Source organism: Pseudomonas baetica (assembly GCF_002813455.1).
Classification (GTDB): Bacteria; Pseudomonadota; Gammaproteobacteria; order Pseudomonadales; family Pseudomonadaceae; genus Aquipseudomonas; species Aquipseudomonas baetica.
The window spans coordinates 4,946,471-5,002,384 of the sequence record NZ_PHHE01000001.1; the positions used below are offsets into that span (position 1 = coordinate 4,946,471).

The 55,914-nt window shown below is 59.8% G+C and carries 55 protein-coding genes (1 of these 55 running past the window's edge); 32 read left to right on the top strand and 23 right to left on the bottom strand.

Going from position 1 to position 55,914, the window contains the following annotated elements:
- Positions 1-242: 242 nt before the first annotated feature.
- The 3 genes from ATI02_RS23005 to ATI02_RS23015 form a co-directional block, all read right to left on the bottom strand.
- Positions 243-1,331 carry a hypothetical protein gene (locus ATI02_RS23005; protein WP_208637873.1) on the bottom strand — a complete coding sequence of 363 codons (1,089 nt, stop codon included), beginning with the start codon at positions 1,329-1,331 and terminating at the stop codon, positions 243-245.
- A gap of 444 nt (positions 1,332-1,775) precedes the next feature.
- Positions 1,776-3,251 (bottom strand): inorganic phosphate transporter, encoded by a 1,476-nt coding sequence (locus ATI02_RS23010; RefSeq protein WP_095191484.1) that lies wholly within the window; start codon positions 3,249-3,251, stop codon positions 1,776-1,778.
- 374 nt (positions 3,252-3,625) lie between these two features.
- A complete protein-coding gene (locus tag ATI02_RS23015; RefSeq protein WP_008080067.1) occupies positions 3,626-3,826 on the bottom strand; it encodes a hypothetical protein in 201 nt (66 codons plus the stop codon).
- 641 nt (positions 3,827-4,467) lie between these two features.
- On the opposite strand from ATI02_RS23015, the gene pcaR reads away from it, so the two are divergent.
- The 9 genes from pcaR (at position 4,468) to pcaC (ending at position 13,811) form a co-directional block, all read left to right on the top strand.
- Complete coding sequence (gene pcaR, locus ATI02_RS23020; RefSeq protein WP_095191485.1) at positions 4,468-5,310, top strand: pca regulon transcriptional regulator PcaR; 843 nt, start codon at positions 4,468-4,470, stop codon at positions 5,308-5,310.
- A 293-nt stretch (positions 5,311-5,603) separates the two neighbouring features.
- Positions 5,604-6,950, top strand: a complete 1,347-nt coding sequence (gene pcaK / locus ATI02_RS23025) for a 4-hydroxybenzoate transporter PcaK (protein WP_095191486.1) — start codon at positions 5,604-5,606, stop codon at positions 6,948-6,950.
- A 238-nt stretch (positions 6,951-7,188) separates the two neighbouring features.
- Positions 7,189-8,394: a 3-oxoadipyl-CoA thiolase gene (pcaF, locus tag ATI02_RS23030; RefSeq protein ID WP_170947329.1), complete on the top strand. Its 1,206-nt coding sequence runs from the start codon at positions 7,189-7,191 to the stop codon at positions 8,392-8,394.
- 35 nt (positions 8,395-8,429) lie between these two features.
- Positions 8,430-9,134: a protocatechuate 3,4-dioxygenase subunit beta gene (pcaH, locus tag ATI02_RS23035; protein ID WP_100847465.1), complete on the top strand. Its 705-nt coding sequence runs from the start codon at positions 8,430-8,432 to the stop codon at positions 9,132-9,134.
- Between the two features lies 1 nt (position 9,135).
- Positions 9,136-9,702 carry a protocatechuate 3,4-dioxygenase subunit alpha gene (gene pcaG / locus ATI02_RS23040; protein ID WP_095191489.1) on the top strand — a complete coding sequence of 189 codons (567 nt, stop codon included), beginning with the start codon at positions 9,136-9,138 and terminating at the stop codon, positions 9,700-9,702.
- Between the two features lie 196 nt (positions 9,703-9,898).
- Complete coding sequence (locus tag ATI02_RS23050) at positions 9,899-11,194, top strand: MFS family transporter (protein WP_100847466.1); 1,296 nt, start codon at positions 9,899-9,901, stop codon at positions 11,192-11,194.
- Between the two features lie 46 nt (positions 11,195-11,240).
- Positions 11,241-12,605, top strand: a complete 1,365-nt coding sequence (locus ATI02_RS23055) for a 3-carboxy-cis,cis-muconate cycloisomerase (RefSeq protein WP_100847467.1) — start codon at positions 11,241-11,243, stop codon at positions 12,603-12,605.
- Between the two features lie 11 nt (positions 12,606-12,616).
- The gene (gene pcaD, locus ATI02_RS23060; protein WP_100847468.1) at positions 12,617-13,408 is read left to right on the top strand and encodes a 3-oxoadipate enol-lactonase; all 792 of its coding nucleotides are present in this window, start codon (positions 12,617-12,619) and stop codon (positions 13,406-13,408) included.
- Positions 13,409-13,418: 10 nt separating this feature from the next.
- Complete coding sequence (gene pcaC / locus ATI02_RS23065) at positions 13,419-13,811, top strand: 4-carboxymuconolactone decarboxylase (protein ID WP_007917093.1); 393 nt, start codon at positions 13,419-13,421, stop codon at positions 13,809-13,811.
- Positions 13,812-13,918: 107 nt separating this feature from the next.
- On the opposite strand, the gene ATI02_RS23070 is transcribed toward pcaC, so the two are convergent.
- From ATI02_RS23070 to emhA, 5 genes are all read right to left on the bottom strand, one after another.
- Complete coding sequence (locus tag ATI02_RS23070) at positions 13,919-14,722, bottom strand: methyltransferase domain-containing protein (RefSeq protein WP_100847469.1); 804 nt, start codon at positions 14,720-14,722, stop codon at positions 13,919-13,921.
- Between the two features lie 294 nt (positions 14,723-15,016).
- Positions 15,017-16,276, bottom strand: a complete 1,260-nt coding sequence (locus tag ATI02_RS23075; protein WP_100847470.1) for an OprD family porin — start codon at positions 16,274-16,276, stop codon at positions 15,017-15,019.
- A 415-nt stretch (positions 16,277-16,691) separates the two neighbouring features.
- Positions 16,692-18,152, bottom strand: a complete 1,461-nt coding sequence (emhC, locus tag ATI02_RS23080) for an efflux RND transporter outer membrane subunit EmhC (RefSeq protein WP_095191495.1) — start codon at positions 18,150-18,152, stop codon at positions 16,692-16,694.
- Complete coding sequence (locus ATI02_RS23085; protein ID WP_100847471.1) at positions 18,149-21,313, bottom strand: efflux RND transporter permease subunit; 3,165 nt, start codon at positions 21,311-21,313, stop codon at positions 18,149-18,151. Before ATI02_RS23085 ends, emhC begins: the two co-directional genes overlap by 4 nt.
- A 3-nt stretch (positions 21,314-21,316) precedes the next feature.
- Positions 21,317-22,474, bottom strand: coding sequence for an efflux RND transporter periplasmic adaptor subunit EmhA (gene emhA, locus ATI02_RS23090; protein WP_100847472.1), 1,158 nt, complete (start codon positions 22,472-22,474; stop codon positions 21,317-21,319).
- Between the two features lie 266 nt (positions 22,475-22,740).
- On the opposite strand from emhA, the gene emhR reads away from it, so the two are divergent.
- Entirely contained in the window at positions 22,741-23,373 is a 633-nt protein-coding gene (emhR, locus tag ATI02_RS23095; protein ID WP_100847473.1) for an efflux system transcriptional repressor EmhR, read from the top strand.
- 216 nt (positions 23,374-23,589) lie between these two features.
- On the opposite strand, the gene ATI02_RS23100 is transcribed toward emhR, so the two are convergent.
- The 3 genes from ATI02_RS23100 to ATI02_RS23110 are packed head-to-tail and all read right to left on the bottom strand — an operon-like array spanning position 23,590 to position 26,173.
- Positions 23,590-24,639, bottom strand: coding sequence for an alkene reductase (locus ATI02_RS23100; protein WP_100847474.1), 1,050 nt, complete (start codon positions 24,637-24,639; stop codon positions 23,590-23,592).
- Positions 24,640-24,670: 31 nt separating this feature from the next.
- Positions 24,671-25,837: an MFS transporter gene (locus ATI02_RS23105; protein ID WP_095191500.1), complete on the bottom strand. Its 1,167-nt coding sequence runs from the start codon at positions 25,835-25,837 to the stop codon at positions 24,671-24,673.
- Between the two features lie 33 nt (positions 25,838-25,870).
- A complete protein-coding gene (locus tag ATI02_RS23110; protein WP_095191501.1) occupies positions 25,871-26,173 on the bottom strand; it encodes an ArsR/SmtB family transcription factor in 303 nt (100 codons plus the stop codon).
- Positions 26,174-26,343: 170 nt separating this feature from the next.
- Between ATI02_RS23110 and ATI02_RS23115 the strand changes: the two genes are divergently transcribed.
- Positions 26,344-26,928 carry an acyl carrier protein phosphodiesterase gene (locus ATI02_RS23115; protein WP_100847475.1) on the top strand — a complete coding sequence of 195 codons (585 nt, stop codon included), beginning with the start codon at positions 26,344-26,346 and terminating at the stop codon, positions 26,926-26,928.
- A gap of 102 nt (positions 26,929-27,030) precedes the next feature.
- On the opposite strand, the gene ATI02_RS23125 is transcribed toward ATI02_RS23115, so the two are convergent.
- Both ATI02_RS23125 and olsB read right to left on the bottom strand, forming a co-directional pair.
- Complete coding sequence (locus ATI02_RS23125) at positions 27,031-27,825, bottom strand: lysophospholipid acyltransferase family protein (protein WP_095191503.1); 795 nt, start codon at positions 27,823-27,825, stop codon at positions 27,031-27,033.
- Positions 27,825-28,580, bottom strand: a complete 756-nt coding sequence (olsB, locus tag ATI02_RS23130; RefSeq protein WP_100847476.1) for an L-ornithine N(alpha)-acyltransferase — start codon at positions 28,578-28,580, stop codon at positions 27,825-27,827. The genes ATI02_RS23125 and olsB overlap by 1 nt, the downstream gene beginning before the upstream one ends.
- A gap of 153 nt (positions 28,581-28,733) precedes the next feature.
- Here olsB and ATI02_RS23135 point away from each other — a divergent pair, with 153 nt between their 5' ends.
- The 5 genes from ATI02_RS23135 (at position 28,734) to ATI02_RS23155 (ending at position 33,086) form a co-directional block, all read left to right on the top strand.
- Positions 28,734-29,612 (top strand): acyl-CoA dehydrogenase middle domain-containing protein, encoded by an 879-nt coding sequence (locus tag ATI02_RS23135; RefSeq protein WP_100847477.1) that lies wholly within the window; start codon positions 28,734-28,736, stop codon positions 29,610-29,612.
- A gap of 167 nt (positions 29,613-29,779) precedes the next feature.
- Positions 29,780-30,859 carry a serine hydrolase domain-containing protein gene (locus ATI02_RS23140; RefSeq protein WP_100847478.1) on the top strand — a complete coding sequence of 360 codons (1,080 nt, stop codon included), beginning with the start codon at positions 29,780-29,782 and terminating at the stop codon, positions 30,857-30,859.
- Positions 30,856-31,152 (top strand): amidase, encoded by a 297-nt coding sequence (locus ATI02_RS23145; protein WP_100847479.1) that lies wholly within the window; start codon positions 30,856-30,858, stop codon positions 31,150-31,152. Before ATI02_RS23140 ends, ATI02_RS23145 begins: the two co-directional genes overlap by 4 nt.
- 184 nt (positions 31,153-31,336) lie before the next feature.
- Complete coding sequence (locus tag ATI02_RS23150) at positions 31,337-31,927, top strand: YceI family protein (RefSeq protein ID WP_100847480.1); 591 nt, start codon at positions 31,337-31,339, stop codon at positions 31,925-31,927.
- A 1-nt stretch (position 31,928) separates the two neighbouring features.
- Positions 31,929-33,086 carry a phospholipase D-like domain-containing protein gene (locus tag ATI02_RS23155; RefSeq protein ID WP_100847481.1) on the top strand — a complete coding sequence of 386 codons (1,158 nt, stop codon included), beginning with the start codon at positions 31,929-31,931 and terminating at the stop codon, positions 33,084-33,086.
- Between the two features lie 153 nt (positions 33,087-33,239).
- Here the strand turns inward: ATI02_RS23155 and bglX are convergent, their stop codons facing one another.
- Entirely contained in the window at positions 33,240-35,531 is a 2,292-nt protein-coding gene (gene bglX / locus ATI02_RS23160) for a beta-glucosidase BglX (protein WP_100847482.1), read from the bottom strand.
- A 262-nt stretch (positions 35,532-35,793) separates the two neighbouring features.
- Here bglX and ATI02_RS23165 point away from each other — a divergent pair, with 262 nt between their 5' ends.
- The 4 genes from ATI02_RS23165 (at position 35,794) to ATI02_RS23180 (ending at position 39,266) form a co-directional block, all read left to right on the top strand.
- A complete protein-coding gene (locus ATI02_RS23165) occupies positions 35,794-36,402 on the top strand; it encodes a LemA family protein (protein ID WP_095191578.1) in 609 nt (202 codons plus the stop codon).
- Between the two features lie 106 nt (positions 36,403-36,508).
- Positions 36,509-37,267: a TPM domain-containing protein gene (locus tag ATI02_RS23170; protein WP_095191577.1), complete on the top strand. Its 759-nt coding sequence runs from the start codon at positions 36,509-36,511 to the stop codon at positions 37,265-37,267.
- 33 nt (positions 37,268-37,300) lie between these two features.
- Positions 37,301-37,918: a TPM domain-containing protein gene (locus ATI02_RS23175; RefSeq protein WP_095191576.1), complete on the top strand. Its 618-nt coding sequence runs from the start codon at positions 37,301-37,303 to the stop codon at positions 37,916-37,918.
- 133 nt (positions 37,919-38,051) lie between these two features.
- Complete coding sequence (locus ATI02_RS23180; RefSeq protein ID WP_095191575.1) at positions 38,052-39,266, top strand: class I SAM-dependent methyltransferase; 1,215 nt, start codon at positions 38,052-38,054, stop codon at positions 39,264-39,266.
- Here the strand turns inward: ATI02_RS23180 and ATI02_RS23185 are convergent.
- The gene (locus ATI02_RS23185) at positions 39,257-40,231 is read right to left on the bottom strand and encodes a DMT family transporter (RefSeq protein WP_095191574.1); all 975 of its coding nucleotides are present in this window, start codon (positions 40,229-40,231) and stop codon (positions 39,257-39,259) included. The genes ATI02_RS23180 and ATI02_RS23185 overlap by 10 nt on opposite strands.
- A 281-nt stretch (positions 40,232-40,512) precedes the next feature.
- On the opposite strand from ATI02_RS23185, the gene ATI02_RS23190 reads away from it, so the two are divergent.
- Positions 40,513-40,857 (top strand): YegP family protein, encoded by a 345-nt coding sequence (locus tag ATI02_RS23190; protein WP_095191573.1) that lies wholly within the window; start codon positions 40,513-40,515, stop codon positions 40,855-40,857.
- 144 nt (positions 40,858-41,001) lie between these two features.
- Here the strand turns inward: ATI02_RS23190 and ATI02_RS23200 are convergent, their stop codons facing one another.
- Complete coding sequence (locus ATI02_RS23200) at positions 41,002-41,883, bottom strand: dihydrodipicolinate synthase family protein (RefSeq protein ID WP_100847484.1); 882 nt, start codon at positions 41,881-41,883, stop codon at positions 41,002-41,004.
- Positions 41,884-41,906: 23 nt separating this feature from the next.
- Positions 41,907-42,689 carry an aldolase gene (locus tag ATI02_RS23205; RefSeq protein ID WP_095191571.1) on the bottom strand — a complete coding sequence of 261 codons (783 nt, stop codon included), beginning with the start codon at positions 42,687-42,689 and terminating at the stop codon, positions 41,907-41,909.
- Positions 42,690-42,795: 106 nt separating this feature from the next.
- Between ATI02_RS23205 and ATI02_RS23210 the strand changes: the two genes are divergently transcribed.
- On the top strand, positions 42,796-43,338 hold the full coding sequence (locus tag ATI02_RS23210; RefSeq protein ID WP_095191570.1) for a helix-turn-helix domain-containing protein: 543 nt from the start codon (positions 42,796-42,798) through the stop codon (positions 43,336-43,338).
- Between the two features lie 99 nt (positions 43,339-43,437).
- Here the strand turns inward: ATI02_RS23210 and ATI02_RS23215 are convergent, their stop codons facing one another.
- A complete protein-coding gene (locus ATI02_RS23215; RefSeq protein WP_100847485.1) occupies positions 43,438-44,457 on the bottom strand; it encodes a DUF4917 family protein in 1,020 nt (339 codons plus the stop codon).
- A gap of 155 nt (positions 44,458-44,612) precedes the next feature.
- Here ATI02_RS23215 and yiaY point away from each other — a divergent pair, with 155 nt between their 5' ends.
- The gene (gene yiaY / locus ATI02_RS23220; RefSeq protein ID WP_095191568.1) at positions 44,613-45,761 is read left to right on the top strand and encodes an L-threonine dehydrogenase; all 1,149 of its coding nucleotides are present in this window, start codon (positions 44,613-44,615) and stop codon (positions 45,759-45,761) included.
- A 304-nt stretch (positions 45,762-46,065) separates the two neighbouring features.
- On the opposite strand, the gene ATI02_RS23225 is transcribed toward yiaY, so the two are convergent.
- On the bottom strand, positions 46,066-46,350 hold the full coding sequence (locus ATI02_RS23225; protein ID WP_095191567.1) for a type II toxin-antitoxin system RelE/ParE family toxin: 285 nt from the start codon (positions 46,348-46,350) through the stop codon (positions 46,066-46,068).
- The gene (gene relB, locus ATI02_RS23230) at positions 46,340-46,579 is read right to left on the bottom strand and encodes a type II toxin-antitoxin system RelB family antitoxin (RefSeq protein WP_095191584.1); all 240 of its coding nucleotides are present in this window, start codon (positions 46,577-46,579) and stop codon (positions 46,340-46,342) included. Before relB ends, ATI02_RS23225 begins: the two co-directional genes overlap by 11 nt.
- 177 nt (positions 46,580-46,756) lie before the next feature.
- Between relB and ATI02_RS23235 the strand changes: the two genes are divergently transcribed.
- From ATI02_RS23235 to ATI02_RS23260, 6 genes are all read left to right on the top strand, one after another.
- On the top strand, positions 46,757-47,479 hold the full coding sequence (locus ATI02_RS23235; protein ID WP_100847486.1) for a PA3715 family protein: 723 nt from the start codon (positions 46,757-46,759) through the stop codon (positions 47,477-47,479).
- 37 nt (positions 47,480-47,516) lie between these two features.
- Positions 47,517-48,233 carry a PA3715 family protein gene (locus ATI02_RS23240; protein ID WP_095191565.1) on the top strand — a complete coding sequence of 239 codons (717 nt, stop codon included), beginning with the start codon at positions 47,517-47,519 and terminating at the stop codon, positions 48,231-48,233.
- Between the two features lie 4 nt (positions 48,234-48,237).
- A complete protein-coding gene (fos, locus tag ATI02_RS23245) occupies positions 48,238-48,654 on the top strand; it encodes a fosfomycin resistance glutathione transferase (protein ID WP_100847487.1) in 417 nt (138 codons plus the stop codon).
- Between the two features lie 60 nt (positions 48,655-48,714).
- The gene (locus tag ATI02_RS23250) at positions 48,715-49,353 is read left to right on the top strand and encodes a LysE family translocator (protein ID WP_095191563.1); all 639 of its coding nucleotides are present in this window, start codon (positions 48,715-48,717) and stop codon (positions 49,351-49,353) included.
- 125 nt (positions 49,354-49,478) lie between these two features.
- Positions 49,479-49,637, top strand: a complete 159-nt coding sequence (locus ATI02_RS23255) for a KGG domain-containing protein (protein WP_080762009.1) — start codon at positions 49,479-49,481, stop codon at positions 49,635-49,637.
- A 75-nt stretch (positions 49,638-49,712) separates the two neighbouring features.
- The gene (locus ATI02_RS23260; RefSeq protein WP_100847488.1) at positions 49,713-50,216 is read left to right on the top strand and encodes a DUF4142 domain-containing protein; all 504 of its coding nucleotides are present in this window, start codon (positions 49,713-49,715) and stop codon (positions 50,214-50,216) included.
- Between the two features lie 305 nt (positions 50,217-50,521).
- On the opposite strand, the gene ATI02_RS23265 is transcribed toward ATI02_RS23260, so the two are convergent.
- Both ATI02_RS23265 and ATI02_RS23270 read right to left on the bottom strand, forming a co-directional pair.
- Complete coding sequence (locus ATI02_RS23265) at positions 50,522-51,562, bottom strand: IS110 family RNA-guided transposase (protein ID WP_100848419.1); 1,041 nt, start codon at positions 51,560-51,562, stop codon at positions 50,522-50,524.
- A gap of 176 nt (positions 51,563-51,738) precedes the next feature.
- On the bottom strand, positions 51,739-52,149 hold the full coding sequence (locus ATI02_RS23270; RefSeq protein ID WP_095191561.1) for a low affinity iron permease family protein: 411 nt from the start codon (positions 52,147-52,149) through the stop codon (positions 51,739-51,741).
- Between the two features lie 219 nt (positions 52,150-52,368).
- Here ATI02_RS23270 and ATI02_RS23275 point away from each other — a divergent pair, with 219 nt between their 5' ends.
- Both ATI02_RS23275 and tam read left to right on the top strand, forming a co-directional pair.
- Positions 52,369-53,454: a type I restriction endonuclease gene (locus tag ATI02_RS23275; RefSeq protein WP_100847489.1), complete on the top strand. Its 1,086-nt coding sequence runs from the start codon at positions 52,369-52,371 to the stop codon at positions 53,452-53,454.
- Between the two features lie 131 nt (positions 53,455-53,585).
- Complete coding sequence (gene tam, locus ATI02_RS23280) at positions 53,586-54,356, top strand: trans-aconitate 2-methyltransferase (RefSeq protein WP_100847490.1); 771 nt, start codon at positions 53,586-53,588, stop codon at positions 54,354-54,356.
- Between the two features lie 38 nt (positions 54,357-54,394).
- Here the strand turns inward: tam and ATI02_RS23285 are convergent, their stop codons facing one another.
- Entirely contained in the window at positions 54,395-55,123 is a 729-nt protein-coding gene (locus ATI02_RS23285; RefSeq protein WP_095191559.1) for a class I SAM-dependent methyltransferase, read from the bottom strand.
- Between the two features lie 570 nt (positions 55,124-55,693).
- On the opposite strand from ATI02_RS23285, the gene ATI02_RS23290 reads away from it, so the two are divergent.
- Positions 55,694-55,914, top strand: partial view of a DUF6124 family protein gene (locus tag ATI02_RS23290; protein ID WP_095191558.1) — the 5' portion only. 142 nt of this gene lie beyond the right edge of the window; only the first 221 of its 363 coding nucleotides appear in the window; its start codon is at positions 55,694-55,696; its stop codon lies off the right edge, out of view.

The window sequence follows — 55,914 nt, forward strand, 5'->3', positions numbered from 1 at the left end:
CGGCCCTCGCTTAGGCTCGGGTTCCTTCGCTGCGGGATTGATCCGGGCGCATCGCCTCCGGTTTGCTTCGCTGCACCTCCTCTCGATGTGTTTGGCTTCGCCAAACGGTCGCTGCGCTCCCACCCCCGGATCAACCCCTCCACTCAGCCTGCCGACGGGCTCCGAGATCAAGATCAAGAGCGGTACTCGAGCTTGCGCTCATTGTGTTGAGTGGGGCGGCATGCGCCGCGTACGGGGTGTACTCATTTTCTTGTGGGAGCTGGCTTGCCAGCGATGGCGGCCTGACAGCCGACCAAGCTCTGGCGGGTGTACTCGATCCCTGTGGGAGCGGGCTTGCTCGCGAAGGCGGCCTGACAGCCAACCAGTTTCTGGCGGGTGTACTCAATCCCTGTGGGAGCTGGCTTGCCAGCGATGGCGGCCTGACAGCCGACCAAGCTCTGGCGGGTGAACTCGATCCCTGTGGGAGCTGGCTTGCCAGCGATGGCGGCCTGACAGCCGACCAAGCTCTGGCGGGTGTACTCAATCCCTGTGGGAGCTGGCTTGCCAGCGATGACGGCCTGACAGCCGACCAGTTTCTGGCGGGTGTACTCAATCCCTGTGGGAGCTGGCTTGCCAGCGATGACGGCCTGACAGCCGACCAGTTTCTGGCGGGTGTACTCAATCCCTGTGGGAGCGGGCTTGCTCGCGATGACGGCCTGACAGCCAACCAGTTTCTGGCGGGTGTACTCAATCCCTGTGGGAGCGGGCTTGCTCGCGATGACGGCCTGACAGCCGACCAGTTTCTGGCGGGTGTACTCAATCCCTGTGGGAGCGGGCTTGCTCGCGAAGGCGGCCTGACAGCCGACCAGTTTCTGGCGGGTGTACTCAATCCCTGTGGGAGCGGGCTTGCTCGCGAAGGCGGCCTGACAGCCAACCAGTTTCTGGCGGGTGTACTCAATCCCTGTGGGAGCTGGCTTGCCAGCGATGACGGCCTGACAGCCGACCAGTTTCTGGCGAGTGTATTCAATCCCTGTGGGAGCTGGCTTGCCAGCGATGACGGCCTGACAGCCGACCAGTTTCTGGCGGGTGTACTCAATCCCTGTGGGAGCTGGCTTGCCAGCGATGACGGCCTGACAGCCGACCAGTTTCTGGCGGGTGTACTCAATCCCTGTGGGAGCGGGCTTGCTCGCGATGACGGCCTGACAGCCAACCAGTTTCTGGCGGGTGTACTCAATCCCTGTGGGAGCGGGCTTGCTCGCGATGACGGCCTGACAGCCGACCAGTTTCTGGCGGGTGTACTCAATCCCTGTGGGAGCGGGCTTGCTCGCGAAGGCGGCCTGACAGCCAACCAAGCTCTGACAGATGTAATCAATCCACCGGAGCTGCCGGAGGCTGCGATCCTTTGATCTGCTCTGGCTCTGGCTCTGGCTCTGGTTTTTGACGTTGCTTTTGATCTCCAGCCCCATTGGCAGGCCGAGCGGAGGTGTTCATCAGGGGGTAGGCGCGCAGCGCCGTGCGGCGCAGCCGCATTCATCGAGAGGAGGTGCAGCGAAGCAAACCGTAGGCGATGCCCCCGGATGGACACCGTAGCGAGGGAACACTGAGCCTCAGCGAAGTGCCGTACGCCGGGGCAAAGCCTTTTGGGTTACCTTTTCGGCGTTTGGAAAAGGTGACCCGCCGTCAGGGCGGAACCCTAAGCAGCCGTTACCGCAGAAACGGATATGCCCCCAACCCCAACCCCAAACAAAAAAGGCGCGATCCTCACGAATCACGCCTTTTTCATTTCCAGCTATCTATCAACTACCCAGCGCCTTGGACGCCAGCCAGAACAACCCGGCCGACAGCGCAACAGTCGCCGGCAGGGTCAACACCCAGGCCAACAGAATGGTGCGAACCGTGCCACCCTGCAGGCCGCTTTTGTTGGCGACCATGGTGCCCGCCACGCCCGAAGACAGAACGTGCGTAGTCGACACCGGCAGACTGAAGATGTTGGCCAGACCAATCAAACTGGCCGTCGTGATCTGCGCCGACATCCCCTGAGAATAGGTCATGCCCTGCTTGCCGATCTTCTCGCCAATGGTCAGCACCACGCGTTTCCAGCCGACCATGGTGCCCAGACCCAAGGCCAGCGCGACCGCCAGAATCACCCAGAACGGGGCGTATTCGGTGGTGGTGGTCAGGTCTTTGCGCAGTTTGTCCAGGTCAGCCTTTTCACGGGCTTCGAGGCCAGGCAATTTGCCGACTTTCTTCGCGGTATCGTCCAGGCACAGCAGGTAGCGACGAACTTCTACGCGGCTTTCCGACGACAGCGAATGGTAGTCCGCAACACCTTTAAGGGTGTGGAGCAGGGCGGAGATGGTCGGTTCGGTCTGCTGCGGGTTGCAGCGGAATTTCTCCGGCAGGTCGCCTTCTACGCTCTTGCCCAGGGCGAGGAACTCGCCGAGGGAGTCGGCGTTGCGCTGGTAGAACTGGCTCAGGTGCAGCGTCGCGTCGCGGGTGCGTTCGATCTGGTAGGTCGTGCTGTTCAGGTCGAGTACGAACTGCGCAGGCACGATACCGATCAGCACCAGCATGATCAGGCCGATGCCTTTCTGACCATCGTTGGAGCCGTGCACGAAGCTGACGGCCATGGCCGAAATCACCAGGACCAGGCGATTCCAGAACGGCGGGTGCTTCTTGTCGTCGATCTTGCGGCGCTGTTCCGGTGTCTTGTGCATCTTTGACAGCGGGCGCCACCATTTCAGGCCGATCAGCACCAGTGCGGCGATGAGGAAGCCAGCCATCGGCGAGAACACCAGCGAGGCGCCGATATCGATCGCTTTCTGCCAGTTCACACCGTCGGCCAACGGAATATCGTTGATCAGGGCGTTAGCCAGGCCTACACCGAGGATCGAACCGATCAAGGTGTGGGAGCTGGACGCCGGGATGCCGAAGTACCAGGTGCCAAGATTCCAGGTGATTGCCGCGGCGAGCAATGAGAACACCATCGCCAGGCCATGGCCGGTGTTCACATTGATCAGCAGCTCAACCGGCAGCAAATGGACAATGGCATATGCCACGCCAACGCCACCCAGCAGCACGCCGAGGAAATTGAACACACCGGAAAAGAACACCGCCAGGTGAGGCGGCATGGCTTTGGTGTAGATAACAGTGGCTACCGCGTTAGCGGTGTCATGAAATCCATTGATGAACTCGAAGGCGAGGACAAACGTCAGGGCGAGCAAGAGGCTCACAAGCACCCAAGCATCCAGTCCGCTGAATAAATCGATCATGAAGGTTTTCTGACCCGGTCGTAAGGGGGCGCGATTATGCCAGAAAAGACTGGAAATCGATGCCCTCCCTGCTCATCAGTAACACTCTTATTCGATTTAATTTGTTGCAGTGCGTTAAAACCAAGGGGGGGGCAGGGTTTTTCAAGTAATTGATTTTGATATAAAAATTGTATTTCGAGCGGTCATTTTGTTGTCGCCTCACGGGCTCAAACGCTTGTCTGAAATATCTGTGAAACCTGTAGCGAGCTCCTTTTCGGCCGCAAAGCCGGGGAGATAGCTGCTGCCCGCGGGTAGCGGGCGCGCAAGGCATCGTTGATACACCGCGCTCGTAACCGGTGCGCACGCTGACCTTCGAAATAATCAAAACCCGTGGCTCATGGCTCTTCGGCTTTGAGTTCCTTTTCGATCTTTTCAATTTCTTGTTTGAAGACCTGATCCTGAACGGTTGGGCGTTTGCGCCACGCCTTGCGTTCCGGTTCGGGTTGAGCGGCGTAGGTGGTGACTTCCCCGCCGTAAACTTCCTTGTAACGTTGTTCCTGGCGCTCAAGTTCTGCGCGCAGTTCGTCTTTCGTCACAGTGCTACCTGTTTGAGTTGAGATAAATGTCTGGTGAAACGCACGGCAACGGATCGATTGATCGAGTCCACCGAGCGCCAACACCTGAACAGGCGTTGATGTAATCGGCAGGGCGATCAAGACTTCCATGTTGCAGGCGGCTACGGCACCAGATTAAAACTGACGTAGCATCAGTTTCCTGTTTTTCAGCGAGCGCTGGCGTTGCAAGAGTCATTCGTCAGGCGCTGGCCTGGGCTGTCGGCGATGGACATCGCGTCAGTCGGTGGTATCACGGTGATTGAAAAACCGGGTGCCACTGAGGTGCATTATAGCGGTCGATTCAGGAATGACTATCTTTGCCAAGTTAAAAACGGTTCTGGATGTGTGATCGTTTTGTTACTGACAACTTTTATCGGTAGTTGAATGTGCGGGTGCAGATTTATTTGCCAGGCGTTCTGTTTTTGGCGTCATTTAGTCGAACAACTAAGGCGCGGATTGCGAAGTACGGCAAACCGTTCAAGCCGTTGCCTGGGTGATGCAGGGTCGATTGCGATTATCGGCCGATGGTTCGATAATCGCCCCATCATGCGGCCTCGGCTTTGATGCATCTTCACGCGAGCCGTTCGAGTCGCCACCGATCCGTGCCGGATAAAGGACCTGAAATGAACGATCAAATGCGCAACTCTTTCACCTCCGTCGCGCCGCCGATTGTTGCCTCGCCGGCCAAGCGGATTCAGGCGCTGACTGGCGATCCGGACTTCATGACGTCGCTGGCCCGTGGTCTGGCGGTGGTGCAAGCTTTTCAGGAGCGCAAACGGCACCTCACCATCGCCCAGATCAGCCACCGCACGGAAATCCCTCGCGCTGCCGTGCGCCGTTGCCTGCACACCTTGATCAAACTCGGCTACGCCACTACGGATGGCCGCACCTATTCGCTGCTACCGAAAGTGCTGACCCTGGGCCATGCCTATCTGTCGTCGACGCCGTTGGCGGTTTCCGCCCAGCCCTACCTCGACCGCATGAGCGAGCAACTGCATGAGGCCTGCAACATGGCCACGCTTGAAGGCGACGATATACTCTACATCGCCCGTTCGGCGACGACGCAACGCCTGATTTCGGTGGATCTGTCGGTGGGCGGGCGCCTGCCGGCCTATTGCACGTCGATGGGCCGCATTCTGCTGGCCGCGCTGGACGACACGACGCTGGGTGAATACCTCGACCACGCCGACCTGGTCGCCAAGACCAGCCGCACCCTTCACACCCCCGACGCGTTGCTCGAATGCTTGCAAGAAGTACGGCAGCAGGGCTGGTGCATCGTCGATCAGGAACTGGAACAAGGCCTGCGCTCGATTGCTGTGCCAGTCTACGACGCCTCGGGGCAAGTGGTGGCGGCGCTCAACGTGAGCACCCACGCCGGCCGCGTCAGTCGCACTGAGCTTGAGCAACGTTTTCTGCCAGGCCTGCTTAACGCCAGTCGCGACCTCAGCGCGCAGTTGTTTGCCTGATGAAGCTGTTCGATAAACGCACAGTGTTGCGTTTATCGAATTGACGCTAAAACCCTCGAATCATTAATGTCGCGGCAGCGTCATACGGTGCTGACCGACGCGTCAGCCCGGACTGCCGACTCCGATAATAATGACAAGAGGCAACTCCCCATGCGCCCGTTCCCCGAGTGTCGCCGCTTCCGCCCGTGTTGCCGGGTTAACTGCAGCATCTGATTGCAACCTTCTATTCTTGTGCCCGTGCCGCTCTTTGGCCGGCCGCCGTTCGACTGCGTTTTTTGCGTGGAATAAAAATAATGAACCAGCCTCAGTCTGCTGTAGGTCACTGCCTCGACGTGCAGTCCTTCATCAATGCCCAACCGATCTCGCGCTATCAGTGGCGGGTGGTGATCCTGTGTTTTCTGATTGTGTTCCTCGATGGCCTCGACACGGCGGCCATGGGGTTCATTGCCCCGGCATTGTCACAAGACTGGGGCATCGACCGCGCCAGTCTCGGCCCGGTGATGAGTGCCGCGCTGATCGGTATGGTCTTCGGCGCACTCGGTTCCGGGCCTTTGGCTGACCGCTTCGGGCGCAAAGTCGTGTTGGTGGGCGCGGTGTTGCTGTTCGGAGCTTTCAGTCTGGCCTCGGCATACAGCACCAATGTCGAACAACTGCTGGTGCTGCGTTTCCTGACGGGGCTGGGTCTGGGCGCGGGCATGCCGAACGCAACCACGCTGCTCTCGGAATACACCCCGGAGCGCAAGAAGTCGCTGCTGGTGACCAGCATGTTCTGCGGCTTCAACCTGGGCATGGCCGGTGGCGGGTTCATTTCCGCCAAGCTGATTCCGGCGTTCGGCTGGCACAGCCTGTTGCTGATCGGCGGGATTCTGCCGTTGATCCTCGCCGTGGTGCTGCTGTTCTGGCTGCCGGAATCGGCGCGTTACCTGGTCGTGCGTAACCGCGGCACCGACAAGATTCGCAAGACGCTGGCGCCGATCGATCCGGCCGTCATCGCCCAGGCTGCGAGTTTCAGCGTGCCGGAACAGAAAACCGTCAAGGCACGCAACGTGTTCGCGGTGATTTTCTCCGGTACTTACAGCACCGGCACGTTGCTGCTGTGGCTGACCTACTTCATGGGCCTGGTGATCGTGTACCTGCTGACCAGTTGGTTGCCGACGCTCATGCGTGACAGCGGTGCGAGCATGGAGCAGTCGGCTTTCATTGGCGCGCTGTTTCAGTTTGGCGGCGTGTTGAGTGCGGTCGGTGTGGGATGGGCGATGGATCGCTTCAATCCGCACAAGGTCATCGGCATTTTCTACCTGCTGGCCGGGGTGTTTGCCTACGCGGTGGGCCAGAGCCTGGGCAACATCACATTGCTGGCGACCTTGGTGCTGGTGGCGGGGATGTGCGTGAACGGTGCGCAATCGGCGATGCCGTCCTTGGCGGCGCGGTTTTATCCGACGCAGGGCCGGGCGACCGGTGTGTCCTGGATGCTGGGGATTGGCCGCTTCGGCGCGATTCTCGGCGCGTGGATGGGCGCGACGCTGTTGGGGCTGGGCTGGAATTTCGAGCAGGTACTGACGGCATTGGTGATTCCTGCGGCATTGGCGACCACGGCGGTGTTGATCAAGGGCATGGTCAGCCATGCGGATGCGACGTGACGCATTCTTGATTGTTTGTCGAGTTTGCGGGCCTCTTCGCGAGCAGGCTCGCTCCCACAAGTGCGACGTGACTTCTGTGGGAGCGAGCCTGCTCGCGAAGCTTTTGCCGTTGATTGTCAGGCTGATAACAATGCGTTCGATAAACGAACGCTCAGTCGATTATCGGATTGTCTGGCAAATTTCAGCGGCTTAACCTGCAGTGAACCGCCGCGGCCCACGGCCAGGCACCTGGAGAAGCATGATGCGTGAAGTTTTTATCTGTGACGCGATTCGTACCCCTATCGGCCGTTTCGGTGGTGGTTTGTCTACCGTTCGCGCCGATGATCTGGCCGCCGTGCCGATCAAGGCACTGATGGAGCGCAACCCGTCGGTGGACTGGAGTGCCATCGACGAGGTGTTCCTCGGCTGCGCCAACCAGGCCGGCGAAGATAACCGCAACGTTGCGCGCATGGCGCTGCTGCTGGCCGGCCTGCCGGAAACCGTACCCGGCGTGACCCTCAATCGCCTCTGCGCTTCGGGGATGGATGCGATCGGCACAGCGTTTCGCGCCATCGCCAGCGGCGAGATGGAGCTGGCGATTGCCGGCGGCGTCGAGTCGATGTCCCGCGCACCGTTCGTGATGGGCAAGGCCGATGCGGCGTTCTCGCGCAACATGAAACTGGAAGACACCACCATTGGCTGGCGTTTCATCAATCCGTTGATGAAGGCGCAGTACGGCGTCGATGCGATGCCGCAGACCGCCGACAACGTCGCTGACGATTACGAAATTTCCCGCGAGGATCAGGACGCTTTCGCACTGCGCAGTCAGCAACGCACTGCCGCCGCGCAAGCCGCCGGCTACTTCGCTGAAGAAATCGTCGAAGTACGGATCGCCCACAAAAAGGGCGAAACCGTGGTCAGCCAGGATGAACACCCGCGCGCCGACACCACAATCGAAGCCCTGAGCAAACTGAAACCGGTCAACGGCGCGGACAAAACCGTCACTGCTGGCAACGCCTCGGGTGTTAACGACGGCGCCGCTGCGTTGATTCTGGCCTGCGCCGAAGCGGTGAAGAAACACGGCCTGACTGCCCGCGCCAAAGTGCTGGGCATGGCCAGTGCCGGCGTCGCACCACGAGTGATGGGCATCGGCCCGGTGCCAGCGGTGCGCAAACTCACCGAACGCCTCGGTGTCGCGGTCAGCGATTTCGACGTGATCGAACTCAACGAAGCGTTCGCCAGCCAAGGCCTGGCAGTGCTGCGCGAACTGGGACTGGCGGATGACGCCGCTCAGGTCAACCCGAACGGCGGCGCGATTGCCTTGGGCCATCCGTTGGGCATGAGCGGTGCGCGCCTGGTGCTGACCGCGCTGCATCATTTGGAAAAGACCGGCGGCAAGACAGGTCTTGCGACCATGTGCGTCGGTGTCGGCCAGGGTCTGGCCCTGGCCATCGAACGCGTCTGACGACAGCTGCACGAATAAGAACTGAGGAAAGCGAAATGACTGACAAGCCTGGTTACCGTCGTCCGCAGGAAGGCACCCAGCCTGAGTACCTGCACCCGACGTATCAATCGACCAATTTGCGCTCACCATCCAAGCCTTTGGTGTTTCTGCCCCACTCGCTGTCGGAAATCACCGGGCCGACCATCGGCGCCGAGCGAGTGGACGACAAGGACAACGACCTGACCGCCCAGCATGACGGCGAACCACAGGGCGAGCGGATCATCATCCACGGCCGTGTGCTCGACGAAAACGGCTTGCCGGTGCCGGGGATTCTTGTAGAAATCTGGCAGGCCAACGCCGCCGGCCGCTACAACCACCCGCGCGACCTGCATGACGCGCCGCTGGACCCGAACTTCACCGGTACTGGCCGCACCGTGACCGACGCCGACGGCTGGTATCAGTTCCAGACCATCAAGCCCGGCGCCTATCCGTGGGGCAACCACCACAATGCGTGGCGCCCGGCGCACATCCATTTCTCGCTGTTCGGGCCGAGCATCCTCACCCGCTTGGTGACGCAGATGTATTTCCCCGGCGACCCGTTGCTGGCCTACGACCCGATCTACAACTGCGTGCCGGACACGTCGGCCAAGGAACGCCTGATCGCCCGTTTCGATCTGGAAAAAACCATTCCGTCCTACGCCCTCGGATACCGCTGGGACATCGTGCTGCGCGGCCGTGATGCCACGCCGATGGAGAAATAAGATGACCCTGAATGCGACCACATCCCACACCGTCGGGCCGTATTACCACATCGGCCTGACCTGGCTGAACCGCGAGAACCTCGCCACTGAGTTGACTTTGGGCGAGCGCGTGGCGATCACCGGGCAAGTGGTGGATGGCAATGGCGATGTCGTCAACGACGCCATGCTGGAAGTCTGGCAAGCCAACGCGGCGGGCAAGTACGACCATCCGGAAGACGAACAGGACAAACCGCTGGACCCGCATTTCGAAGGTTTCGGCCGAGTACCGGTGGATGCCGAAGGGCGTTTCCGTTTCACCACGATCAAACCGGGCACGGTCGAGGGTTTGAAGGGCTCGACCCAGGCACCGCATCTGGTGGTGCTGGTGTTTGCGCGCGGGTTGGTGAAGCACTTGCTGACGCGGATTTACTTTGAAGGTGATCCGGCGAACGTGAGTGATCCGCTGCTGGAATGTGTACCGGCCGAGCGCCGCGCGACGTTGCTGGCCAAGCCGGATGCGTCGGGGGGGTACCAGTGGAATGTGATTTTGCAGGGCACTGACGCCGAGACCGTGTTCTTCGATTACTGAGGAACACCACCAATCACCTGTGGGAGCGGGCTTGCTCGCGAAAGCGGAGGGTCAGCCAACATAAATGTCGTCTGACACTCCCTCTTCGCGAGCAGGCTCGCTCCCACAGGTGAGAACTCTGTTGCAGATGGAACTGTGGAACGGGACTGTTGCAAAGTGTGTCTAGACTCTCACAGTCCCTATTGAGTGAAAAACAATGACAACCACCACATCCCATTACACCGGTGAGGAGCGCAGCAAGCGTATCTTTGCCATTGTCGGCGCCTCGTCCGGCAACCTGGTCGAATGGTTCGACTTCTACGTCTACGCCTTTTGCGCGATCTATTTTGCCCCGGCGTTTTTCCCCTCCGATAACCCCACGGTGCAACTGGTCAACACGGCGGGCGTGTTCGCCGCCGGTTTCCTGATGCGTCCTATCGGCGGTTGGATCTTCGGGCGTCTGGCGGACAAGAAGGGCCGCAAGGCCTCGATGCTGATCTCGATTCTGATGATGTGCTTTGGCTCATTGCTCATCGCCTGTCTGCCGACCTACAAGGACATCGGCGTCTGGGCGCCAGTCTTGTTGTTGTTCGCGCGCCTGTTGCAAGGTCTGTCGGTGGGTGGCGAGTACGGCACCACCGCGACCTACATGAGCGAAGTCGCGCTCAAGGGCCAGCGCGGTTTCTTCGCCTCGTTCCAGTACGTGACGTTGATTGGCGGGCAATTGCTGGCGGTGTCCCTGGTGGTGGTGCTTCAGCAGTTCCTTACCGAAGACGATCTGCGTGCCTACGGCTGGCGGATTCCGTTTGTGGTGGGGGCAGTGGCGGCGTTGATTTCGCTGTTCCTGCGTCGTTCGCTGAAAGAAACCACCAGCAAGGAGATGCGCGAGAACAAGGACGCCGGCAGCATCCGTGCGCTGTTTCGCGATCACAAAGCCGCGTTTATCACCGTGCTGGGTTATACCGCCGGTGGCTCGCTGATTTTCTACACCTTCACCACGTACATGCAGAAGTACCTGGTGAACACCGCCGGCATGCACGCCAAGACCGCCAGTTACATCATGACCGGCGCGCTGTTCTTATATATGTGCATGCAACCGCTGTTCGGCATGCTCGCCGACAAGATTGGCCGACGTAACTCGATGCTCTGGTTCGGCGGGCTCGGTACGCTGTTCACCGTGCCGATCCTGCTCAGCCTCAAAGGCGTCAGCAGTCCGCTCCTGGCTTTTGTGCTGATCACCGTGGCGCTGGCGATTGTCAGTTTCTACACCTCGATCAGCGGCCTGGTGAAAGCCGAAATGTTCCCGCCGGAAGTCCGCGCCCTTGGCGTGGGCCTGGCTTATGCGGTGGCCAACGCGATCTTCGGTGGCTCGGCGGAATTCGTTGCCCTGAGTCTGAAGGCTGGCGGCATGGAAAACGCTTTCTACTGGTACGTCACGGCGATGATGGCGGTGGCCTTCCTGTTCAGTCTGCGTCTGCCCAAGCAGGCGAAGTATTTGCACCACGATCTGTAAACCAATGTGCGCGGGCCGCCATGGCCCGCGCCGGCAAGGACTGTTTATGACTCAGCGACCGGGCAATCAATTGTTCGATGCCTATTTCACGGCCCGTGATATGCGCGAAGTGTTCTGCGATCAGGGCCGCGTGCAGGCGATGCTCGACTTCGAAGCAGCGCTGGCCCGGGCCGAGGCGCGGGTCGGACTGATTCCGGCGTCCGCCGTTGCCCCGATCGTCAGCGCGTGCAGCGCTGATCTGTACGATTTCGCGGCGCTGGGCGAGGCGATTGCCACGGCCGGCAATTCGGCGATTCCGCTGGTCAAGGCGTTGGGCAAGCAGATTGCCGCAACCGATGCCGAGGCCGAACGTTATGTGCATCTGGGCGCGACCAGTCAGGACGTGATGGATTGCGGGCTGGTGCTGCAATTGCGTCAGGCGCTGGACTTGATCGAAGAGGAATTGGCGCTACTCGCCGCTTCGCTCGCCACTCAGGCACAACGTCATGCCGCTACACCGCTGGCCGGGCGCACCTGGTTGCAACACGCGACACCGGTGACCCTCGGCATGAAAATCGCCGGTTGGCTGGGAGCCGTGACTCGCAGCCGTCAGCGTCTGCGCGAACTCAAGCCGCGTCTGCTGGTGCTGCAATTCGGCGGCGCGTCGGGCACCCTCGCGGCGCTGGGCGAGCAGGCATTGCCGATCGCTGAGGCCTTGGCTGAGGAACTGCAACTGACCCTGCCGGAACAGCCATGGCACACCCAGCGTGATCGCATCGTCGAGTTTGGCGCGGCACTCGGCTTGATTGCCGGCAGCCTCGGCAAGCTCGGGCGCGACGTCAGTTTGTTGATGCAGACCGAAGCGGCCGAAGTGTTCGAACCCGCGGCGCCGGGCAAGGGCGGCTCCTCGACCATGCCGCACAAACGCAATCCGGTCGGCGCGGCAGTGCTGATCGGCGCCGCGACGCGGGTACCGGGGCTGGTGTCGACATTGTTCAGTGCGATGCCCCAGGAACACGAGCGCAGCCTCGGCCTGTGGCATGCCGAATGGGAAACCCTGCCGGACATCTGCTGCCTCGTTTCCGGATCGTTGCAACAGGCGCGGTTGCTCGCTGATGGCCTCGAAGTCGACGCCGAGCGCATGGGCCGCAACCTCGAACTGACCCAAGGGCTGGTGCTGGCCGAAGCGGTGAGCATCGTCCTCGCGCAACGGGTCGGGCGCGACAGCGCGCATCACTTGCTCCAACAATGCTGTAAACGTGCGGTGGCCGAGCAGCGTCACTTGCGTGCCGTACTCGGTGACGAGCCGCAAGTGACCGCCGAACTGAGCGCCGCTGAACTGGACCATCTTTTGAATCCCGCCCATTACCTCGGTCAGGCACAAGTCTGGGTCGAGCGTGCGGTGGCCGAACACAACGCTTTGACTGTCTGAAGGAGAGGGCTGTGGCTTTCGTTCAACTCGCCGATGGCGAACTGCACTACACCATTCAAGGCCCGGTCGATGCGCCGGTGCTGGTGCTGTCCAACTCACTGGGCACCGACCTGCACATGTGGGACGCGCAAATGCCGGCGTTCACCGAGCATTTTCGCGTGCTGCGGTTCGACACCCGTGGCCACGGCCAATCGCTGGTGACGCCGGGGCCCTATAGCATCGAGCAACTGGGCCGCGACGTGCTGGCGCTGCTGGATGCGCTGCACATCGAGCGCGCGCATTTCTGCGGTCTGTCGATGGGCGGCTTGATCGGCCAGTGGCTGGGGATCAATGCCGGCCAGCGTTTGCACAAGCTGATCGTGTGCAACACCGCTGCGAAAATCGGCGATCCATCGGTGTGGAACCCGCGCATCGAAACCGTCCTGCGCGACGGCCCGGCGGCGATGGTTGCCCTACGCGATGCGTCGATTGCCCGCTGGTTTACCCCGGACTTTTCGGCGGCGCATCCGGCTGCGGCCAAGCAGATTACCGACATGCTCGCGGCCACCAACCCTCAAGGCTATGCCGCCAATTGCGCGGCGGTACGTGATGCCGATTTTCGTGATCAATTGGCCTCGATCAACGTGCCGCTGCTGGTCATTGCCGGTACCGAAGACGCGGTGACACCGCCGTCCGGCGGGCATTTCATTCAGGAACACGTGCGTGGTGCCGAGTACGCCGAGTTCTATGCGGCGCATCTTTCCAACGTGCAGGCCGGCGCTGATTTCAGCGAGCGTGTATTGGCGTTTTTGCAGGCGAAGTGAGGAAGTTTTTGTGGACGAGAAACAACGTTACGACGAAGGCATGCAAGTTCGCCGCGCGGTGTTGGGCGATGCTCATGTCGATCGCAGCCTGACCACGCTGACCGAGTTCAACTCGGAGTTTCAGGAGATGATCACTCGTCATGCCTGGGGCGATATCTGGACTCGCCCGGGTTTGCCTCGGCATACCCGCAGCCTGATCACCATCGCCATGCTGATCGGCATGAACCGCGAGGGCGAGCTGAAACTGCATCTGCGTGCCGCAGCCAATAACGGCGTCAGCCGGGGCGAGATCAAGGAAGTGATCATGCAGAGCGCGATCTATTGCGGGATTCCGGCGGCGAATGCCACTTTTCACCTGGCGGAATCGGTGTGGGATGAGCTTGGGGTTGAATCCCGGGAATAAGTGTTGCCCGGTCTGACGCTTTCGCGAGCAAGCCCGCTCCCACATTTGGAATGCATTTCAACTGTGGGAGCGGGCTTGCTCGCGAAAGCGGTAGCGGCCGTAACGAATCAAACCGTGGCGACAATAAATATCCGCTTGAACGCAAACAACGTATGCCCATCCGCCTCCTGCGGATACTGCGCGTGCACCCGCATCAGATAGTGATAAATAAACCGCGCCTGCTCCGCTGAATCCAGCGCCTGCATCACCGGCCGCAGCGCCGACACTTTCACCCAGTCATACACCGGCGATTTGCCGTCGACCACCTGCAACTGCTCGGTCTCCCAGATATCCAGCGACGTGGTCAACGGCGCCAGCAAACGGTAGTAATCCTCCAGCGCCAACAACGGCCGCGCCGCCATGCGCTGGCGCAGTTGCGGTGTGCCTAATGGCGTGCCGCCGGGGCCGCCATCTTCGAGGGTATCGAGCATCAGCCGATACCACAGCGCATCGCGCCAGTCGGGCATGTGCGCCGCCAGACAACCGCCGGGATTGAGATAACCGAGCAGGTGCGGCAGCAGCGTTTCATGGCCCCCGATAAAGTGCAGTACGGCGGCAGCGAGCAGCAGATCCGCCGGCTGCTCCGGCCGCCATTCGAGCAGATCGCAACACTTCCACTGCGCCCGGATCGGCAGACAGCGCGCTTCATCGAGCATCTGCGTGGAGCTGTCGACGCCCTGCAACTGCGCGCGCGGCCAGCGTTTGGCCAGCAACTGCGTGGCAATGCCGGTGCCGCAGCCGAGGTCGTAAATGCGTTGAGGGTTTTGCAAGTCGACACGGTCGAGCAATTCATTGACCGGGCGTTGCCTGAGACGGAAAAACTGCTGGTACGCCTTGGCGTCCCAGTCGGGGGTTGCGAGACGAGAGATCATTGAGGTGGTCCTCCGGTGATCGTTGGTGTCTTCCGATGACAACCTGGCTCCCAGCTTGAGGACCGACTACGACGACGGAAGCGGAAAGGGTGAAGCACCTGAGTCCTTCAGGTTTTGTCACTTTACCCGCCGGCCGGCAAAGTGCCACTTCTCCTGACCAATGGCGATATCTGCCTGTAGGAGATCAAATGTGGGAGCGAGCCTGCTCGCGAAGGCGCCGTGTCAGTCGGCATATGCTTATCTGACACACCGCTTTCGCGAGCAGGCTCGCTCCCACAGGGGAATATCAGTGTTTTACAACAGGCTGATCGGGTAGCTGACGATGAGGCGGTTCTCATCGAATTCGTTATTGCTGAAGTCCCGGCGCATGGTCGAGTTGCGCCATCTGACGTTGAGATCCTTCAGCGTGCCGCTCTGCACGGTGTAGCCCAGTTCCGATTCGCGCCCCCATTCCTTGCCATCGGTGATGGTGCCGGTGTGTACGTTGTCGCCGCTGATATAGCGGTTCATCAGGGTCAGGCCGGGGACGCCGAGGGCGGCGAAATTGTAGTCGTGGCGCACCTGCCAGGAACGCTCCTGAGCGTTGTCGTAACTGGCGTTGTAACTGTCGTTGGCCAGCGTGCCGCCGCTGGTGCCGTTAACCCGCATCCACGCGCTGTCGCCGGTGAGTTTTTGCATACCGACGTAAAAGGTGTTGCCGCCGTATCGGGCCGAGAACATCCCCGACCAGGTCTTGTTGTCGAGATCGCCGGCGCGGGCGCTGCCGTCGTCCTTGCCGTAGAAGAAACCAAGGTTGGCGCCCAGCGTCCAGTCACCGAGTGGCTGGCTATGGATCAGGTTGACGTACTGCTGGCTGTAGATGTCCTTGAGTTCGGCGTTCCACAGGCCGATCTGCGTGCGTTTTTCGTTGAAAACGTATTCGCCGCCCTGAAAATTGAAGCGATCGGAGGTGAACGCGGCTTTGCCGGTCATCGACATGTCGCTCATGCTGCTGTCGTCGCGCGGGCTGTTGGCGCGGAACTGGCCACCGTACAGGGTCAGGCCGTTGATTTCCTTCGAGGTGATCTGCCCGCCGCGGAAGGTTTGCGGCAGCGAGCGACCGTCGTCCGAACGCAGGATCGGCAGCACTGGCATCCATTCGCCGACCTTCACTTCGGTCTGCGACAGCTTGGCCTTGAACGCGACGTTGGTGCGGCCGAAGTTGTCCGCCGGGCGGCCGTCATGATCAAGCGGCAGCAACTGCGTACCGCCAGTGCCTTTGCCACCGTCAAGTTTCACCGAATACAAGCCGAGCACGTCCATGCCGAAACCGACGGTGCCTTGGGTGAAGCCGGATTTGGCGTCGAGAATGAAGCTCTGCGTCCACTCTTCAGCCTTGCCCTGAGCCTTGGTCGGGTTGGTGAAATTACGGTTGATGTAGAAGTTGCGTAGGTTGAGGTTGACCTTCGCCCCTTCGATGAAGCCGGCTTCTTCGGCCGCAGCGGGCAAAGCAGCCCCGGCCAGAGCGAGGGCGATCAGGCCGGGTAATGCGTACGGCGCAGTGGGATGTGTCATCGCAGAGTCTCTTGTTGTTTTTTTTGAGTCGAACGGAGCCGTTGCCGCCGCTTTCGGGGGCAAACATGAAGTTGCACATTCGGGGATGAAGCGGCGGCGATCAGCCGGACAGGGTAGGGCGCGGGGGCATGGTGTCGAACCTGTTGTTATTGGTTTTGTGAAGCGAATGGTGCGGGGCGCAGAGGCGGGGTTTCAATCGGGGAAAGAGGGTTTTGGGCGATTATCGAACGCAAGATTGAGCCGGTTTTTTGTGTGTCTGGGCTGACGTCTTCGCGAGCAAGCCCGCTCCCACAGGGGAACGCATTCCAAATGTGGGAGCGGGCTTGCTCGCGAAGGGGCCAGTCCAGACAACACAACGTTCTGCTAGACAACAAAAAGCCCACCAAAAGGTGGGCTTGATGTGTTCACCAAATGATCAGAACAACTTCATCTTCGGTGCTTCTTCTTTCAGCGGTTCGTTCTGCGCGGTCTGCGCATTCCAGCCACCACCCAGAGCCTTGTACAGGTTGACCGCACTGGTCAGCTGCGCGAGGCGGTCGGTGATCAGCGCTTGTTGCGCGCTGAACAACTGACGCTGGGCATCGAGGAAGGTCAGGTTGCTGTCGACACCGATGCGGTAACGACGCTCGGCCAGGCGGTAGTAATCCTGGTTGGCCTGCACGAAGTCACGCTGCGCCTGCAGCTGTTCGGTATAGGTCTGGCGTGCGGCCAGGCCGTCGGCGACTTCCTGGAAGCCGGTTTGAATCGCTTTCTCGTAGTTCGCCACGCCAATGTCCTTCTGGATCTTGGCGTAGTCGAGGCTGGCGCGCAGGCTGCCGGCGTTGAAGATCGGCAGGTTGATCTGCGGCTGGAACAGCCACGTCCCCGAACCCCCCTTGAACAGACCGGACAGATCCGGGCTCAGGCTGCCCGCGTTGGCGGTCAGGCTGATGCTCGGGAAGAACGCGGCACGGGCCGCGCCGATGTTGGCGTTGGCCGCTTTCAGGTTGTACTCGGCTTGCAGGATGTCCGGACGACGTTGCAGCAGATCCGATGGCAGACCGGGCGGCACGTCGCTGAGCAGGTCATCGGCCAACGGTTTGGCCGTTTGCAGGTTGGCCGGGATACCGGTGCCGAGCAGCAGGGTCAGGCTGTTTTCATCCTGCGCGACCTGACGGGTGTAGCGCGCCAGTTGGGCACGAGCGTTTTCCACCGAGGTGCGCGACTGCGCCAGATCCAGTGCCGAGGCGACACCGACTTCGTTGCTGCGACTGGTCAACTTGTAGCTTTCTTCGAAGGCACCGAGGGTGTCTTGCGTCAGCTTGAGCAGTTCCTTGTCGGCCTGCCAGGTCAGGTAGGCGTTGGCGACGCTGGCGACCAGGCTGATCTGGGTGCTGCGGCGCGCTTCTTCAGTGGCGAAGTATTGTTGCAGCGCTTGTTCGCTCAGGCTGCGAACCCGACCGAACAGGTCGAGTTCGTAGGCACTGACGCCGACCGTGGCGGAGTAGGAGCTGGTGATGCTCGACTCGCCGGTCTGTGACGCACGCGCCGGAACCCGCTGGCGGCTGCCGCTGCCATTGGCCGAAACCGCCGGGAACAGGTCGGCGCGCTGGATGCGGTACTGGGCCGCATAAGCGTCGATGTTCAGTGCGGCAACACGCAGGTCGCGGTTGTTTTCCAGCGAGACCTGGATCAGCTGTTGCAGGGCCGGGTCATGGAAAAACTGCTTCCAGCCCTGTTCGGCAGCAGCTTGCGCCGGTGCCTGGGCCGGCGAATACGCCGGGCCCTGTGGGTACTGGCCTGCGACCGGAGCCTCAGGCTGCTGATAATCAGGTATCAGCGAGCAACCGCTCAGCACGAAGGCGGCGACTGCGAGGGAGAGTAGCGACTTGCTCATTGGCCAGCCTCTTTAGGAGTTTCTTTAGTTTCATCCTGGTCGGCGTTTTTACGCTGGCCCATGGACGAAACCGTGACGAAGAACAGTGGGACCCAGAAGATCGCCAGGATCGTGGCGGTGATCATACCGCCGATTACCACCGTACCGATGGCGTGTTGGCTACCTGAGCCCGCGCCGGTGGAAATTGCCAGCGGTACCACGCCGAGGATAAACGCCAGCGAGGTCATGATGATCGGACGCAGACGCATGCGGCAAGCCTCGATGGCTGCGTCGCGCAGACTGGCGCCCTGTTCGTGCAGCTCCTTGGCGAACTCGACGATCAGAATGGCGTTTTTCGCCGCCAGACCGATGGTCGTCAACAGGCCCACCAGGAAGTACACGTCGTTGGACAGGCCGCGCAGACTGGTCGCGAGCAGAGCACCAATGATCCCCAACGGCACCACGAGCACGACTGCGATCGGAATCGACCAGCTCTCGTAGGGTGCCGCCAGACACAGGAACACCATCAACAGCGACAACGCGAACAGTGCTGGAGCTTGCGAGCCTGCCAGACGCTCTTCATAGGACAGACCGGTCCAGGAGATGCCCACGCCTTTCGGCAGTTTCGCGGCGATGGCCTCGACTTCAGCCATGGCTTCACCTGTGGAGTAACCCGGAGCCGGGGCACCAAGGATTTCCACCGCTTCCACGCCGTTATAGCGCGAGAGCTTCGGCGAGCCGTAGATCCACTCGCCCTTGGCGAATGCCGAGAACGGAACCATGGTGCCGCTGGCGTTGCGTACGTACCACTTCTTCAAGTCTTCCGGGTTCATGCGCGAATCCGGCTGGCCTTGCACGTACACCTTTTTTACCCGACCGCGGTCGATGAAGTCGTTGACGTAGCTACTGCCCAAGGCAATCGACAAGGTGTTGTTGATGTCGCTGATGGTAATGCCCAGGGCACTGGCCTTCTCGTCGTCGATTTCCAGCTGGAACTGTGGCTCGTCATTCAGACCGTTCGGACGCACTTGCGAGAGCACCTTGCTCTGCGCCGCCATGCCGAGGAACTGGTTGCGTGCCTCCATCAGTTTTTCATGACCGATACCGGCGCGGTCCTGCAGGAACACGTCGAAACCGGTGGCGTTACCCAATTCCAGTACCGCCGGCGGGGCGAAGGCGAACACCATCGCGTCACGGAAGGTAAAGAAGTGCTGCTGAGCGCGAGCGGCCAGTTTGAACACGCTGTTGTCGGCGTCACGTTCATCCCATGGCTTGAGCATGATGAACGCCATCCCCGAGCTCTGACCACGGCCGGCGAAGTTGAAGCCGGTCACGGTGAACACCGAGGCAACCGTGTCACCTTCACCGCCATCCTTGGTCGGACGCAGCAGGTACTCACGCATTTCATCCACGACCACCTGAGTGCGCTGGGCACTGGAGCCGGCCGGGGTTTGCACTTGAGCGAACAGTACGCCCTGGTCTTCTTCCGGCAGGAAGGAGGAAGGAATACGCATGAACAGCCAGATCATGCCGATCAGAATCAGCGCATAGGCCAGCAGGTACGGCACCTTCTGGCGCAGGATATTACCAACGCCGCGCTCGTAGCTTTTGACGCTGCGGTCGAAGTTGCGGTTGAACCAGCCGAAGAAGCCTTTTTTCGGCGTGCCATGCTCACCATGAGGAATCGGTTTGAGCATGGTCGCGCAGAGCGCCGGGGTAAAGATCAAAGCCACCAGCACCGACAGGCCCATGGCCGAGACGATGGTGATCGAGAACTGCTTGTAGATGACCCCGGTCGAACCACCGAAGAATGCCATCGGCAGCAATACCGCCGACAGTACCAGCGCGATACCGACCAGTGCGCCCTGGATCTGGCCCATGGACTTTTTGGTCGCTTCCTTGGGTGACAGGCCTTCTTCCGCCATCACCCGCTCGACGTTTTCCACCACGACGATGGCGTCGTCCACCAGCAAGCCGATGGCCAGCACCATCCCGAACATCGTCAGGGTGTTGATGCTGAAACCGGCGGCGGCGAGGATGCCGAACGTACCGAGCAATACCACCGGCACCGTCATGGTCGTGATGACCGTGGCGCGGAAGTTCTGCAGGAACAGGAACATCACCAGGAACACCAGCACCACGGCTTCGACCAGCGTGTGAACCACGCCTTTGATCGATTCAGTCACCACCGGGGTAGTGTCGTACGGGAATACCACTTCCATGCCTGGCGGGAAGAACGGCTTGAGGCCGTCGATGGTAGTGCGCAGGGCTTTGGCCGTGTCCAGGGCGTTGGCGCCGTTGGCCAGTTTCACTGCCAGACCGGAAGCCGGGCTGCCATTGAACTGGGCGCTGATCGCGTAGTTTTCACCACCGAGACCGACGTCGGCGACGTCTTTCAGGCGAACCTGAGAGCCGTCCTTGTTGACCTTGAGCAGGATTTCCTTGAACTGCTCGGCGGTTTGCAGACGGGTCTTGCCGATGATCGTCGCGTTGAGTTGCTGACCTTGCACGGCCGGCAAGCCGCCGAGCTGACCGGACGAGACCTGGACGTTCTGCGCCGCAATGGCGGTTTTCACGTCGACCGGGGTCAGGTTGAAGTTGTTCAACTTGGCCGGGTCGAGCCAGATACGCATCGCATATTGGGCACCGAAGACCTGGAAGTCACCGACACCGGCGGTGCGCGAGACCGGGTCCTGCATGTTCGACACGATGTAGTTGGACAGGTCGTCCTTGGACATGCTGCCGTCACGCGACACGACGCCGATCACCAGCAGGAAGTTTTTCACTGCCTTGGTTACACGGATACCTTGCTGCTGCACTTCCTGCGGCAGCAGCGGGGTGGCCAGGTTCAGCTTGTTCTGAACCTGCACCTGCGCGGTGTCGGAGTTGGTGCCTTGCTCGAAGGTCGCGGTGATGGTCATGCTGCCGTCGGAGTTACTTTCCGAGGACACATAACGCAGATTGTCGATACCGTTGAGCTGTTGCTCGATCACCTGGACCACGGTGTCCTGCACGGTTTGCGCCGAAGCGCCCGGGTAGGTCACGGAGATCGCAATGGCCGGTGGCGCAATGCTCGGGTACTGGTTGATCGGCAACTTGAGGATCGATAGTGCCCCGACCAGCATGATCACCAGGGCAATTACCCAAGCGAAAATCGGACGGTCGATGAAGAATTTTGACATGGGTTACTCCCCTTTGCCGCCGGCGGCTTTGTCAGCTGCCTGTGCGGGGGCCGGGTTCTTTGCACCGACGTTGGTCGCTTCACTGGCTTTTACTTCGACACCAGGTTTGACGTATTGCAGTCCTTCGGTGATCAGACGATCGCCAGCCTTCAGGCCGTCTTCGATCAGCCACTGACTGCCGACGGTGCGGCTGGCCTTGAGCTGACGCAGTTCAACCTTGTTGTCCGGGCCGACGACCAGCGCGGTCGGCGTGCCTTTGAGGTCGCGGGTCACACCTTGCTGCGGGGCGAGGATCGCGGCGCTGTTCACACCCGCCTGCAACTGGGCGTGGACGAACATGCCAGGCAGCAAGGTGTGATCCGGGTTCGGGAACACGGCGCGCAGGGTCACGGAACCGGTGGTCTGATCGACCGACACTTCAGAAAATTCCAGCTTACCGTCGAGCTTGTACTGGCTGCCGTCTTCCAGAGTCAGTTTGACCGCAGCGGCGTTGTCGCCGGCTTTTTGCAGGCGACCGCTTTCCAGCTCACGGCGCAGTTCAAGCAGTTCAACCGACGACTGCGTAACGTCGACGTAGATCGGATCCAGCTGCTGGATCACGGCCATGGCGTCGGTCTGGCCATTGCTGACCAGTGCACCTTCAGTCACCGAAGAACGGCCGATACGCCCGGAGATCGGCGCGTAGACCTTGGTGTAACGCACGTTGATCTGCGCGCTCTGCAACGAAGCTTCCGATTGCAGGCGGTTGGCCAGGGCGGTGTCGTATTCCTGACGGCTGACAGCCTGCTCATCGACCAGTTGCTTGTAGCGGTCGGAGATCGACTTGGTCGAACGCAGGTTGGCTTCGGCGCTTTTCAGGGTCGCTTCATAGACCGACGGATCGATCTGATACAGCTGCTGGCCGGCTTTGACATCGCCGCCTTCCTTGAACAGACGCTTGAGAATGATGCCGTTGACCTGTGGTCGCACTTCAGCGATGCGGAACGCACTGGTGCGGCCCGGCAGTTCGGAAGTGAGGGTAAAGGCTTGTGGTTGCAGGGTGACGACGCCGACCTGAGGAGGCGGAGCGGCCGGGGCCGCTTCTTCCTTTTTACATCCGCTGAGCAGCGATGCCAGGGCGACGGCAGTGACCAGAGCGGTAACAGCTGGCTTGAATTGCATGAAGATCCTCGGGTCAGGCGCGCAAAAAGCGCACAAGAAGTGTGGAAGGGTAAAAAAAGGGTGCCGGGTAGATAAGTAGCTTGCTAAGGAATATACTTACGTTCATGGTTGTTTGTAAATACCTTGGCTTCGTACCCACCCTGTTACAAAATCGTCGCAAGATTTGAAATTGTAGGCCGGGGAGTCGATTCGAGAGAGATCGGCCCCCTCTTTATTCAGCGGATATTCAGCCATCCCTGAAACATCCTGTTTGAGGTTTTACTGCCATGGTCCGTCGTACCAAAGAAGAAGCTCAGGAAACGCGCAGCCAGATTCTCGAAGCGGCCGAGAAAGCGTTTTATGAACGGGGCGTGGCCCGCACGACCCTGGCGGATATCGCGACTATGGCCGGCGTCACGCGCGGTGCCATTTATTGGCATTTCAGCAACAAGGCCGATCTGGTGCAGGCGATGCTCGACAGCTTGCATGAGCCGCTGGATGAACTGGCCAAGGCCAGCGAAAGCGAGGATGAACTGGATCCGCTGGGTTGCATGCGCAAGCTGCTGATTCATTTGTTTCATCAAGTCGCACTGGATCCCAAGACCCGGCGCATCAACGAAATTCTGTTTCATAAGTGCGAGTTCACCGATGAAATGTGCGATTTGCGCCAGCAGCGCCGAGCGGCCAGTCTCGAGTGCAATCTGCGCATCGGCCTGACCTTGCGTAATGCGGTGAATCGCGGCCAGTTGCCGGAAGATCTCGACACTGCCCGCGCGGCCATCAGCATTCATGCCTATATTGACGGCCTCCTCTATGGGTGGCTTTTGGCGCCGGACAGCTTCGAGTTGCACGCCGAAGCCGAGCGCTGGGTCGATACAGGGCTGGACATGCTGCGCCTGAGCCCCAGCCTGCGCAAATGAACAATGTCTAATCGGCACAGCTTATGTCAATTGGCCTGCTTTCATATACGTTCGAGGCGCGGAGTTTATAGGTAGCGAGCCAGGCATTTTGTAGGGATTTTGTGTCGCTGGTGTGAACGAGTGTTGCCAATGCCCGGTAACCGCTGGCGAAAAAAAGCCCCCGGCTCTCACAAGTCGGGGGCTTTTGCGTGTGTGCTGCCTCGTACTGAATAACGCTTACAGCGTCGGATAGTCGATATAGCCGACCGGGCCCTTGGCGTAGAACAGCTCTGGACGCGCCTCGTTCAGCGGCGCATCGGCTTTCAAACGCGCTGGCAGATCCGGGTTGGCAATGAACGGCACACCGAACGCCACGGCGTCCGCCTTGCCGCTGGCCAGCCACGCGTTGGCGCTGTCCTTGGTGAAGCGCTCGTTAGCGATATACGGGCCGCCGAAGGCTTCCTTGAGTTGCGGGCCGAGGCTGTCGGCGCCTTCTTTCTCGCGGGAGCAGATGAAGGCGATGCCACGCTTGCCCAGTTCCCGTGCCACGTAAGTGAAGGTTTCAGCCAGATTGTCATCGCCCATGTCGTGGGAATCGGCGCGCGGTGCCAGGTGCACACCGACACGGCCGGCGCCCCAGACTTCGATGGCGGCGTCAGTCACTTCCAGCAGCAGGCGGGCACGGTTTTCCAGGGAGCCGCCGTAGTTGTCGGTGCGCTGGTTGGTGCTGCTTTGCAGGAACTGGTCGAGCAGGTAGCCGTTGGCGCCGTGGATTTCCACGCCGTCGAAACCGGCGGCTTTGGCGTTTTCGGCACCGGTGCGGTAGGCGTCGACGATGTCGGCGATCTCAGCGGTTTCCAGTGCGCGCGGGGTTGGGTAGTCGGCCATTGGGCGCACCAGGCTGACGTGGCCCTCAGGCTGGATGGCGCTCGGTGCGACCGGCGCTTCGCCGTTGAGGTACGACGGGTGGGAAACCCGGCCGACGTGCCACAGTTGCAGGAAGATCTTGCCGCCTGCGCCGTGAATGGCTTTGGTCACGTTGGCCCAGCCACGCACTTGATCGTTGGACCAGATGCCCGGGGTATCCGGGTAGCCCACGCCCATCGGCGTCACCGAAGTGGCTTCGCTGAGGATCAGGCCGGCAGAGGCGCGCTGCACGTAGTACTCGGCCATCAGCGCGTTCGGCACACGGCCTTCATCGGCGCGGCAGCGGGTCAGCGGGGCCATGATGATGCGGTTGGACAGCTCGAGGTCGCCCAGTTTGATCGGATCGAAAATAGTTGCCATGAGATACAACCCTCGTCAGTGAAGTCGTTGATTAGTTGGTCGCGGGGGCCAGATCGGCATTGCCGTTCTGACGGAAAGTAATCAGGGTCACCAGCAGGGCGAGTACCGCCAAAGCTGCTGCGGCCAGCGGTACGCTGGTCAGGCCGAAACCATGGGCGATAACGCTGCCGCCGACCCAGGCGCCGAGCGCGTTGCCGACGTTGAAGGCGCCGATGTTCAGGGTCGAGACCAGGTTCGGTGCAGCTTTGCCGAACGTCACGACGTTGATTTGCAGTGCCGGTACGGCAGCGAAAGAGGCGGTGGCCCAGAGGAACAGGGTGATCTCAGTCGGGATCAACGCGACGCTGGTCCAGCTCAGCACGGTGGAGACCACGGCCATCGACACGAACACGCCGATCAGGGTGGCAGCGAGGCGTTTGTCCGCCAGTTTGCCGCCGATGATGTTGCCGACCGTCAAACCGAGGCCAATCAACAGCAGGGTCCAGGTCACGCCTTTTGGCGAGACACCGGTGACATCGCCGAGCAGCGGCGCGACGTAGGTGAAGAGGGTGAACATCGAGGCGGCGAACAGCGCGGTCATGCTCAGGGACAACCAGATACCGGCACCTTTGAGGGCGGCGAGTTCGGCGCGCATGTCGAGTTTTTCTTCGTCACGCTTGGCTGGCAGGAAGCGGATCAGGCCGATCAGTGCGATCACACCGATCACGGTCACAGCCCAGAAGGTCGAGCGCCAGCCGGCTTCCTGACCTAACGCCGTGCCCAGCGGCACGCCGAGGACGTTGGCCAGGGTCAGACCGGTGAACATCAAAGCGACCGCCGAAGCGCGTTTGTTCGGCGCCACCAGACCTGCCGCCACCACCGAACCGATACCGAAGAACGCACCGTGGCACAGCGCGGTGACGACACGGGCAAACATCAGCACGTTGTAGTCACTGGCGATGGCGCAGAGCAGGTTGCCGACAATGAAGATGCCCATCAACGCTACCAGTGCAGCCTTGCGCGGCAGTCTGGCGGTGGCCAGTGCCATGAACGGCGCACCGATGGCCACGCCCAGGGCGTAACCGGTCACCAGCCAGCCGGCGCCGGGAATCGACACACCGAGGTCGGCCGCCACATCGGGCAGCAGGCCCATGATGACGAACTCAGTGGTGCCGATGGCGAAGGCGCTCAAGGCGAGTATGAGTAGCGAGAGGGGCATCGTTGATTCCTTGTGGCTGGCTGACGTTAAGGGTCAGAGCTCTTTACTGAGGGTGTTGAGGAACGCCTGGATCACGTCCTCGTTGCGTTTGAAAAAGTGCCACTGCCCGGCCTTCTGGCTGCTGATCAGCCCGGCGCGTTGCAGGGTGGCGAGGTGGGCAGACACGGTCGACTGCGACAGGCCGCAGCGTTGATCGATCTGCCCGGCGCAGATGCCGTACTCGTGGTTGTGGATCTGTTCCGGAAACTGGGCTTTGGGATCTTTCAGCCAGATGAGGATGTCTCGCCGTACTGGGTGTGCCAGGGCTTTTATTATTTCGTCGAGGTCGATGTTCATGGCTTGGGGGCTCGTGATGTCTGTAGCGCTATATCGCGATGAGGCGAACTTTAAATCGGTATTTCGCGATATACAAATATGATTTTGATCTGATGACCGTATAAATCGGTATATCGGGTTATAACGATACGTTGAGTGTAACGATGAAAGCGCAGTGCTAAGCTGCGCCCATGAACTATCTCGCACATTTGCACCTCGGTGGCCAGCGCCCCGAGCAATTACTCGGCAGCCTGTATGGCGATTTCGTCAAAGGCCGGCTGCAAGGGCAGTTTGCCCCGGAGCTCGAGGCGGCGATTCAACTGCATCGACGGATTGACGTGTTCACCGATCGCCATCCGTTGGTGGGCATCGCGCTGGGGCGCTTTTCCGATACCCGGCGGCGCTATGCCGGGATCGTCCTCGATATGTTTTTCGATCATTGCCTGGCGCGGGACTGGAGGTTGTACGCCGATCAACCGTTGGAGCAGTTCACCGCTGATGTTTATCGCGTGTTGTCTCGCGAGCAGCAATTGCCCGGGCGACTGGCGAAGATCGCCCCGCACATGGTCGCCAATGACTGGTTGGGGTCGTATCAGGAATTTGAAGTGCTTGATCAGGTGTTGCGCGGGATCTCCCGGCGACTGAGCCGGCCGGAGGAACTGGCGGGGGCGATGCAGGAATTGCGGCGGTTGTATGAGCCGTTGAGCGAGGACTTCCGACTTTTCTACCCACAACTCCAGGACTTCGCACAAAAACCTGATCCAATGAGGATCTAAATGTGGGAGCGAGCCTGCTCGCGAAGGCGGCGTTTCATTCAGCATCTATATTGGCTGAGACACCGCTTTCGCGAGCAGGCTCGCTCCCACAGGGGGGGGATTTCAAGCAGCAATCAATTCGCCGGCGCGACGCGGTTCAGCCGGTTTCGCGACCTCACCAAACAACACCTTCTGCACCGCCTGCTGCGCTTCGAACGCCAGCGCTGCACGCTCGCGGCCCTGACAGGCAATCGGCTTGAGCACATGCACCTCGACATCGCCGCAATCATTGCTGAACAGACGCATCAGGTGCGACAGCAGATCATCGTCACCAATGAACGGCGCCAGTGCATCGATTTCGCCGTCACGCAGATAACGGATCGCCACCGGTTGCAGCATCACCTCTGAATCAATCGCCGCCGACAGCAAGCGGCCGTGAAAGGTACGCAGTGAACGGCCATCGGTGGTGGTGCCTTCCGGGAACATCAGTAGCGAGTGATCGGTTTGCAGGTGACGGGTCATCTGCTTGCGGATCAATTGGCTGTCGCCCGAACCGCGACGGATAAACAGGCTGCCAGCCTTTGCCGCCAGCCAGCCGGCCACCGGCCAGGTACGCACCTCGGCCTTGGACAAAAACGACAGCGGCGTGAGCATGCCGAGCAGTGGAATGTCCGTCCATGAAACGTGGTTGCTGACCCACAGCATCGGCTGTTCCGGCAGTTCACCGTGAACCGTCACGCGAAAGGGCAGGGCATTACTCAATCGAGCCATGAAAAACCGTGACCAGCGCTGCCGACGCTCCATCGAATGCGCCAGGCCAATCCGTTCGAACACGCCGAAGACACTGGCCATGGTCAACCCCAGTGTCACCACCGCCAGCACTCGCGCGATCCGCGCGTACACCCGCAGCCGGCTCATTACACGGCCGCCTTGAAGTGCTTGGCGTAGCGCGGGCAGAGTTCGTCGCGCTTGAGCAGGATGAACACGTCGGCGACCTGGAAATCTTCGTCCCAGCATGGCTCGCCGCAGATCTTCGCGCCCAGACGCATGTAAGCCTTGAGCAGCGGCGGCATTTCGGCGATCACGTTGGATGGAATATCCAGGGTTGGCAGCGGTTTTTTTGGCTCCGCGCGCAGGTGTTCGGTGCACAGATAGCGCTCACGCAGACGCTGCATGATCGCGTGGGCCTGCACGCCGCCATCCTGCATCGGAATGCTCGCGCAACCCATCAGGTAGCTGTAGCCGCCCTGATTCAACACTTCGGCGAGTTCGCCCCACAGTACGGCGATGGTGCCGCCGTTGCGGTAGGCCGGGTCGACGCAGGTGCGGCCGATTTCGAGGATCGGGCCTTTCAGGTGCGCGAGGCCATGCAGGCTGAATTCTTCTTCGCTGTAGAACTTGCCCAGGGTGCTGGCGGCAGTGTGATCAAGCAATCGCGTGGTCGCCACCAAGCGTCCGGTGTTCAGGTCACGCACGCCGATGTGGCTGCAGTGAACATCATAATCATCCATGTCCAGACCCAGTTCCGCGCCTTTCAGCTTGGCGTTGAATTCGCCGCTGAATACGCTGAAGCGCAAGGCCTGGGCTTGCTGCAAAGCTTGCGCGCCGATCAGGCGTTCGGCTTGCAGGCGGCGTTCATTGCCGGTGTCGCTGATGCGGGCGATCTGAGTCATGTGAATCTCCGTACGGGCCTTTAACCCGTCGTGGGTTGCAGCCGATCGACTTTCTTTATGCAGCCGTGTTGTGCAAAGTCAGGCTATGTAGCCCCGGTGTCATCGCCATGAACGTTCGGTGATGCTTATATGACAGCCCACAAGGAGCCTCTTATGCTCTGGTCAGATCTGCTTCAAAGCCGTGAACGATTGCCCGCCGTTGCTGACCTGGCGGAGGGTTTTGCGACGTTGTTGCAGCAACTGGGCAACGTCACGCCGTTCGAATTGGCGGTGGCGGGTGGCCGGCGGATGGCCACGCCGGGGCTGGCGTTTCTGGTCGGTTATCAAGCGGCGTTGCGCATGCTCTGGCCGAGCGCGCCGCTGAGCCTTGGAGCGTTGTGTGCGACAGAACAGCGCAGCTTGCGCCCGGCCGACATGCAGACACGGCTGACCGATTTGCGCCTGAGCGGGCGCAAGGATTTCGTCACCGCCGGCGATGCGGCGGACTGGCTGTTGATTGCTGCGCGCGGTGAATTGCCCGGTGAGGCGCCGCGCCTGAGTCTGGCGGTGGTATATCCCGGTGAGCCCGGTGTGACGCTGGAAAAACTACCCGCACTGCCGCTGATGCCGGACATCAGCCATGGCCGGCTGCACCTCGACAGCGCGCTGTGCGAGTTGCTCGCGGGGGATGGTTGGGATGCTTACGTCAAACCGTTTCGCACACTGGAAGATGTCTATGTGCTGAGTGCGATGACCGCGTGGTTGTATGGCGTCGGGCAGGACAGCGACTGGCCGCAGGCCCTGCAATTGCGCTTGCTGGCGCTGTTGGCCGGGTGTGCGGAAATGAGTCGGCAGTCGCCGAACAATCCGGCCGGGCATGTGTTGTTGGGTGGGCTGTTTGCGCAGTTTGATTCGTTGAAACCCGAGATCGATCAGGCGTTGGCTGGAGGCAGTCCGGAGTGGGCGGCGATGTGGCAGCGCGATCAGTCGGTGATGCAATTGGCTTCGGGGGCCCGGGCCAAGCGGCTGGCCAAGGCTTTGGCGTTGAACTGACTGGCCTTTTCGCGAGCAGGCTCGCTCCCACAGTTAATCGAGTTTCTTCAGTTGGAATGCGATCAAGCTGTGGGAGCGAGCCTGCTCGCGAAGGCGGCCTCAACATCAACACACATCTGTCATAAACCCCGACTACCCTCAGCAGGTTCTCCCCCAGAGCCCTCACCATGTTCAAAGGTCTGTCCCTGCTTCTGCTGCTGATCAGTTTCACGGTTCAGGCCTCCGATGAGCAGTGGCCCGGCGAACAATGGCCGGTCGGCCCACAGATCACGGCGATTAAAGACCTTGAGACCTACGCCTTCGCGCCCCGCGACGACAACACTCGCCAAGGCATCCGCACCGACGCATTGCTGATCATTCGCGACGGCCAAATCATCTACGAACGCTACGCCGGCCCGACCACCGAGCAAACCTCGCACCTGACCTGGTCGATCAGCAAAAGCCTGATGGCCTGCGTACTCGGCGTGGCTTACGGCGAAGGTCTGTTCAAACTTGAAGACGCCGCCGTGAAGTTCTACCCGGCGCTGGAGAAACACCCGGCCATCACCCTCGCCAATCTGCTGCACTGGGCTTCGGGGATCGACTGGCAGGAAGATTACGAATATGCGCCACTGAAATCCTCGGTGGTGGCGATGCTCTATACCCGGGGCCATCGCGACATGGCCGCGTTCACCGCCGATCACGATGCTTACGCCGAACCGGGGCAGGCCTTCCGTTATTCCAGCGGCGACAGCAATCTGTTGGCGGCAGCGTTGAAATCCATCGTCGGCCCGCAGCGTTATCCCGATTATCCGTGGACGGCTTTGTTCGAGCCTTTGGGCATACGCCATGCAGTGTGGGAAACCGATGCCAATGGCACGTTCGTCGCCTCGTCTTACGCCTATCTCACTGCGCGGGATCTGGCGCGGGTCGGTCTGTTGATTTCCCGCGACGGACGCTGGAAAGACCGGCAATTGCTGCCCAAGGACTGGGTCGCGTTCAACCTCAAGCCTTTCGCCGGTTACAAGGCCCAGCAGGACGAAGCCGTCCCCGGCGGCCACTGGTGGCTCAATCGCCCGGCGGACGGCGCGCCATCGCCGTGGCCCGACGCACCGCCCGATACCTTCGCCGCGCTCGGCCATTGGGGCCAGGCTTTGTACGTGATCCCCAGCGAAAAACTGGTCATCGTGCGCTACGCCGATGATCGTGACGGCAGCTACAGCCATCACGAACTGCTCAAACACGTGCTGAAGGCGGTGCAGCCATGAAGCGCTTCTTGCTGTTAATGCTGGTCCTGCTGCTCGGCTGGATCGTCTATGAGCGCGAAAACCTGTGGGCCTTCCCCGACATCATCAGCGCCTATACCGCCAAGGAATATTGTTCGTGTCGCTACGTGATGAACAACGACGCCGAGTATTGCCGGGGCTATGTGAAACAGTGGCTGCCCACCAGCGGGTTCAGCGATGACAGCGCGAGCAAGACCATCACCGTCAGCGGCATGGGCCGCCACAACAATGCGCAATGGCAAAGCGAGCGTCAGGGCTGCCGGCTCAATCCCTGAAAACACCCGATTGTTTTTTGTGGGAGCGAGCCTGCTCGCGAATGCAATAGCAGGCGCACCTTCTCTGTTGAGGCAGGTGACGTCTTCGCGAGCAGGCTCGCTCCCACCGGGTGTGATCTTCAGTTTGCAATAACAGCGTGGGCGGTTAAGGTTCGTGCAGGTTTATCGTCCCCACGAGTCTTCAATGTTCAACCGCTCCCTCTGCAAAACCCTGTCGAGCCTGTTGTTGGCTGCCGCTGCGCTGCCGGCCCAGGCCAATTGGTATCTGGATGGCGAGTCATCGCGGCTGTCGTTCGTCAGCACGAAAAACGCCCATGTTTCCGAAGTTCAGCGTTTTCTGGTGCTGCACGGCAAAGTCGACCCCAACGGTCGCGCCGAGGTCGAAGTCGAACTGGATTCGATCAACAGTGGCATCCCGCTGCGCGACGAGCGCATGCGTAAAGAGCTGTTCCAGATCGAGCAATTCCCCGACGCGACCATCACTACGCAAATCGATCTGCGCCCGATCAACGACCTGGCCCCCGGTGCGCAGCTGGAGTTACGCCTGCCGCTGACCGTCAACCTGCACGGCAAGCAGCACGAATACCCGGCCGAGTTGCTGGCAACGCGTCTCGATGACCGGCGCTTTCAGGTGGTGACGCTGGAGCCGCTGGTGATCAACGCCGAGGATTTCGATCTCGTCCCAGGGCTGGAAAGCCTGCGCAAACTGGCCGACCTGTCGGCCATCAGTCTGTCGGTACCGGTGGGTGCGGTGCTGATTTTCACGGCGCGCTGAAATGCGCGGTGCGATCTTCCCTTGGCGTGACGGCAACCGTTTCGAACTGTTGATCGACGGCCCGCAATTTTTCCCGCGCATGCTGGTGGAGATTGCCCGCGCCCAAGAGCAGGTCGAGCTGGAGTTGTATCTGGTCGAGGCGGGCGCCTGTGCCGAAGCCGTGGTGCAGGTACTGGTGCAAGCCGCCGAGCGCGGCGTGCGGGTGCGCTGCCTGTTCGATGATTACGGCAGCCTCGCGTTTACTCTCACTCTGCGTCAGCGCCTGATTCAGGCTGGCGTTGAACTGCGTTTTTACAATCGTCTGAGCTGGCGGCGCTGGGTCGGCAATTTTTATCGTGATCACCGCAAATTGCTGTTGGTCGATCAGCGTCTGGCGGTGGTCGGTGGCACCGGTGTTACCGATGAGTTCTGGACACCCGATACAGACACCAGTGAATGGCACGAAGTGATGGTGGAAATCACCGGCCCGCTGGTGCTCGACTGGCAGGTGCTGTTCGACCGCCAGTGGATCGCCAACCGTCATCGGCGGGCGTGGAAACCGTCGGCGCATGTCGGCCTGCCACGCTTGCCCAAGGTGCCGGACATGGGCGAAGGCATGGGTCGCGTGGCCTATGCCGATGCCCGCCAGCACCGCGACATTCTGCAATCGCTGTTCCGCGCATTGAACAGCGGGCAGCAACGCATCTGGATGGCCACGCCGTATTTCCTGCCCACCTGGAATATCCGTCGCTCCTTGCGCAAAGCCGCCGCTCGCGGTGTCGACGTGCGCTTGCTGCTGACCGGGCCGCGCACCGATCACCCGTCGGTGCGCTACGCCGGGCATCGTTATTACCCGCGCCTGCTCAAGGCCGGGGTGCAGATCTTCGAATATCAGCCGTGCTTCCTGCACCTGAAAATGGTGCTGGTGGACGACTGGGTCAGCATCGGCTCGTGCAACTTCGATCACTGGAACCTGCGCTTCAATCTGGAGGCCAATCTTGAGGCGCTCGATCCGTCGTTGACGGCAGCGGTGGTGGCGAGTTTCGAGAAAGACTTCGGCTTGAGTCAGCGGGTGAGTCTGGAGGAATGGCGGAAGCGGCCATTGTGGCGGCGGGTGAAGCAGAGGGTTTGGGGCTGGGTGGATCGCTTGGTGGTCAACATTCTCGACAGACGCGGTTAACGCCAATTCCGAAACCAGTGGATTCCAATGTGGGAGGGGGCTTGCTCCCGAAGGCGGCATGTCATTCAGCATTTATTTAGCTGATACACCGCATTCGGGAGCAAGCCCCCTCCCACAAAGGCCCTTCTCACACGGGCATTTGTTCCTGAAAAACTACAGCAGTTCGAAACTCTGCTGCTTCACGTCCTGCGAATCCAGGCCGATCTGCACGTTGAACTTGCCAGGCTCTGCCGCGTACTTGAGCTGGGCGTTGTAGAACTTCAGGTCATCCTCAGTGATGGTGAAGTGCACGACTTTCTGTTCACCGGCCTTGAGCATGATTTTCTGGAAGTTCTTCAGTTCTTTCACCGGGCGGATCATCGAACCGGTGACGTCCTGAATGTACAACTGCACCACGGTTTCGCCGTCACGCGTGCCGGTGTTCTTCACCATGACGCTGGCGTCGAGCTTGCCGGTGGCGTTCAGGGTGGTCGACGACAGCGCCATGTCGTTCAGGCTGAAATCGGTGTAGCTCAGGCCATAGCCGAACGGGAACAGCGGGCCGGTCGTGTCATCGAAATACTGCGAGGTGTAGTTGCCCGGTTTGCCCGGCGTGAACGGTCGGCCAATGCTCAGGTGGTTGTAGTAGGTCGGGATCTGCCCCACGGAACGCGGGAAGGTCACCGGCAGTTTGCCCGACGGGTTGTAGTCGCCGAACAGCACGTCAGCGATGGCGTTGCCGCCCTCGGTGCCGCTAAACCAGGTTTCCAGAATCGCGTCGGCCGACTGATTCTCTTCGAGAATGGTCAGCGGACGGCCGTTCATCAGCACCAGCACCAGCGGTTTGCCGGTGGCTTTCAGGGCACGGATCAGCTCGCGCTGGGTCTCCGGGATGTTCAGGTCGGTACGGCTCGACGACTCGTGGGACATGCCGCGGGACTCGCCCACCGCTGCAACGATCACGTCAGCGTCCTTGGCGGCTTTCACCGCTTCGTCGATCAGCACGTTGGCCGGGCGCGGATCATCCACCACTTCCGGGGCATCGAAGTTGAGGAAGTTGAGGTAGTCGAGCACCTTCTTGTCGCTGGTGATGTTGGCGCCACGGGCGTAGATCAGGTTCGCCTTGTCGCCGATCACCGAGCTCATGCCATCGAACAGCGTCACCGATTGCGCCGGCTTACCCGCCGCCGCCCAACTGCCCATCATGTCGATTGGCGCTTTGGCCAACGGGCCGACCAAGGCGACTTTCGCGGTTTTCTTCAGCGGCAGGGTTTCGTTCTGGTTCTTCAGCAGCACCAGGCTGCGGCGTGCCACTTCACGGGCATCGGCGCGGTGCAGACGGCTGTCGGCGTAGGTGTCGGCCGGATCGTCTTCAGCCTTGCCGATGCGCAGGTACGGGTCCTTGAACAGGCCCATGTCGTACTTGGCGGCGAGGACTTCGCGCACGGCGTTGTCGATGTGTTTCTGTTCGATCTCGCCGGACTTGAGCAGCCCCGGCAGCTCTTTGCCGTAGAGGGTGTCGTTCATGCTCATGTCGATGCCGGCCTTGATTGCCAGCTTCGCCGCTTCCCGCCCGTCGCGGGCCACGCCGTGCTTGATCAGCTCGAAGATCGCGCCGTGGTCGCTGACCGCCAGGCCCTTGAAGCCCCAGTCCCTGCGCAGCAGATCGTTCATCAGCCAAGTGTCGGCGGTGGCCGGGATACCGTTGATCGAGTTCAACGCCACCATCACCCCGCCGGCGCCGGCATCGATCGCCGCGCGGTAGGGTGGCAGGTAGTCCTGGTACATCTTCACCGGGCTCATGTCGACGGTGTTGTAGTCGCGACCGCCCTCGACCGCGCCGTACAGGGCGAAGTGCTTGACGCTGGCCATGATGCTGTCGGCGGCGCTCGGGGTTTCGCCCTGATAGGCCTTGACCATGACTCTGGCGATGCGTGAGGTCAGGTAGGTGTCTTCACCAAAACCTTCGGAGCTGCGGCCCCAGCGCGGATCGCGGGAGATATCGACCATCGGTGCAAAAGTGATGTCGAGGCTGTCGGCGGCGGCTTCTTTGGCAGCAACGCGGCCGGACTGGCCGATGGCGTCCATGTCCCAGCTCGACGCCAGGGCCAGTGGAATCGGGAAAATCGTCCGGTGACCGTGGATCACGTCGTAGGCGAAAAACATCGGAATCTTCAGACGGCTGCGCATGGCAGCGTCCTGCATTGGACGGTTTTCCGCGCGGGTGATCGAGTTGAACGTGCCGCCGATGTTGCCAGCGGCGATTTCTTTGCGGATCAACTCGCGGGGCATTTCCGGGCCGATGCTGATCAGACGCAACTGGCCGATCTTTTCGTCGAGAGTCATTTGCTTCATCAGATTAGTGATGAAGGCGTCCTTGTTTTCCAGGGGGACCGGGGTCTCAGCGGCCAGTACTTGATGACTGGCCAGGCTGACGAGCAGACCCAGCAAACACAGCTTCTTCATGAATATTTTTCTCAAGGGCGCAAACGGCATTGCAATGCCGGCCAGCCAAAATGTAGGGAGCGACTATTGTTGTTCGGGTGCGGGCGCAAAAAACACTCAGCCAAAATACGACAATCGACAGTTGGCAGCGTCTGCGCAGGGCCTCTTTTTAGCCCATCGGCCCGTTGCAATCCAGTAGCGCCGCCGATTATGCCCCAAGAGCCGGTCCCGAATGTTTCGCGGGCGGTTTTTAAAATGAAATGTGCCAGGGAGCATCACTGTGATGAATGTAAGTCCAACCTTTCGCTCGCGTTTTCAGGTTGCCACGTTGCTGGTACTGGCAACGCTATTGACCGCGTGTGGGATCAACAACATCCCGACCCTCGACGAGCAGGCCAAGGCTGCGTGGGGCCAGGTGCAGAACCAGTACCAGCGCCGCGCTGACCTGATTCCCAATCTGGTGGAAACGGTGAAGGGCTATGCCGCCCACGAGAAGGAAACCCTGACTGCGGTGATTGAGGCCCGGGCCAAAGCCACGTCGATTCAGGTCGATGCCAATACCCTCGACAATCCCGAAAAGCTCAAGCAGTACCAGCAGGCGCAGGATCAGCTGAGCGGCGCGTTGAGTCGCTTGATGGTGGTCTCCGAGCGTTACCCGGACCTGAAGGCCAACCAGAACTTCCTCGCCCTGCAATCGCAGCTTGAAGGCACGGAAAATCGCATCGCCGTGGCGCGGCGCGATTTCATTCTGGCGGTGCAGAAATACAACACTGAGATCCGCACCTTCCCTGGTCGTCTCTGGCACAGCGTGATGTACAGCGACTTGCCGGTCCGCGAGACCTTCGAAGCCACTACGCCGGATGCCGATAAGGCACCCCAGGTTAAATTCTGAACACAAACCTGTAGGAGCTGCCGCAGGCTGCGATCGTTTGACGTGGGTCTTACAAGCAAGATCAAAAGATCGCAGCCCGCGGCAGCTCCTGCAGGGGGGGATATCCATGCGTGTGTTGAAAATGGGCCTGGTGCTGATGCTGTGGCTGTTCGCCGTCAGCGCCCGGGCCGAGTTGACGTTCCCGGCGCTGAGCGGGCGGGTGGTGGACGAGGCGCAGATGCTCGAGCCATCGGTGCGTGCGCAACTGAGCCAGCAGTTGCAGGCCCATGAGCAGGCGACGGGCGAGCAGTTGGTTGTGGTCACCCTGCCGGATCTGCAGGGCACCACCATCGAGGACTACGGCGTCCAGCTTGGCCGTCACTGGGGCATCGGGCAGAAGGACAAAAACAACGGCGCACTGCTGATCGTCGCCCGCGACGAGCGCAAACTGCGCATCGAAGTCGGTTATGGCCTGGAAGACCGGCTGACCGATGCGCAAACCTCAGTGATCATTCATCAAGTCATTACGCCTGCCTTCAAGACCGGCAATTTCAGCAAGGGCATCAGCGACGGCGTGGCGGCGATGCTGGTGGTATTGGGCGGTAATCCGCTGGACGAGCCGTCGACGGTGTACGAATCCAGTGGTGATCCGCAGAGTGATTTCATCTCCCGGCACCCGGCCTTGTTCGTGTTTCTGGTGATGTTGTTCATCCTGACGGTGTTTGTCTGCCAGATGCTCGGTATCCTTCCCGCCGGCCGTGGCGGCTCCGGTGGCTCGGGCGGCGGCTTTGGTGGGGGGGGCGGATTTGGCGGCGGTGGTGGAGGCGGTGGCTTCAGCGGCGGCGGGGGCAGTTTCGGCGGCGGTGGTTCGTCCGGCGGCTGGTGAGCACACAACAATAATGAGCAGGCACTCTTTGACATGGCATTACTGACTGAACACGAACAACGCAAAGTCGCCGAGGCGATCGCCCGGGTCGAGCGCGACACCGACGCCGAACTGGTGACGGTACTGGCGGCCCGCGCCGATGACTACGCGTACATTCCGCTGCTGTGGGCCAGCCTGCTGGCGCTGGTGGTGCCGGGCGTCGTGCATTACCTGACCGGGTGGCTGACCCTGCGCAGTCTGCTGTTAGTGCAGTGGGGCCTGTTCATCGTCCTGTGCCTGCTGTTTCGTCTGCCGAAGATCACCACCCACCTGGTGCCTCGTCGAGTGCGGCACTGGCGCGCATCGAATCTGGCGCGGCGACAGTTTCTTGAGCAAAACCTGCATCACACGGTGGGCAGCACCGGCATGCTGATTTTCGTCTGCGAGGCCGAGCGGTACGTGGAGATTCTGGTGGACGAGGGAATCTCCAGTCGGCTGGACAATAAAAACTGGGATGCGATTGTCGCGGCGTTTACCGAGCAGGTACGGCAGGGGCGCACACTTGAGGGGTTTGTGCAGTGTGTCGAGGCGTGTGGCGAGTTGTTGAAGGTGCATGTGCCGGTGACGCAGGTACGGAATGAGTTGCCGAATCGTTTGGTGGTGTTGGGATAGGCAAGATCAAAAGATCGGCCGCGATCGGACGATCTTTTGATTTTTGCCGTTCGGTAAATAAGAGCGTGTCCCCAGTCCCCATCCCCCCTAAAATACCCGCCATTCCCGATTCGCCCCCCGAGGCCGCTTGTTCATGTCCGTTACCGCCCCATCCGCCAAATCGGCGCCCGATCACCACGCCCAGTTCATCGAGCTGCTGCAAACCAGCCTTGAGCAGAACGGCTTCATCAAACTGGTGCTGGCCAAGTACGTCGGTGAAGAAGCGGACTTGCAGCGGGTCATCATCAAACCGGTGACGGTCAAGGCGCAGCCGAACCTGTCGTTCGTCTATCGCTACAAGACCCGCGACATCACCAAGAACCTGCCGCTGGCAGAGGGCGTGGCGATGATTGGCGAGTTTCTGCCGGCCACGTTCAAAAATGCGCATTTGCTGACCCTGACGGATGAAGCACAGCTCGAATACAGCAAAAAGGGCAAGAGTTCTCTGTTCAAGAGCAAGCCCCAGCAATTGCGCGAAGCGCCCTCCGCTGAACACAACCGTGAGAAAAACCGCTTTCTGGAGCTGAGCCGTCCGTTCCTCAAGGATCTGGGCGTGACCAATGCGCAGCAAGAGCTAATCCCGGCGATGTCGCGCAAGTGGAAGCAGATCAACAAATTCATCGAAGTGTTCAGCCATGCCCTGACGTCGTCGCCGCTGGCGCTGGACAAACCGGTGCGGGTGGCGGATTTCGGTTCGGGCAAGGGTTACCTGACCTTTGCCATTCACGATTACCTGCGCAATACCTTGAAGGCCGAGGGTGAAGTCACCGGCGTCGAGTTGCGTGAGGAAATGGTCAACCTGTGCAACGCCGCTGCGGCGAAGCTGGATCATCCGGGGCTGGTGTTCAAGTGCGGCGATGTGCGCAGCGTGGCGCCGAGCGAGCTGGACGTGATGATTGCCCTGCATGCCTGTGATATCGCCACCGACTATGCGATCCACACCGGCATTCGTTCGGGCGCGTCGATCATCATGTGCTCGCCGTGCTGCCACAAGCAGATCCGCCTGCAAATCCAGAGCCCGGCGCTGCTCAAACCGATGCTGCAATACGGTTTGCACCTGGGCCAACAGGCGGAAATGGTCACCGACAGCCTGCGCGCTCTGTTCCTTGAAGCCTGTGGTTACGAGACCAAGGTATTCGAGTTCATTTCGCTGGACCACACCAACAAGAACAAGATGATTCTGGCGGTCAAACGCGCCGAACCGGTAGACCCGGCTCAGCTGTTGGTGAAAATTCAGGAGTTGAAGGCGTTCTACAACATCAGCGAGCACTGTCTGGAAACCTTGCTGCGCGCTGACGGCTACCTTTGATCGTGTGGGAGCGGGCTTGCTCGCGAAGGCGTCGGATCAGTCACCCTTTGTGGTGAATGTTGAACCGCATTCGCGAGCAAGCCCGCTCCCACATTTGGTTTGATGGTGGTTTTGCGACCGAGCATCACGGTCGCAATCACCCCGCAGGCAAACACCCAAGTGATCGGCTCGACATGTTCACCAAAGAACAGCGCCGAAAACGCGATGGTGAAGAAGATCTGCAGCAACTGGATCTGACTGACCCGGGCAATGCCACCCATAGCCAGCCCGGCGTACCAGGCGAAAAACCCGAGAAACTGCGAAAACAGAGCCACATACCCAAACGCCCACCAGGTCTTGGCCGATACCGCGCCCTGATGTTGCAGCGCCAGGTACAGCACCGGGCCGAACAACAACGGCGTCGACAGCACCAGTGCCCAGCAGATCACCTGCCAGCCGCCCATCTCTTTGGCCAGTCGGCCACCTTCGGCATAGCCCAGGCCACCCACGGCAATCGCGCCGAGCATCAACAAATCCCCGGCCTGAATGCTCCCGGCTCCGGTAAACAACGCATAACCGAGTACCAGCGCACTGCCCAGCGCGGCGCAGGCCCAGAAGGCTTTTGACGGCCGTTCGTGGGACAACCAAGCGGCATAAAGCGCCACGCACAACGGTTGCAAGCCGTTGACCAACGCGCCGTGAGACGCCGGCAAGGTTTGCATGGCCCAGGCCGACAGCACCGGGAAACCGAGGATCACCCCGGCGATCACCATGCTCAGGCCTTTGACCTGGGCCCACGTCGGCCATTTCTCCCGTCGCCACAACAACAGCAACGCCGCCGGGATCGCCGCGACCAACGCTCGACCCAAGCCATTAAGCAACGGATGCAGTTCCTGCACGACAATGCGAGTGAAGGGCAGGGTGAGGCTGAAAATCACAACCCCGAGCAGGCCGAGGGCCATGCCGGTGTTTTCGCGCGAGGACATGATGGGGACCGGAATTGGAGGTGGCAGGGGATTGCCTTCATCAAGCCATAAACCGGGGGGTTGTGGCTGTTACAGCTAGGCACTTACTTATCCGTACAGTTTGAGATCGCATCGCTGGCAAGCCAGCTCCCACAATGTCCGAGTCGAACACAAAATCCGGGATCGTCTTCGAGCCTGTGGGAGCTGGCTTGCCAGCGATAGGGCCGGTACAGGCGACAGATAATCAGGACTGGTCTTTACTCTGAGGCGCGAAACCTCTTAATCGCGAAGGAGAATCGAGCATGTCCGGATGGTACGAAATCAGCAAAAGCAGCAACGGCCAGTTCAGGTTTGTACTGAAGGCCGCCAATGCCGAAACCATTCTTACCAGTGAGCTTTACACCACCCGCGCGGCAGCCGACGGCGGCATTGCCTCGGTGCAGACCAACAGCCCGCTGGATGAGCGCTACGAGAAGAAAACGACGAAGGATGGCCATCCCTACTTCAACCTCAAAGCCGCCAACCATCAGGTTATCGGCAGCAGTGAGGCGTATTCCTCGGATGCGGCGTGCGCCAAAGGCATTGCCAGCGTCAAGACCAATGGACCGACCAAAACCATCAAGGACAAGACTTTGCCTGTCCTCTGACCTCACTTTCAAATTCAATGCAAATCTTCTGTGGGAGCGAGCCCGCTCGCGAAAGCGGTGTATCAGTCAACATCATCATCGACTGCTATACCGTCTTCGCGAGCAGGCTCGCTCCCACATTAAATTTGCTTTGTTTCAGTGTGATCAGCGCAGGGTCTTGAGGATTGTTTGCAGCTGGGTCTCGCCCGCTTCACTCAGCGGGAAGACCGGCAAGCGTGGATCGCCCACCTCCAGACCGGTCTGACGCAATCCGGCCTTGATCGTCGCCGGCAATCCACCCTTGAGAATGAAATCCAGCAACGGCAACTGGCGGTAGAACAGTTCGCGTGCCTTGCCCAGATCGCCCGCCAACGTCGCCTCGTAAAGATCCAGGTTCAATTGCGGGATCAAATTCGGCGCCGCCGTGCACCAGCCTTTCGCCCCGGCGGCAAAAGCTTCCAGCGCCAGCGGATTGCAGCCGTTGTAAAACGGCACCTGACCTTCGCCGAGCAATTGCAGCTTGTGCATGCGCTGGATGTCGCCGGTGCTCTCCTTGACCATGGTCACGTTTTCCACCGCGCCGACGATGCGCAGAATCAGCTCGACCGACATGTCGGTGCCGCTGGTGGCCGGGTTGTTGTAGAGCATGATCGGCACACCGATGCTGTCGCCGATGGCGCGGTAGTGGGCAAGGATTTCCGCTTCGCTGAGTTTCCAGTAAGACGCCGGCAGGACCATCACCACATCGGCGCCATGGGCCTCGGCAAAGCGTGCGCGTTGCACCGCTTTGGCGGTGGTCAGGTCGGACACGCTGACGATGGTCGGCACGCGTTTGGCCACGTGTTTGAGGCTGAACTCGGCGACTTGAGCCCATTCCGTCTCGGCCAGGTAAGCGCCTTCGCCGGTACTGCCCAGCGGCGCGATGGCGTGGACGCCCCTTTCAATCATCCGATCGATCGATTGGCCCAGCGCAGGCAGATCCAGCCCTTCGCCATTGGCGCTGAACGGGGTGATGGTGTAGCCGATGATGCCGTGAATGTTGGACATGGGAGCGTCTCCGTTAAAGGGTTTCAGTTCAGGCAATCGGCGTGTTGGCGCAAATTCTGTCGGGCGTAATAGTTGAAAGCGGCGGCGTGGCGTTTCGGTTTCGACACCCAGTCATGCGCCTCGCGACCCAGTTCAGGAATGATCGGCTTGATCGTGCCAGCCGCCATCGCCAACAGTTGCAGCCTGGCCGCACGTTCGATCAATTGGGCAATGACACACGCTTCCTCGATCGTGCTGCCGGTGGACAACTGACCGTGGTGCGAAAGCAGAATCGCGCGTTTGTCGCCCAGCGCGCCGGCAATCAGTTCGCCTTCTTCATTGCCCACCGGAACCCCCGGCCAGCCTTCGAGAAACGCGCAATCGTCGTACAGCGGGCACAGGTCCATGTGGGAAATCTCCAGCGGCACTTCCAGCATCGACAGCGCGGCAATGTGCGTCGGGTGGGTGTGAATGATGCAGTTCACATCCGGTCGGGCGCGGTACACCCAACTGTGGAAACGGTTGGCCGGGTTGGCCATGCCGTGACCTTCGAGCACTTCCAGGTCTTCGTTGACCAGCAGCAGATTGCTCGCGGTGATTTCATCGAAACCCAGGCCCAGTTGCTGAGTGTAATAGGTACCGGGTTGCGGGCCACGAGCGGTAATCTGCCCGGCCAGACCAGAGTCATGACCGCTTTCAAACAGGATCCGGCAGGTCAGGGCCAGCTTTTGCCGGTCTGTCCACGTATTATCCGCCAGGGTGTTTTGCATCTGAGTCAGCGCTTGCTTGACCAGTTGCTCTTTGGGTAGTGCTAATGTCTTGGCCATGTCTGTGTCCTTTGGGTGATTGCAAATGACACGAAAGAGCCTATATGACACAAAGTGTCATTAGCAAGCACAAATCGTCGCTTCCTCAATGGAACAATTGCTGCGCATGTCTATCCGTTTGAAATTATTGAGAAAAAAACTCGGCGTAACCCTTGAGGCACTGGCTGAAAAATCCGGCATGACCAAGAGTTATCTGTCGAAAGTCGAGCGCGGGCTCAACACTCCGTCGATTGCTGCCGCGTTGAAACTGGCCAAGGCGCTGAACGTGAAGGTCGAGGAATTGTTCTCCGAGGACAACGTCAGCCTCGACAGCTACAGCCTGGTGCGCAGCCATGAGCGCCAGTCGCTGGCGGCCAATGATCAGAGCCCGGGCTATGCGGTGCTGGCCCATCAGGTCAGCGAACGCAACCTGCTGCCCTTCATCATTTACCCGCCGCGCGAGTTCACCGACAAGACCTTCAAAGAGCATCTGGGCGAGGAATTTCTGTTCGTTCACGAAGGACAGGTGGAGGTGGATTTCATGAACGAAAAAGTGCTGCTGGAGCGCGGCGATGCGCTGCACTTCAATGCGCAGAAGCCGCACCGGATCCGGTCGGTGGGCGAGGTGCAGGCGCAGTTGCTGGTGGTGGTGCACAGCAGCGAAGAATGAGCTGCCCCCAAAAGCTTCGCGAGCAAGCCCGCTCCCACAGGTGAATGCATTCCAAATGTGGGAGCGGGCTTGCTCGCGAAGGCGTCAGACCGGTTTACATCAAACCTCGACCGGCACCGATAACTTCGGATTGCCCAGTGCATGGCTCTTCGAGTCAAAAAACCGCAACGCAACCCCGGTCCCTTCAAACACCTTCGCGTAATGCCGCTTCTGATGTTGAATGAACGCCGCACTGCGCGGGTAGATCGAGATCGCCACCACCTTCGGTTTTGCCAGACGCAGGGCCCGCACGATGTGGCTGTCCTGCTCGCCCAAGGCATGGCCGAAGATGCACAGGCTGTCGCCGTGGCCCAATAACTGCGCGTAACAGAACGACAGGTAATCGGAGCTGCGGATGGTCTTCAGTTTCTCCGCACTCGGCCCTTCGGTGACGAACAGCGGCACGTCATCCAGCGTCTTGAGCGTGTTGTTGATCGCAAAACTGCCGAGCAACGTGCCCTCGGTCGAGGTCAATTTACGCGCGGTACCGTCCTGATTACGCACCAGATGCAGGCCGCCGTGCAGGTACAGCAGACGTGGTTTGCCCGTGGCGGTTTCGCTCAAATCGAAACTAGCGTTGGGGCCATTGAACAGATCGTCGATGGCCTCGCTGCGGTGCTGGAGCGCCCAGTAGTTGAGCACGTCGTAATTGGTGGTGAATACCGTGCGATAGCGCGCCAGTTCTTCATTCAGTGTCGTCAGCGTCGATGGCTGCACCAGTCGCCACGGAATGTGCACGGCGTGCACGGTGTTGATCAGCGCTTCCTTGATCGCGTAGTAGCGATTGCGCGGTGCCGCCGAGCTGACCGCCAGCGCCTTGTTGACCCGACTGGTGGTTTTCAGCGCGCCGAGGACTTGCTCGAAGCTGCGCGTCTGCATCGCATCGAACACCGCCAGCTCAGACGCGCTCAGTGGTTTCTCTTCCACGGTACGGGCGTTTTCGAACAGCGAGTCATAACCGAAGTCGTCCCACACCGCACGGCTGGCGCCATTCCCCACCAGCAAACCTGTGAAGTCGATGGCGGCACGCAGGCTGCTCCAGTCTTCGAGGGTGGCGTCGACATCCAGAAAATCGCTCATTGCTTGGCACATCTCAAAACATAGGGGCTGATGGGCGGCGACTTTATCACGAGCGGGCATTGAGCCAGATCAACATCCATCCTGAGCGATCAGTCGATCCTGTGTGCATCCGTCGGATCGCAGCTGTCGATTCGGCCCCAGCCAGGAGATACACGATGAGCAGCACCTTCTTCATTCCGGCGGTCAACATCATGGGCAACGGCTGCCTCGACGAAGCCATGGTCGCGATCCGCAACTACGGGTTTCGCAAGGCGCTGATCGTCACCGACGCGGGGCTGGCCAAGGCAGGCGTGGCGAGCATGGTCGCGGAGAAACTGGCGATGCAGGACATCGACTCGGTGATCTTCGACGGTGCCAAACCGAACCCGAGCATCGCCAACGTCGAGTCCGGGCTGGGGCTGCTCAAGGAAAGTCGCTGTGATTTCGTGGTGTCGCTGGGCGGCGGTTCGCCCCACGACTGCGCCAAGGGCATTGCCCTGTGCGCGACCAACGGCGGGCAGATCCGCGATTACGAAGGCGTCGATCAATCGAGCAAGCCGCAGTTGCCGCTGATCGCTATCAACACCACCGCCGGCACCGCCAGCGAGATGACCCGTTTTTGCATAATCACCGACGAATCGCGCCACGTGAAAATGGCCATCGTCGACCGCAACGTCACGCCGCTGCTGTCGGTTAACGACCCGGCGCTGATGGTCGGCATGCCGAAAAGCCTGACCGCCGCCACCGGCATGGACGCGCTGACCCACGCCATCGAAGCTTACGTCTCGACCGCCGCCAACCCGATCACCGACGCCTGCGCGCTGAAGGCCATGACATTGATCAGCAACAACCTGCGCCTGGCCGTGCGCGACGGCAGCGACCTCGCCGCGCGGGAGAACATGGCTTACGCGCAGTTTCTCGCGGGCATGGCGTTCAACAACGCGTCGCTGGGTTATGTGCACGCGATGGCTCACCAGTTGGGCGGTTTCTACGACTTGCCTCACGGTGTGTGCAACGCCGTGCTGCTGCCACACGTGCAGACGTTCAATGCGTTGGTCTGTGCTGATCGCTTGACCGATGTTGCACACGCGATGGGTGCCGACATTCGTGGTTTCAGCGCGGAAGAGGGCGCACAAGCTGCCATTGCGGCAATTCGTTGCCTGGCCAGCGACGTCGAGATTCCCGGTGGGCTGCGTGACCTCGGGGCCAAATGCACCGACATTCCGGTGCTCGCCGCCAACGCCCTGAAAGATGCGTGCGGGTTGACCAATCCACGGGCGGCGGATCAACGCCAGATCGAGGAGATTTTCCGCAACGCGTTTTGAGAACAGCGTTTGCAGGAAAAATTTCGCTGACCGGGCCGACCCCTTCGCGGGCAAGCCCGCTCCCACAGTGTCCGCGGTGTCCAATGTTGTGTCCACTGCCAATCCCTGCGGGAGCGGGCTTGCCCGCGAAGACCGACTTCCAGACCCCGCAAATCCCTCGAATTCTCCCACCACCCGACAACCGCCACAGTCCTCCCATGTACCCCACTGAATCAACACCACCCTCACCAGCGGCACGGTCCTGATTCTGACGGTGTTGTCGGCAGGGCCTGCGGGACATTGATCAGCAGCGCATGAACACGTTCTACCACTTGCTGGGTGGGAGTCGACGGGTATGGAAGACACGCAAAACCTGTAAACGGCCCTGACGCACCCTGTACGGAATCAAGTAGGGACGATCAGGAAGAGGCCATTCTCGTGTTCCGGCTAAACGTCCCTCTCGTCCAGAGGCAGGAAACCGGGCGAGGTGATCAACGCTGGCAAGAATGGCCTGAACTAACTCTGAGGCAGCCTTCGGATTTTCAATCGCAATGCAGGAAGCTTCGTCATCGAGATTCTTTAATGCAGTTTTCAGCCACTCAACGCGCATTGGCATCCCATTTTTCGGCGATGGCCCTGACTTCATCAGCAGAAGCGAAATCACCGGCGTCGGCTTCCTTCAGCGCTTGTTGAATGTCTTCTATCTGCCAAGCTTCGCGCGCCAGGTATTCGCGCAATGCATCCACTGCCAGGTAAGACTTGCTACGGCCAGTGGCTTTGGCGAGGTTGGCGAGGGTGTCTGCAATTTCGTCGGGGATACGTAGAGACATGACGGACATGGCGAACTCGATGTAGTGGTTTGTATTACACAACACTACAGTGTCGTGCGTAGCAACGGCTAGCTCCATTTGTCTATCTGAACCGCTGAGAGTGATGGCCATTTAGCATTTGCTCGGTTGAAACAGTTTGTTGAGGAGGGGATAGTGCGCGGCTGAAAAGTCATCAAGGAGCAGGATGTGACAGTGAAGTCTGGATTGATCGGGTGTGTGGCGCTGTGCGGGTGGTTGATGGCCGGGCAGGTATTTGCCGAGTGCACGCCAGCGCCGGTTGCGGGGGAAGACGATGTGTCTGTCTGCAAGGACTGGCCGGCTTACCCGGGGCTGACCCTCAGCGCCAAGACGCGGTTTGTGCGTGGCACCGCTAATGCGCTCGGTGCTCATGATCTGGACTTGTCCGTTTTGCAGGATGGCCAAGCGAATTCGCTTGCCACATATCACCAGGCCGCTGCCTTCGTGTTGGATGGCGTCCACTTGCGAGAACTGGCGCTCGATACGGCGCGCTACAAACTCACCCCCGACCTTCGAGCCTTTGGTGTACGCGCACGGCTCACTAACGGTTCGCGCCTCAATCCCAGAGATGAAAGCCAACTGACGCTTTACGTGAGAGAGGGCACAAAATTACGCCCAGTCCTGCGTCAGCTGCTGGTTTATGAGTACGGCGGCGAGTGGGATGACAACTGCGCTGGCGAGCGTTTCGAGATTTCAAGAACCGTCGAAATTGCTAAAACCAGCTCCCACGGTTACGCCGACTTGATCGTCAAAACCCAGCAAACAGACACGACAAGTGTCGGTGATGAGAACGCTTGTGAGGATAAATCCAACGTTTACAAACCGGTTTTGACAACCTTGCACTACGACGGAAAAACTTACGTCCTGCCACCCGGCTTCAAAGGTCTCTGACTGATCTGCCAAACACCATTTTTATCAAGGAAGAACAATGTTCAGCCCAACCAGACTCCTTATCGCCCTCGGTTTTCTGGCCATCACCGCCCAAGCCCAGGCCGCCTGCACCACCAAGGCTTTCGACGGCCAATCACTGTCGCGCTGCATCGTCTGGCCAGCCTTCCCGTCGCAGGCGATTGCGGTCAAATCCACTTACCTGGCCGACCCCGGCGACGACGATGCCGGCGTGTTCGATCTGGATCTGGCGCTCGTCAATGCCAGCAACGCCAACCCCATCGCCACTTACCGTAAGCCTGGCGCCTACAACTCTGATGCCGTGCGCTTTGATGACCTTCGCGTCGACACCGGCCGCTACCGACTGGCGTCGGACGTGCGGGCTTTTGGCCTGCGTTCGAAGTTCACCCACAGTTCCCACGCCATTCCTTACGAGAAAACCGATCTGGCATTGTATGTGCGCGAAGGCGACAAGCTGCGCCCGGTGCTGGAAGGATTGGTGATCTACAAGAACAACGGTGAGTTCAGCAATGATTGCGAAGGCTACATGAAGAAAGTTCGCCGGACAGTCGATATCGGCGCCACGAGTCACAACGGTCTCGCTGATTTGATCATCACCACCAGCGGCACCAAGATGAAAAACACCCAGTCGGGAAACCAGTGCGTTTCGAAAGATACCGTGCTGAAAAAGACCCAAATCACCCTCACCTACGACGGCCAGCAATACATCGTCCCCGAAGACCTGCGAGGTTACTGATCCGATGCTCACCGGCCTCAACCACCTGACCCTTGCCGTCAGCGATCTCACCCGCAGCCTCGCGTTCTATCGCGATCTGTTGGGGCTGCGTATCGAAGCGACGTGGGATGCCGGTGCCTATCTGTCGCTGCCGGGGCTGTGGTTGTGTCTGTCGTTTGATTCGCAGCGCACGGCCGAGCCGTGCGCCGACTACACCCATTACGCCTTCAACCTTGGCGCGGCGGATTTTCCTTTGTTCGTTGAGCGGCTCAAAGCAGCAAACGTGCGGGAGTGGCGGGACAACCGCAGCGAAGGTGCGTCGTTCTACTTCCTTGACCCCGACGGCCACAAGCTCGAAGCCCACGTCGGCGATCTCGCCTCGCGGCTGGCGGCTTGTCGGCAAAAACCGTACGCCGGCATGCGTTTTTACGACGAGCCGTGAACGCCCACAATCGGCTGATATAGACTGGCCGCCACGTATTCTGGCGCTTGCAGGTTTCCCATGACTCCATCGTTGTTAATGGCCGTGCTGGCCTCGGGTTTCATTTACGGCATCACGCCGGGGCCGGGCGTGCTGGCGGTGTTCGGCATTGGCGCGGCGCACGGGCGACGAGCCGGGGCGGGATTTCTTTGCGGGCATCTGCTTGGCGATGTGGTCTGGTGCAGCACCGCGTTGATTGCGATTGTCGGGGCGCGGGAAATCGGCAACACCGCGTTCGATGTGCTCGGCGTGCTCAGCGGCTTGTACCTGTTCTGGCTTGGCTGGCGTGCAGTGCGTGCGCAACGCCGCAGTGACGATCAGCCCCAAGGCGCCGCACGCAACCCGTTCTGGCACGGCATTCTGTTCGGCCTGACCAACCCCAAGGCCTATCCGGTGGCGGTGGCGACGTTTACCGCGCTGCTGTCGAGCCGTGCCGAATTGCTCAACTGGTCGATGCTGCCAGCATTGATTGCCCTGAGTTTCCTCGGCGGATTGCTGGCTTACGCGATTCTCATCGGCGTGGTCGGCGCGCAACGGGTGCGCACGGTCTATCAACGGCACGAACTGCTGATCACCCGTTTGTGTGGCGTGATGTTCATCGGTTTCGCGATCAATGCGCTCATGCATGCGCTGCCGGGGTTGCTGCCGAACAAGGCTTGATGGCGTTGCGCGGGTTCCACCGTTCGTCGCGCGGGCGGCAATTTTTCTAAACCTTTGCCGGGCAGAAAATTCTCAATCCAGGCGGGCACCTGCTCGCCGCGATCAATACCAAGAGGTAGAGAATCATGCCTAATTCAAGAAACTCGAACTCGGGAAACTTCGCCAACGATCGAACGAAGGCGTCTGAAGCCGGTCGCAAGGGTGGGAAAACCACCACAACGACGGTCGATAAAGAGCCTGCGAAAACAGAAACGGGCCGCAAGCCTGCTCAGAAATCGAAGTAGTCGGTGAAGGTCGTTTTGATTGAGAGGCGGGGGCGCAAGCTCCCGCTTGAATTCAGTAAGAAGGAGGGCGCGACCATGAGCCGGATGGCCACCCAGGTACGTCGTTTAAGTTTTGTCACTGTTTTAGGGTTATTCGCCAGCAGTGCTTTTGCCCAGTCGCCTGCCGAATTCATCAACGATGCGTCCGCCAAAGGCATGGCCGACATCGAAGCCAGCCGTCTGGCGCACCAGAAGACCGAATCCAAAGAGGTCAAGGACTACACCATCGTCGTCATCAACGACCGCACCACGGCCAATCAGCACCTGGCGAAAATCGCCAAGAAGCTCGACCTGCCCGTCGCCCCGCGTGATGAAATGGCCGACAAGGCCAAGGAAATGATTCCTGAAGTGAAGGATGGTGCGACGTTTGATCAGGCCTACGCGGCCAGTCAGGTGAAAGCCACGGAAGAAGCCATCGCGCAGATCCAGCAAGAGGCGCAGACTACCGACGTGCCTGAGATCAAGGCGTTTGCCGATGAGACGCTGCCTAAATTGCAGAATCATCTGCAGATGGCTCGATCGCTGCAAGCCAGCCGTTAAGCAGATCAAAAGACCGCAGCCTGCGGCAGCTCCTATGTATGGACTCGCCCCCACTGTCTACCCGTTTTTTGAAAACTGTCGCCCCGTTGCATCTATGTATTAGGCCTATTCGTGGAAGCCGTCTTCGGCCTCTGGCCAAAATTGGAAGAGCTCGTGGCATGCCGATTACAGTCAGGCCTCGAAGGCCAGTAGGAGCTTAGGCATCAATCCACGCCGGTCTTACCTGGGGTCAATTTTTTTCAGCAAAGGGTCGGACAGTCAGTACCTCGGTGGCAGAACTCGGTCGCTCAGTGGCTTATCGTCGCTTACTGACCATTACCAGCATGACGACGATAAGACTGGTCATTCTGTAGAAGCACCCAGACGATTCGTAGGTTGCGGTTGGCTAACCTGATCGCAGCCTCCTTACGGCCCAGTCGGCTCATCCACCGCAACAAGCGGCGGTCATCGGGTTGCAGGGAATCAGGTCGCAGTTGTTGCAGGACCGAATGGGCTCCCTGGATCATCAAGCTGCGTAAATAAACATCACCTCGCTTGGTCATGTCGCCCAGCCGGACCGTCTGCCCGCTGCTGTGCTGGTCAGGCACCATGCCAAAGTACGCGGCAAACTTGCGGGCATTGGGAAACCGCTCAGGGTTGGTTTCCTTGGCCACCAGTGCCGTGGCAATGACTGGGCCAATGCCGCGCACGGTCATCAGTCGCCTCGCTGTCATGTCGGCGTTAGCGGCCACTTCCAGGCGGCCCGTCAACACGCCGATGCGCTCGCCCAAATGGCGCCACTCAGCCAACAGTTCGTCGATCAATTCACGCAGCAGGCCAGGCAGTGGCTGGGTCGCATCTTCCAGTACCCGCGGAATCTTCTGACTGATCGCAACATCGCCCTGCGCCAAGGCCACGCCGTGCTCGAGCAGCAGGCCGCGCATCTGATTGCTGACCGCCGTGCGTCGACGCACATAGCCCTGACGGGCGCGATGCAGCGCTTGCATTGCCAGCGCAGCAACGCTTTTGACCGGTACCGCGCAGATTTTTTCATCGCGACCAGCGCGCAGAATCGCCAGCGCATCGTTGCGATCATTTTTAGGCCCACTGCGGTGTGTGGTCACCAAACCGGCTGGAAGAATCCGCGCCAGATTACCTTTGTCTTGCAACTGCCGGGCCCAGGCTTGAGCTCCCGGACCGGTCTCCATCAAAACCACGACATGAGGCGGCAGCTGTTGGAGAAACTCATAAAACGCCTCACGCGACTTGATCCGCTGTTCATAGCGCACCTGGCCGAGGACATCTTCACCAGCGACCTGAAAGACCTGTTTGGCCAGATCTACCGCCAAAGTTGTGCAGGCCGACAAATCGGAAGAAGACAGGGATTGATCATTCGAACTATGATTTTTCATGGACTCGCCCTCGCTGTCGATGGCTGTTTAGACTGCCACCGTGGCGCATTGACGCCTCGGCTTGGGCGAGTCCATCCAATTACAGTGGTTTGTGTAGGCGCTGCCGAAGGCTGCGATCTTTTGCTTTTAAATCAGCATTCGTTCAAATCCTGCTTCGGCTTGCTCTTCTCGCCCAACCCCTCAAGATTGAAAACCTCACCTTCGCCCAACGTCCGGTAGTGCCTGCGCAAGGCTTCCAGCTGCTTCAGATCCAGCGCCTCCAGCCCTAACATCGCGTTCTGCGCCTCTTTGGTCACCCGCAGCAATTCATCAATCTTCAAATGCAGGATGTCGGTGTCACGGTTCTGCGTGTTCTGGATCAGAAACACCATCAGGAACGTGATGATCGTCGTCGACGTGTTAATGATCAGTTGCCAGGTGTCGTTGTAGCTGAAAATCGGCCCGCTCATCCCCCACAGACCGATCAGGATCAACGCCCCCATGAAGGTCTTGGGGCTACCGGCCCACAGGGCGAGCTTCTGCGAGATCTTGGCGAATTTCATGGCTGAATTCCTTATTGGGGAGTGCGTGAAATTCAGACACTGATGGTGTTGGGAAAATTCTATTGCCTACCTCCTCATCGATGAAAGCCGGTGGCTTCGATCACATTGATGTCATTTGCTCGGGCGAAACTTTCATTGCGCTAGTTTGTGGCTAGTATCAAGAGGCGATCAAATTGCCAGTAGTTCTTACACGGAAAGAAATCACGCAAGAGGCCACTCATGGAATTCTTCGAAAAGTTAGCCAGCCTAGCCGCTAAAGTCCGGTTGCAGAGCGCCGCAATCCAGACAGAAGAAGCAACGAAAAATGCATTCGTCATGCCCTTCATCAGCACGGTATTAGGGTACGACGTCTTCGATCCGACTGAAGTGACGCCTGAGTTTGTCTGTGACATTGGCACGAAGAAGGGCGAGAAAATCGACTACGCCATCATGAAAGACGGTGAGGTGCAGATTCTAATCGAGTGTAAGAAAGTCGGTGAGTCACTGCACATCAATCACGCCTCTCAGCTATTTCGCTATTTTCACGTTACCAGCGCTCGTATCTCCATCCTTACCAATGGTCAGGTCTACAAGTTTTTTACGGATCTGGATGCGCCGAACAAAATGGATGAAAAGCCGTTCCTGGAACTGGACCTCTTGGATATTGATGAATACTCGGTTCCCGAGTTGGTGAAGCTCACGAAGTCGGCTTTTGACGTTGACTCGATTATCAGCGCGGCTGGCGAACTGAAGTATGTCAGTCAAATAAAGAAGGTTATCGCCGCGCAGGTCAGCAAGCCGGACGATGATTTCGTCAAGGTTTTCGCCTCCCGTGTTTACGACGGAGTGATCACGCAAAAAGTACGCGAGCAGTTTCATGAACTGACACGAAAAGCCGTTGTGCAGTTTTTAAATGATCAGATCAATGACCGACTCAAGTCCGCTATGAGTGGGACAATTCAATCTCAATTGGCATCTTTGCCTTCACCGTCTGCCGGGACTGATCCTGTAGATCCGCGCGACGAGTCAGATGATAAGGTTTTGACCACCCTTGAAGAACTGGAGGGGTATCACATCGTTCGTGCTCTGGTTCGATCGGTTGTTGATGCCAAGCGAATTGTTCAGCGAGATACGCAGAGCTATTTCGGCATATTGCTGGATGACAACAACCGTAAGCCGATTTGTCGATTGCATTTCAATCGTTCTCAAAAGTACATCGGTATTTTTGATGAAGAAAAGAACGAAACACGTCATCCAATCAGCACTGTCGATGACATCTATGAGTATTCGGATCATTTGAAAAAAACAGTTGGATTCTACGAGTGATGAAAACCGGCCTTTGAGGCCGGTTTTTTTGTGATTTGGCTCGTTACTGTTTGCAATGTGTCGGGCTGGAAATGCTCGCTGCGCTGCCTGTATCGTAAGGATTGATGGAATGTCCCCGACAGGAGAACGCAATGAGTTGGTCCGCCAAACAATACGTCGCTTTCGAAGATGAACGCACCCGCCCGGCCCGCGATCTGCTCGCGGCGATTCCCACGGCAGAGGCCCGAACAGTGGTGGATATCGGTTGTGGGCCCGGTAACTCGACGGAGTTGCTGGTGCAGCGTTTTCCCGGGGCAAAGGTCAGTGGTCTGGATAGCTCGCCGGATATGATCGACGCCGCGCGCAAACGCCTGCCGCAGTTGCAGTTTGATGTCGCCGAGATTGATCAATGGGCTGATGCTGGCCCGTTCGATGTGATCTTTGCCAATGCTGTTTTGCAGTGGGTGCCGGATCACGCTTCGCTACTGCCAGCGCTGGCGGGCAAGTTGTCGGCGGGGGGCAGTCTGGCGATCCAGATGCCGGATAACCTCAACGAGCCGTCCCATCGGCTGATGCGCGAAGTCGCCGCGAATGGCCCTTGGGCCAGCAAACTCGCCGGTGCTGCCGGTCAGCGCACCGATATGGCGAGTGCCAGCGAATACTTCTCGATGCTGCGACCGCACTGTGCGCGGGTCGATGTGTGGCGCACCACGTATCACCATCAGTTGCCCGGTGGTGCGGCGGGGGTGGTGGAGTGGTTCAAGGGCAGTGGGTTGATTCCGTTTCTGAGTCCGCTGACTGAAAGCGAGCGGGCGCTGTATCTGGAGCAGTATTTGGCTGAGGTTGAAAAGGCTTATCCGGCGTTGGCCGATGGTTCGGTGCTGTTGCCGTTTCCGCGCTTGTTTATTGTGGCGACGCGCTGAAATCAAAAAGGGCCGATGTGATCGGCCCTTTTTGCGATTTATCTTTGCACCGCCACCAACATCATCATCGGCCGCTCACGCTCTTCAGCCAGCGCCGGTTGCGCTGCCACTTCCGCATCGCTTGGCCCCCATTCGTTGACATGGCGAATGGTGAAGCCAGCGCCAATCAGTGAATTGAGCAAAGTACCGAGAGTACGGTGCTGCTTGATCACACCCTCTGCCAGCCAATGGGTCACCCGCTCGCCCTCCCTCTGATAACTGTCCAGCGGCCAGCGCTTGCGACCGTCGCTGTCGATCAACCAGCCGGGATTGCTCGGCGCCATGAAGATCGGGTGTTCGATGGAAAACACAAAGTGCGAACCCGGTTTCAGCGCTGCGTAGAGGTGAGCAAACAACCCCGACAGATCCTTGATGTAGTGCAGCGCCAGCGAGCTGTAGGCCAGGTCGAAACTGCAGGCGGGCAAGTCGAGGTGTTCAAGATCGGCGCGTTCATAGCGGATGTTCGCCGCCGAGGTGGTTTCGCGTGCCCGTTCCAGCATCTTCTCTGAAACGTCCAGGGCCAGGACGCTCGCGGCGCCGTGTTCACTGGCCCAGCGGCTGAACCAGCCGTAACCGCAACCCAGATCCACCACGTGCAAGCCGTGCATGGAGGGCAGCAACGCCTTGAGCGCCGGCCATTCCGGCGCGGCATCGAGGCTGCCGATGGAGCGGTTCATCTGGCTGTAGCCCTGGAAGAATTCGGGATCGTCGTAGATGTTTTGAGTCATGGGCGAGTGCTCTTTTGAGTTCGGTCGTCAGCGGCAAAGTGGCCGCGATGGGGTTCCCTCGAAAGTGATGACGCGTATTCGTCGATGGCCGCGCAGGGGGAGGGTGGTGGTCGATGGGGAAATGCTAGCGGGTCGGGTGGAAAGTGAGAACCGGGGGAGTGTTGTGGATCTGTAATGTCGGACGATTCGCCAGTTTTTCTGGATATGTAAACGCCTTCTGCTGGACGTGTTTAAAGGCGTTCGATGTTACGTCCTGAAGCCTACAAATCCTTGCGTCGTTGCCTACCGCTACGCCAGAATCCGCCGGCTTGTGCGCTATGGGGGCGGTCGGTAACTTGGTTCGCGTCACTGATTTCCAGTGAACGGGTTTAGCAGCCCGCTTAGGTTTGACCAACGGTTGCACTAGCATCTTCCAGTCGGGTATTTACCTGCGCTTGATGGTGGCTGTATGCATGGCATCTTCGGGTGCGCCGGGTTTTTGGTCTTCCTACCGGTCTGCTAACTTGCATACAGCTGCCACCCTTTCGTATAGCAGCGGGATGGTGGCGGTTACCGATAGAGGAAGATTCCATGTTCAAAGTTACGCCCAACCCGCCAGACACCGATCCGGCATCCCCCTACGAATCGCCCGGTTCGAAGAAGTTCCACGAAGCCGCTGAACGCGCCCTCGACCACTACCTCAGCCCCGCCGCCCAAATAATGGGCTCGACTAACGAACCCGAACCGATGTTCCTCGCCAACCCGAAATACGACACCGAGTCCCTGCTGGCCAACGCCAGCGAAACCCTCGG

Excerpts from the sequence above, each read along its gene's own strand:
- ATI02_RS23050 (WP_100847466.1), top strand. The coding sequence starts at position 9,899 with ATGACAACCACCACATCCCATTACACCGGTGAGGAGCGCAGCAAGCGT.
- ATI02_RS23145 (WP_100847479.1), top strand. The coding sequence starts at position 30,856 with ATGAAGCGCTTCTTGCTGTTAATGCTGGTCCTGCTGCTCGGCTGGATC.
- tam (WP_100847490.1), top strand. The coding sequence starts at position 53,586 with ATGAGTTGGTCCGCCAAACAATACGTCGCTTTCGAAGATGAACGCACC.
- ATI02_RS23100 (WP_100847474.1), bottom strand. The coding sequence starts at position 24,639 with ATGGCAACTATTTTCGATCCGATCAAACTGGGCGACCTCGAGCTGTCC.
- ATI02_RS23205 (WP_095191571.1), bottom strand. The coding sequence starts at position 42,689 with ATGGCCAAGACATTAGCACTACCCAAAGAGCAACTGGTCAAGCAAGCG.
- emhR (WP_100847473.1), top strand. The coding sequence starts at position 22,741 with ATGGTCCGTCGTACCAAAGAAGAAGCTCAGGAAACGCGCAGCCAGATT.
- ATI02_RS23105 (WP_095191500.1), bottom strand. The coding sequence starts at position 25,837 with ATGCCCCTCTCGCTACTCATACTCGCCTTGAGCGCCTTCGCCATCGGC.
- ATI02_RS23150 (WP_100847480.1), top strand. The coding sequence starts at position 31,337 with ATGTTCAACCGCTCCCTCTGCAAAACCCTGTCGAGCCTGTTGTTGGCT.
- ATI02_RS23070 (WP_100847469.1), bottom strand. The coding sequence starts at position 14,722 with ATGATCTCTCGTCTCGCAACCCCCGACTGGGACGCCAAGGCGTACCAG.
- relB (WP_095191584.1), bottom strand. The coding sequence starts at position 46,579 with ATGTCCGTCATGTCTCTACGTATCCCCGACGAAATTGCAGACACCCTC.
- ATI02_RS23225 (WP_095191567.1), bottom strand. The coding sequence starts at position 46,350 with ATGCGCGTTGAGTGGCTGAAAACTGCATTAAAGAATCTCGATGACGAA.
- ATI02_RS23175 (WP_095191576.1), top strand. The coding sequence starts at position 37,301 with ATGGCATTACTGACTGAACACGAACAACGCAAAGTCGCCGAGGCGATC.
- ATI02_RS23140 (WP_100847478.1), top strand. The coding sequence starts at position 29,780 with ATGTTCAAAGGTCTGTCCCTGCTTCTGCTGCTGATCAGTTTCACGGTT.
- ATI02_RS23275 (WP_100847489.1), top strand. The coding sequence starts at position 52,369 with ATGGAATTCTTCGAAAAGTTAGCCAGCCTAGCCGCTAAAGTCCGGTTG.
- emhA (WP_100847472.1), bottom strand. The coding sequence starts at position 22,474 with ATGCAATTCAAGCCAGCTGTTACCGCTCTGGTCACTGCCGTCGCCCTG.
- ATI02_RS23085 (WP_100847471.1), bottom strand. The coding sequence starts at position 21,313 with ATGTCAAAATTCTTCATCGACCGTCCGATTTTCGCTTGGGTAATTGCC.
- ATI02_RS23055 (WP_100847467.1), top strand. The coding sequence starts at position 11,241 with ATGACTCAGCGACCGGGCAATCAATTGTTCGATGCCTATTTCACGGCC.
- emhC (WP_095191495.1), bottom strand. The coding sequence starts at position 18,152 with ATGAGCAAGTCGCTACTCTCCCTCGCAGTCGCCGCCTTCGTGCTGAGC.
- ATI02_RS23075 (WP_100847470.1), bottom strand. The coding sequence starts at position 16,276 with ATGACACATCCCACTGCGCCGTACGCATTACCCGGCCTGATCGCCCTC.
- ATI02_RS23170 (WP_095191577.1), top strand. The coding sequence starts at position 36,509 with ATGCGTGTGTTGAAAATGGGCCTGGTGCTGATGCTGTGGCTGTTCGCC.
- ATI02_RS23240 (WP_095191565.1), top strand. The coding sequence starts at position 47,517 with ATGTTCAGCCCAACCAGACTCCTTATCGCCCTCGGTTTTCTGGCCATC.
- ATI02_RS23135 (WP_100847477.1), top strand. The coding sequence starts at position 28,734 with ATGCTCTGGTCAGATCTGCTTCAAAGCCGTGAACGATTGCCCGCCGTT.
- pcaR (WP_095191485.1), top strand. The coding sequence starts at position 4,468 with ATGAACGATCAAATGCGCAACTCTTTCACCTCCGTCGCGCCGCCGATT.
- ATI02_RS23260 (WP_100847488.1), top strand. The coding sequence starts at position 49,713 with ATGAGCCGGATGGCCACCCAGGTACGTCGTTTAAGTTTTGTCACTGTT.
- ATI02_RS23270 (WP_095191561.1), bottom strand. The coding sequence starts at position 52,149 with ATGAAATTCGCCAAGATCTCGCAGAAGCTCGCCCTGTGGGCCGGTAGC.
- ATI02_RS23255 (WP_080762009.1), top strand. The coding sequence starts at position 49,479 with ATGCCTAATTCAAGAAACTCGAACTCGGGAAACTTCGCCAACGATCGA.
- yiaY (WP_095191568.1), top strand. The coding sequence starts at position 44,613 with ATGAGCAGCACCTTCTTCATTCCGGCGGTCAACATCATGGGCAACGGC.
- ATI02_RS23215 (WP_100847485.1), bottom strand. The coding sequence starts at position 44,457 with ATGAGCGATTTTCTGGATGTCGACGCCACCCTCGAAGACTGGAGCAGC.
- bglX (WP_100847482.1), bottom strand. The coding sequence starts at position 35,531 with ATGAAGAAGCTGTGTTTGCTGGGTCTGCTCGTCAGCCTGGCCAGTCAT.
- ATI02_RS23165 (WP_095191578.1), top strand. The coding sequence starts at position 35,794 with ATGAATGTAAGTCCAACCTTTCGCTCGCGTTTTCAGGTTGCCACGTTG.
- ATI02_RS23250 (WP_095191563.1), top strand. The coding sequence starts at position 48,715 with ATGACTCCATCGTTGTTAATGGCCGTGCTGGCCTCGGGTTTCATTTAC.
- olsB (WP_100847476.1), bottom strand. The coding sequence starts at position 28,580 with ATGACTCAGATCGCCCGCATCAGCGACACCGGCAATGAACGCCGCCTG.
- ATI02_RS23110 (WP_095191501.1), bottom strand. The coding sequence starts at position 26,173 with ATGAACATCGACCTCGACGAAATAATAAAAGCCCTGGCACACCCAGTA.
- ATI02_RS23200 (WP_100847484.1), bottom strand. The coding sequence starts at position 41,883 with ATGTCCAACATTCACGGCATCATCGGCTACACCATCACCCCGTTCAGC.
- pcaH (WP_100847465.1), top strand. The coding sequence starts at position 8,430 with ATGACTGACAAGCCTGGTTACCGTCGTCCGCAGGAAGGCACCCAGCCT.
- ATI02_RS23210 (WP_095191570.1), top strand. The coding sequence starts at position 42,796 with ATGTCTATCCGTTTGAAATTATTGAGAAAAAAACTCGGCGTAACCCTT.
- pcaK (WP_095191486.1), top strand. The coding sequence starts at position 5,604 with ATGAACCAGCCTCAGTCTGCTGTAGGTCACTGCCTCGACGTGCAGTCC.
- ATI02_RS23190 (WP_095191573.1), top strand. The coding sequence starts at position 40,513 with ATGTCCGGATGGTACGAAATCAGCAAAAGCAGCAACGGCCAGTTCAGG.
- ATI02_RS23155 (WP_100847481.1), top strand. The coding sequence starts at position 31,929 with ATGCGCGGTGCGATCTTCCCTTGGCGTGACGGCAACCGTTTCGAACTG.
- ATI02_RS23180 (WP_095191575.1), top strand. The coding sequence starts at position 38,052 with ATGTCCGTTACCGCCCCATCCGCCAAATCGGCGCCCGATCACCACGCC.
- ATI02_RS23185 (WP_095191574.1), bottom strand. The coding sequence starts at position 40,231 with ATGTCCTCGCGCGAAAACACCGGCATGGCCCTCGGCCTGCTCGGGGTT.
- fos (WP_100847487.1), top strand. The coding sequence starts at position 48,238 with ATGCTCACCGGCCTCAACCACCTGACCCTTGCCGTCAGCGATCTCACC.
- ATI02_RS23285 (WP_095191559.1), bottom strand. The coding sequence starts at position 55,123 with ATGACTCAAAACATCTACGACGATCCCGAATTCTTCCAGGGCTACAGC.
- pcaF (WP_170947329.1), top strand. The coding sequence starts at position 7,189 with ATGATGCGTGAAGTTTTTATCTGTGACGCGATTCGTACCCCTATCGGC.
- pcaG (WP_095191489.1), top strand. The coding sequence starts at position 9,136 with ATGACCCTGAATGCGACCACATCCCACACCGTCGGGCCGTATTACCAC.
- ATI02_RS23115 (WP_100847475.1), top strand. The coding sequence starts at position 26,344 with ATGAACTATCTCGCACATTTGCACCTCGGTGGCCAGCGCCCCGAGCAA.
- ATI02_RS23010 (WP_095191484.1), bottom strand. The coding sequence starts at position 3,251 with ATGATCGATTTATTCAGCGGACTGGATGCTTGGGTGCTTGTGAGCCTC.
- ATI02_RS23125 (WP_095191503.1), bottom strand. The coding sequence starts at position 27,825 with ATGAGCCGGCTGCGGGTGTACGCGCGGATCGCGCGAGTGCTGGCGGTG.